46 protein-coding genes are annotated in these 57671 nt (G+C 53.2%); 12 read left to right on the top strand and 34 right to left on the bottom strand.

Features of this window, described 5'->3' with window-relative positions; genetic code table 11:
- Positions 1–67: 67 nt before the first annotated feature.
- A complete protein-coding gene (locus BN4609_RS12070; RefSeq protein WP_068856885.1) occupies positions 68–949 on the bottom strand; it encodes an MBL fold metallo-hydrolase in 882 nt (293 codons plus the stop codon).
- A 705-nt stretch (positions 950–1654) separates the two neighbouring features.
- Between BN4609_RS12070 and fldA the strand changes: the two genes are divergently transcribed.
- Positions 1655–2164 (top strand): flavodoxin FldA, encoded by a 510-nt coding sequence (gene fldA, locus BN4609_RS12075; protein WP_021992350.1) that lies wholly within the window; start codon positions 1655–1657, stop codon positions 2162–2164.
- 92 nt (positions 2165–2256) lie between these two features.
- On the top strand, positions 2257–2613 hold the full coding sequence (locus BN4609_RS12080; protein ID WP_021992349.1) for a DUF2023 family protein: 357 nt from the start codon (positions 2257–2259) through the stop codon (positions 2611–2613).
- Between the two features lie 313 nt (positions 2614–2926).
- On the opposite strand, the gene BN4609_RS12085 is transcribed toward BN4609_RS12080, so the two are convergent.
- On the bottom strand, positions 2927–3784 hold the full coding sequence (locus tag BN4609_RS12085; protein ID WP_068856886.1) for an NgoMIV family type II restriction endonuclease: 858 nt from the start codon (positions 3782–3784) through the stop codon (positions 2927–2929).
- Positions 3729–4712, bottom strand: a complete 984-nt coding sequence (locus BN4609_RS12090) for a DNA cytosine methyltransferase (protein WP_084791614.1) — start codon at positions 4710–4712, stop codon at positions 3729–3731. The genes BN4609_RS12085 and BN4609_RS12090 overlap by 56 nt, the downstream gene beginning before the upstream one ends.
- Before the next feature lie 675 nt (positions 4713–5387).
- Between BN4609_RS12090 and BN4609_RS12095 the strand changes: the two genes are divergently transcribed.
- Positions 5388–5687, top strand: a complete 300-nt coding sequence (locus BN4609_RS12095) for a nitrous oxide-stimulated promoter family protein (RefSeq protein WP_068856887.1) — start codon at positions 5388–5390, stop codon at positions 5685–5687.
- Positions 5688–5718: 31 nt separating this feature from the next.
- Here BN4609_RS12095 and BN4609_RS12100 read toward each other — a convergent pair whose 3' ends face one another.
- From BN4609_RS12100 to BN4609_RS12105, 3 genes are all read right to left on the bottom strand, one after another.
- Positions 5719–7746 (bottom strand): beta-L-arabinofuranosidase domain-containing protein, encoded by a 2028-nt coding sequence (locus tag BN4609_RS12100; RefSeq protein ID WP_068856991.1) that lies wholly within the window; start codon positions 7744–7746, stop codon positions 5719–5721.
- A 373-nt stretch (positions 7747–8119) separates the two neighbouring features.
- Positions 8120–8230 (bottom strand): smalltalk protein, encoded by a 111-nt coding sequence (locus BN4609_RS16635; protein WP_021994355.1) that lies wholly within the window; start codon positions 8228–8230, stop codon positions 8120–8122.
- A 38-nt stretch (positions 8231–8268) separates the two neighbouring features.
- Positions 8269–8712, bottom strand: a complete 444-nt coding sequence (locus tag BN4609_RS12105; RefSeq protein WP_068856888.1) for an HU family DNA-binding protein — start codon at positions 8710–8712, stop codon at positions 8269–8271.
- A 608-nt stretch (positions 8713–9320) separates the two neighbouring features.
- On the opposite strand from BN4609_RS12105, the gene BN4609_RS12110 reads away from it, so the two are divergent.
- Complete coding sequence (locus BN4609_RS12110; protein WP_164071684.1) at positions 9321–9755, top strand: hypothetical protein; 435 nt, start codon at positions 9321–9323, stop codon at positions 9753–9755.
- Positions 9756–9795: 40 nt separating this feature from the next.
- Here the strand turns inward: BN4609_RS12110 and rnc are convergent, their stop codons facing one another.
- From rnc to BN4609_RS12125, 3 genes are all read right to left on the bottom strand, one after another.
- Positions 9796–10785 carry a ribonuclease III gene (gene rnc, locus BN4609_RS12115; protein WP_068856890.1) on the bottom strand — a complete coding sequence of 330 codons (990 nt, stop codon included), beginning with the start codon at positions 10783–10785 and terminating at the stop codon, positions 9796–9798.
- Positions 10775–12037 carry a beta-ketoacyl-ACP synthase II gene (fabF, locus tag BN4609_RS12120; protein WP_021994359.1) on the bottom strand — a complete coding sequence of 421 codons (1263 nt, stop codon included), beginning with the start codon at positions 12035–12037 and terminating at the stop codon, positions 10775–10777. The genes rnc and fabF overlap by 11 nt, the downstream gene beginning before the upstream one ends.
- A gap of 189 nt (positions 12038–12226) precedes the next feature.
- Positions 12227–12463 (bottom strand): acyl carrier protein, encoded by a 237-nt coding sequence (locus tag BN4609_RS12125; protein ID WP_021994360.1) that lies wholly within the window; start codon positions 12461–12463, stop codon positions 12227–12229.
- Between the two features lie 384 nt (positions 12464–12847).
- Between BN4609_RS12125 and BN4609_RS16640 the strand changes: the two genes are divergently transcribed.
- Positions 12848–12991, top strand: a complete 144-nt coding sequence (locus tag BN4609_RS16640; protein WP_164071685.1) for a hypothetical protein — start codon at positions 12848–12850, stop codon at positions 12989–12991.
- Between the two features lie 127 nt (positions 12992–13118).
- Complete coding sequence (locus BN4609_RS12135; protein WP_068856892.1) at positions 13119–14183, top strand: glycosyltransferase family 9 protein; 1065 nt, start codon at positions 13119–13121, stop codon at positions 14181–14183.
- 203 nt (positions 14184–14386) lie between these two features.
- On the opposite strand, the gene uxuA is transcribed toward BN4609_RS12135, so the two are convergent.
- From uxuA to uxaC, 6 genes are all read right to left on the bottom strand, one after another.
- A complete protein-coding gene (gene uxuA / locus BN4609_RS12140; protein WP_068856893.1) occupies positions 14387–15559 on the bottom strand; it encodes a mannonate dehydratase in 1173 nt (390 codons plus the stop codon).
- 124 nt (positions 15560–15683) lie between these two features.
- Positions 15684–16493, bottom strand: coding sequence for an SDR family oxidoreductase (locus tag BN4609_RS12145; protein WP_021994364.1), 810 nt, complete (start codon positions 16491–16493; stop codon positions 15684–15686).
- Between the two features lie 105 nt (positions 16494–16598).
- Positions 16599–18017 carry an MFS transporter gene (locus BN4609_RS12150; protein ID WP_084791615.1) on the bottom strand — a complete coding sequence of 473 codons (1419 nt, stop codon included), beginning with the start codon at positions 18015–18017 and terminating at the stop codon, positions 16599–16601.
- A gap of 62 nt (positions 18018–18079) precedes the next feature.
- Positions 18080–18751 carry a bifunctional 4-hydroxy-2-oxoglutarate aldolase/2-dehydro-3-deoxy-phosphogluconate aldolase gene (locus BN4609_RS12155; protein ID WP_021994366.1) on the bottom strand — a complete coding sequence of 224 codons (672 nt, stop codon included), beginning with the start codon at positions 18749–18751 and terminating at the stop codon, positions 18080–18082.
- A 23-nt stretch (positions 18752–18774) separates the two neighbouring features.
- Positions 18775–19815, bottom strand: a complete 1041-nt coding sequence (locus BN4609_RS12160) for a sugar kinase (RefSeq protein ID WP_068856895.1) — start codon at positions 19813–19815, stop codon at positions 18775–18777.
- Positions 19816–19841: 26 nt separating this feature from the next.
- A complete protein-coding gene (gene uxaC, locus BN4609_RS12165; RefSeq protein ID WP_068856896.1) occupies positions 19842–21239 on the bottom strand; it encodes a glucuronate isomerase in 1398 nt (465 codons plus the stop codon).
- Positions 21240–22256: 1017 nt separating this feature from the next.
- Between uxaC and BN4609_RS12170 the strand changes: the two genes are divergently transcribed.
- Positions 22257–23327, top strand: coding sequence for a LacI family DNA-binding transcriptional regulator (locus BN4609_RS12170; protein WP_068856897.1), 1071 nt, complete (start codon positions 22257–22259; stop codon positions 23325–23327).
- A 188-nt stretch (positions 23328–23515) separates the two neighbouring features.
- Here BN4609_RS12170 and BN4609_RS12175 read toward each other — a convergent pair whose 3' ends face one another.
- Positions 23516–23821, bottom strand: a complete 306-nt coding sequence (locus BN4609_RS12175) for a hypothetical protein (RefSeq protein ID WP_164071686.1) — start codon at positions 23819–23821, stop codon at positions 23516–23518.
- Positions 23822–25516: 1695 nt separating this feature from the next.
- On the opposite strand from BN4609_RS12175, the gene BN4609_RS12180 reads away from it, so the two are divergent.
- Positions 25517–26737 carry a hypothetical protein gene (locus BN4609_RS12180; protein ID WP_164071687.1) on the top strand — a complete coding sequence of 407 codons (1221 nt, stop codon included), beginning with the start codon at positions 25517–25519 and terminating at the stop codon, positions 26735–26737.
- A 147-nt stretch (positions 26738–26884) separates the two neighbouring features.
- Here BN4609_RS12180 and BN4609_RS12185 read toward each other — a convergent pair whose 3' ends face one another.
- Entirely contained in the window at positions 26885–27934 is a 1050-nt protein-coding gene (locus BN4609_RS12185; protein ID WP_068856900.1) for a ribonucleotide-diphosphate reductase subunit beta, read from the bottom strand.
- A 163-nt stretch (positions 27935–28097) separates the two neighbouring features.
- Positions 28098–30608, bottom strand: a complete 2511-nt coding sequence (locus tag BN4609_RS12190; RefSeq protein ID WP_068856901.1) for a ribonucleoside-diphosphate reductase subunit alpha — start codon at positions 30606–30608, stop codon at positions 28098–28100.
- A 453-nt stretch (positions 30609–31061) separates the two neighbouring features.
- Between BN4609_RS12190 and rd the strand changes: the two genes are divergently transcribed.
- Positions 31062–31226, top strand: a complete 165-nt coding sequence (gene rd, locus BN4609_RS12195) for a rubredoxin (RefSeq protein WP_021994018.1) — start codon at positions 31062–31064, stop codon at positions 31224–31226.
- A 416-nt stretch (positions 31227–31642) separates the two neighbouring features.
- Positions 31643–32725, top strand: coding sequence for a phosphotransferase enzyme family protein (locus BN4609_RS12200; protein ID WP_068856902.1), 1083 nt, complete (start codon positions 31643–31645; stop codon positions 32723–32725).
- Between the two features lie 117 nt (positions 32726–32842).
- On the opposite strand, the gene BN4609_RS12205 is transcribed toward BN4609_RS12200, so the two are convergent.
- The 3 genes from BN4609_RS12205 to BN4609_RS12215 all read right to left on the bottom strand — a co-directional run bounded on the left by BN4609_RS12205 (position 32843) and on the right by BN4609_RS12215 (position 36110).
- Positions 32843–33382 (bottom strand): RNA methyltransferase, encoded by a 540-nt coding sequence (locus tag BN4609_RS12205; RefSeq protein ID WP_068856903.1) that lies wholly within the window; start codon positions 33380–33382, stop codon positions 32843–32845.
- An 84-nt stretch (positions 33383–33466) separates the two neighbouring features.
- Positions 33467–35611 carry a hypothetical protein gene (locus tag BN4609_RS12210; RefSeq protein WP_068856992.1) on the bottom strand — a complete coding sequence of 715 codons (2145 nt, stop codon included), beginning with the start codon at positions 35609–35611 and terminating at the stop codon, positions 33467–33469.
- A gap of 67 nt (positions 35612–35678) precedes the next feature.
- Complete coding sequence (locus tag BN4609_RS12215) at positions 35679–36110, bottom strand: SufE family protein (protein WP_068856904.1); 432 nt, start codon at positions 36108–36110, stop codon at positions 35679–35681.
- A gap of 262 nt (positions 36111–36372) precedes the next feature.
- Here BN4609_RS12215 and BN4609_RS12220 point away from each other — a divergent pair, with 262 nt between their 5' ends.
- Entirely contained in the window at positions 36373–36603 is a 231-nt protein-coding gene (locus BN4609_RS12220) for a hypothetical protein (RefSeq protein WP_068856905.1), read from the top strand.
- A gap of 181 nt (positions 36604–36784) precedes the next feature.
- Here the strand turns inward: BN4609_RS12220 and BN4609_RS12225 are convergent, their stop codons facing one another.
- From BN4609_RS12225 to polA, 7 genes are all read right to left on the bottom strand, one after another.
- Positions 36785–38041, bottom strand: coding sequence for a peptidase U32 family protein (locus BN4609_RS12225; protein ID WP_068856906.1), 1257 nt, complete (start codon positions 38039–38041; stop codon positions 36785–36787).
- Between the two features lie 249 nt (positions 38042–38290).
- Positions 38291–40642, bottom strand: a complete 2352-nt coding sequence (locus BN4609_RS12230) for a glycoside hydrolase family 35 protein (RefSeq protein ID WP_068856907.1) — start codon at positions 40640–40642, stop codon at positions 38291–38293.
- 447 nt (positions 40643–41089) lie between these two features.
- Positions 41090–43696, bottom strand: coding sequence for a GEVED domain-containing protein (locus tag BN4609_RS12235; protein ID WP_068856908.1), 2607 nt, complete (start codon positions 43694–43696; stop codon positions 41090–41092).
- Positions 43697–44723: 1027 nt separating this feature from the next.
- On the bottom strand, positions 44724–45575 hold the full coding sequence (lgt, locus tag BN4609_RS12240) for a prolipoprotein diacylglyceryl transferase (RefSeq protein ID WP_068856909.1): 852 nt from the start codon (positions 45573–45575) through the stop codon (positions 44724–44726).
- An 84-nt stretch (positions 45576–45659) separates the two neighbouring features.
- Positions 45660–46766, bottom strand: a complete 1107-nt coding sequence (gene ychF, locus BN4609_RS12245; RefSeq protein WP_068856910.1) for a redox-regulated ATPase YchF — start codon at positions 46764–46766, stop codon at positions 45660–45662.
- A 128-nt stretch (positions 46767–46894) separates the two neighbouring features.
- Entirely contained in the window at positions 46895–48043 is a 1149-nt protein-coding gene (locus BN4609_RS12250; protein ID WP_068856911.1) for a hypothetical protein, read from the bottom strand.
- A 696-nt stretch (positions 48044–48739) separates the two neighbouring features.
- Positions 48740–51502, bottom strand: a complete 2763-nt coding sequence (polA, locus tag BN4609_RS12255; protein WP_068856912.1) for a DNA polymerase I — start codon at positions 51500–51502, stop codon at positions 48740–48742.
- 201 nt (positions 51503–51703) lie between these two features.
- On the opposite strand from polA, the gene BN4609_RS12260 reads away from it, so the two are divergent.
- Complete coding sequence (locus BN4609_RS12260; RefSeq protein ID WP_068856913.1) at positions 51704–52681, top strand: polyprenyl synthetase family protein; 978 nt, start codon at positions 51704–51706, stop codon at positions 52679–52681.
- Between the two features lie 162 nt (positions 52682–52843).
- Here BN4609_RS12260 and BN4609_RS12265 read toward each other — a convergent pair whose 3' ends face one another.
- The 6 genes from BN4609_RS12265 to dtd all read right to left on the bottom strand — a co-directional run bounded on the left by BN4609_RS12265 (position 52844) and on the right by dtd (position 56862).
- Positions 52844–53293: a hypothetical protein gene (locus BN4609_RS12265; protein ID WP_068856914.1), complete on the bottom strand. Its 450-nt coding sequence runs from the start codon at positions 53291–53293 to the stop codon at positions 52844–52846.
- Positions 53294–53316: 23 nt separating this feature from the next.
- Entirely contained in the window at positions 53317–54249 is a 933-nt protein-coding gene (gene deoC / locus BN4609_RS12270; protein WP_068856915.1) for a deoxyribose-phosphate aldolase, read from the bottom strand.
- Between the two features lie 109 nt (positions 54250–54358).
- Entirely contained in the window at positions 54359–54679 is a 321-nt protein-coding gene (locus BN4609_RS12275) for a nucleotide pyrophosphohydrolase (protein WP_068856993.1), read from the bottom strand.
- A 44-nt stretch (positions 54680–54723) separates the two neighbouring features.
- On the bottom strand, positions 54724–55461 hold the full coding sequence (locus tag BN4609_RS12280) for a hypothetical protein (RefSeq protein ID WP_068856916.1): 738 nt from the start codon (positions 55459–55461) through the stop codon (positions 54724–54726).
- Complete coding sequence (locus tag BN4609_RS12285) at positions 55397–56374, bottom strand: DNA cytosine methyltransferase (RefSeq protein WP_068856917.1); 978 nt, start codon at positions 56372–56374, stop codon at positions 55397–55399. Before BN4609_RS12285 ends, BN4609_RS12280 begins: the two co-directional genes overlap by 65 nt.
- Positions 56375–56409: 35 nt before the next feature.
- Positions 56410–56862 carry a D-aminoacyl-tRNA deacylase gene (dtd, locus tag BN4609_RS12290; protein ID WP_068856918.1) on the bottom strand — a complete coding sequence of 151 codons (453 nt, stop codon included), beginning with the start codon at positions 56860–56862 and terminating at the stop codon, positions 56410–56412.
- Between the last annotated feature and the right edge of the window lie 809 nt (positions 56863–57671).

Below are 57671 nucleotides of genomic sequence, written 5' to 3' on the forward strand. Positions count from 1 at the left end.
GAGGCATGGAGCGGCATTGTTGAGGGTGTGCGTTGTGGCGGCGTGAAGGCATTGTGCCGCCGCCGTGTCATTCCTGCTCTTCTATCACACCGTTGCCGGGCAGGTGCATGCCAGCCATTATCAGCTTCTTGTCCTTCACATACCCGATGTACTTCTCCCTCGACTCGACAGCCTTCTTGCGGTCCATGTCGTAGGCGGCGCATATCTTCGGGTTCTGCATCTGCAGTGCGTAGCCGTGCATGAGGTCGCCTATGACGAGCAGTCTGCCTGCCTGATATACCGTGTGTCCGGGCGTATGTCCCGGTGCGGGCAACGCTTTCACGCCAAGTGGGAGCGCGTCGGTGTAGGCGAACCGGTGCAGATGTCCGGCATAAGCCTTCATCACCGATGCCGCGAAGGCTGCGTTGTCGCGGTGCTCCTTCTTCACTCTGCGGGCGTTGGTTATCCAGTAGTCGTACTCCTCTTCGGGCACATACACCTCCGACTGCGTGAATACGGGTTTGCCGTCGCGCATGAGTCCGCCTATGTGGTCGCCGTGGAAGTGGGTTATCATAACGTAGTCGATGTCAGTGGGCTTGATGTCCATGGAGTCGAGCAGAGCCAGAAGGCGTCCTCCCCTGTCCGTTCCGTTGCCCGTGTCGAACAGCATTTTCTTCCCTTTCTTCTCTATGAGGAAGCAGCTTATGGACGAAGGCACGCTGCCCTCGGGGGAGAGTATGTTAATGCTGTCGGAGTCGTTCTTGCCGTAGAACAGGCTGTTCGGCATGCGTCTTTCTTCCGCGTTGTCGCGGAAGGATGTGAGACTGGCTGAGTCGATGGTCATCATTGTGATGCCCTGCGGCAGTATGCCCGAGTCGCCGCCAGCCTTTCCGGAGTTTCCGTCACACGCCGTGAAGGCGATCATCGTGGCTGCGGCAAGGATGAGGCTTGCTGGTTTTATTCTTTTCATAGCTTTTTAGTGTTGTGTGTTGATACTGTTCCCTGCCTTGTGCCGGGCAGGATTCGCATTATGGTATGCACCGACGTGGCATGTCGTTGCGGCATGCCCGTGTTCCAGGACAAAAATAAGCAAAATGAGCTATAATCGGAAATATTTTGCGGTTTTTTTTCATTTGAACCCGAATAGGTTATCAGACTTCATCCTTATTTAGTACTGCTGTCAGTCAGATTGGTTTCTGCTTTTATCGAAGATGTAGCGGGCTACATCGGGAAAAAGCGGGAGACAATATGACGGCAGCAGTGCGGAAGAGGGATGAAGAGTTCTGCAAATGAGTAAAAAACGCTATGACGGTCTGATGACCGATTCGGGTTGAACCGCCATTGTGTGTGCGAGGGAGGATGTGGGGACGGGAGTTTCCTTGGCGGACGGACGTGGTGATGTGATACATGGTAGATGTTGTACGACAGAACGTACAGTCTGACGTCATTACGCAGCCTTTTCTTCTGGCATGGTGTAGCGATATGTGATGACTGTAATCGACTTTACGGTGTGAAAAATCGCAACAATTGGGTATTTCACAACTGTCTGCGGTGCATTAATTTTGCAGCTGATGATGATACGTCCGGCTCCTGAGGTATCGCACGAGGATTCCGGAGGATGCGGCGGACGATGGACATCAGTTTGAATTTTTACATTAAAACATAACTTGACGGTATGAAGAAGACAGGAGTTTTTTATGGTTCGAGCACCGGAACGTGCGAGGATATAGCCGGACGGATAGCCGTGCGGCTTGGTGTGGACAGTGCCGACGTGCACAACGTGGCTGACCTTACGGCAGACATGATAGCCGGTTATGACGTGCTGGTGCTCGGCAGCTCCACATGGGGATGCGGTGAGTTGCAGGACGACTGGTATGACGCTCTGGAGCTGTTGAGGAAAACCGGACTGCAGGGCAAGACTGTGGCTCTCTTCGGTTGCGGCGACTCGGAGTCGTACGGCGACACGTTCTGCGACGCCTTGGGCGCGTTGTATGAGGGTCTGAAGGACAGCGGCTGCACGTTCGCGGGCGGAGGAGTGTCTGTTGACGGATATACGTTCGAGTCGTCCACGGCGGTTGTCGACGGCTGTTTCGTGGGTCTTGCCATAGACGATGTGAACGAGAGCGACCTCACCGACGGGCGTATCGGCGCGTGGGCGGAGGCTGTGAAGGCTGAGATAGGCTGACCCTCCGTGCGCCGCGGACACAGGGAGAAGGCGTCACTCATGCGCCGCGCATACTTACAATGAGGCATAAGGAAAGGAGGAAAGACAAGACAATGGAGCGGACTGAGATACATCCCACCGAACTGAAGGTGTTCATGAATCATATATATGAGCTGAAGAAGGGCGTGAGACAGATGGTGCTCTTCACGGTGAACCGAAAGTATGAGGAGGCGGCGGTGAGCCGTCTGCGGAGGCAGAACATCGACTTCATGGTGCAGCCGGTGGACAGCAGAAAGGTGAACCTGTTCTTCGGAAAGAGGGAGTGCATTCATGCCATAAGGCGGATGGTGGACCGTCCGCTCAACCAACTTACTCCGGAGGAGGACTTCATACTCGGAGCCATGCTCGGATATGACATCTGCGCGCAGTGCGAACGCTATTGTCTGCGCAAGGAGAGGGGCACGAGCTGAACGGCAATGTGCCACGTAAGGACTATGGCTGAGACGTGAAAGAATAAAAACATGTCCGGAATCACATGTTCCGGACATGTTTTTTGTATATTTGTTTTTAATCAGGCAGGTTTAATTTGCCCCTCAACAGATTGGATAAAACTCGCGTGGGAACGGACAATAGTAATAATCAGCCGGACTGTTTCGAACCGTCATATTTCCTATGATTTCAAATAACACTTTATCTCAAAAGTATTTTGCGGCAATCAGGAACAATAACAGCTCATGTGTTTTTCGTACAGTTTTTATTCCTCTGTATTCAAAATTTTAACCATCAAACTGTTAGGTCTAAAGGTAAATCGCTGATATCCTTTAGGCGCTTTCCCTGAATCAACATGTCAAGTAATTCAATGGAATCTTCAGCCTGTGCTTCTTTTACAGCTTGCACCAGTTCATAGAGGGCAAAATGATAGACACAGTCAATATCACCTGTACCAAGGGCAAGGGATGCGAGACGCGCCGGCATTGGTTCTCCAGTTACGACAACAATATGCGGAAGGTGTCCCTTCCTGTTTCGGATAAGTCCTAAGGCTTCCGTACGGCTGTTTTGTGCACGGTCGCTACGCATTGTCCACTTTGCTGATATGGAGGCATGTAGTATCGGCAGACCTCCGTTGCTTTTCCGTAAGTCAGCTAATCGGCAGATATTTTCATCAACGATGACCGTATGTTCATTGATGACTTCGTCTGTTTCTGTTTCACGGTAAATGACCACATCGGGAGCCACCATATAGTCATTTCCTATACTGGCGGCAAGACGTGCGTCGTTGTGCATTAGCAGGTTAAGATATTCCAGATGTTCGTATTGGGAGAAACTGCTTGTCTTCATGGCATTGCGGTTGCCAAGCTTGACGATGTGCCATTTCCCTGGACGAAGATTCTGTAGTTTTGGGAAGGTTTCTGATAGGAATTGCATATTGATTTGCTCAAACTTTGCTCCGGAAGTTTGTCCTACTGTTTTTTCTTGTACCTCAGCCATTAATTGGTCTGCTATTCCTCGTGCTATACTGATGGACAGTTTGGATGAGCTGTCAGCATTACTTGGTATACCTCTTGTGTCTACTGTAAGCACACCGTTAGACAGTAATTCTTGATGATAATTTTTTCTCGCTTTTGTGATGAGTGCGTTCATATTCCAATATTTTTTTTATTTGTAGACCTACATTCATAGCTACCGGAGGCGGAAAGGCATTGCCTATCATCCGGCAAGCTGCTGTCTTTCGCTTTCCGAAGTCCCATTCATCAGGGAATCCTTGTAATCTGGCAAGCATTCGAGGTGTGAGCCTGGGCATTCCTCGAAAGTCGGTATCAGGGGCTTCATCTGCTATTCCTTTTCCGTCTACTCCAATATCCGCCCATGCTTTTCTCGCCCTCGTGGGACCCAAATCGGGACCTCCATGTTTTTTGCTTCCACCCACTATGGTAGGTGCTATTTTATCGGCTTTCGCTTTCCATTCATTTGCATACTGCCATCCGTTGGATGACATCAGGTCATAAAGAGTTTCTCCAACGGTTCGAGTCTTTTCCGGCTTCTTATCAGGAAAATCAAAAAAATCGGTCAGACTCTTATGAATACCGACAATAACGACTCTTGGCCGTAACTGAGGTACACCGTAATCAGATGCGTTCAATAATTGTATGTGGGTATTATAGCCATAATCAGACAGAGTCTGTAATACATGGTTTCTGTAAGTGGTGAATTTGGAATCAAGCAGTCCTCTGACATTCTCAATCATAACCGTGCGAGGTTTAATCTCGTGCACAAGACGTAACATTTGTGGGAAGAGATCGCGCTCGTCGTCCTTTCCCAGTTGCTTTCCTGCCACACTGAAAGGCGGACAAGGGACTCCTCCAGAAAGCAAGTCTATTTGTCCTTGATATGGATAGCCGTCAAAATAATGTACGTCCATACAGTGCACGTCCCAATTTGGACGGTTTTTTTTCAAGCACTCACAGTAGTCTTTCTCATATTCAACCAATGCCACATGAGAAAAACCGGCATTCTCAAGCCCTAAGGCTTGTCCTCCTGCTCCAGCGCATATTTCTATGGATTTATACATGATTTCCTGTTTATTGGATGACAAAGGTACTTATTTATTCTTCTTTCTGCATTAAAAGTTTGGTATAATATAATTTTTTTTGTGTTTCTCTTTTGTTGATTTCCATCTGTTCTGCATCAGAAACGCGCAATGGAAGGAAGTATTATTTTCTATTTAACTATTATCAAATCGTCTTCAAGGCACATGTCAATGATGTAGAGTATACTGCGTATCTCCCAGAAATCCTAATAGCTTACATTATTTTTTCTAAATTCATCTGAAATATGGAGAGTTTCGCTATATTTGTATAATATAGGATGCGGCTCGGCAACATCAATCGCGTGAAAACGTTGTTTTCCCGTCTTGCTGCTGCTCTCGCCTTTCGCTATATTTGTAGAATATAGGATGCGGCTCGGCAGTGCCAAGACTGTAGAAACGATGTTTCTCCGTCTTGTCGTTGCTCTCGCCTTTCACTATATTTGTATAATATAGGATGCGACTCGGCAGTGCCAAGACTGTAGAAACGATGTTTCTCCGTCTTGTCGTTGCTCTCGCCTTTAGGCATATTTGTATAATATAGGATGCGGCTCGGCAGTGCCAAGACTGTAGAAACGATGTTTCTCCGTCTTGTCGTTGCTCTCGCCTTTCACTATATTTGCCAATTTATTCATGATGCGTTGAAAATGTGATAGAAGTATGAAGAAAAACCGTATAGAACGTGAGAAAAGGACGGTTCGGATGATGGTGGAGCTTTATTGCCGCCACCGGCTGCACCTCAAGGAGATGCCCGAAGAGTATGTCCGGCTGTGCGACTACGCCTCGGCAAGGCTTTCGCGCTGCCGCTACGGGGAGTCGAAGAGGGCGTGCCAGTATTGCAAGACCCACTGTTACGCTCCGACGCAGCGCGAGATGATAAGGCGTGTGATGCGCTGGACTGGACCGCGCATGATATTCTTCGCTCCGCTTGCCGCCATCCGCCATATGCTCGGAAGGTGACGGCGGAGGCGGCGGGCAGAGCGTACGGTCTTCAGTAAACTACCGGGAACTCGCTTATGCGGAGCGTCGTGCAGCCGTAGGGGATGAGTGTTATCTCCTCCACCGGGCTTTCGGTGGGACAGCCGTGGAACGGTGTGGGACCAGCCATCTCGTTGTACAGCTGCCAGTGTGTGAGTTCCTTAGCCTTCAGCTTTATCTGTATGGGCGCGTTCTCCAGATTCCACGGATAACTGCCTTTGAGCTTCTCCTCGTCTATTATCACCTTGGCTGCGTTCTCGCCTTTGTTAAGGTCGGCGTTAAGAATGCCGTAGTTCCATTTTGAAGGCGATGTCACCTCATAGTAATATCTGCCGAACTGCGCCCTCTCATTCTCAGGGAACTCGCGCTTCTTCCACTCTTCCTCCATCCTCAGACCGTAGACCAGCGGTCCGCGCTCTATGGAGACGGCTCCCTCATGCCATGCGTTTGTGGATATGTGCATAGGGAACGACAGGGTGACAACGTCGCCTTCGCGCCACACGCGGTCTATCCGCAGCACGTTTCCGGTGATCTTCTGAGCCTCGCCGTTCACTCTCACATCTGCCCCGTCACACCATTCGGGTATGCGGAGACTTAGCGGGAAGCTCACGCCCGACTTGCGGTCAGCCTTGGAATGTAGGCGCACGGTCATCCTTATAGTCCCGTCCATGGGATAGGCGGTCTCCTCGCTCACCGTCACCTTGCGTCCGTCAGCCACCAGTGCCGTCACTTCAGAAGGCGAATAAACCAGCGCCGCCAGTCCGTTGTCGGGTGTGGCGTACCACAGGCTCTGCGTGAACTTGGGCCAGCCTTGGTGCATGTTGGAGAAGCAGCACGGATAGCCGGAGAGCGTTCCGAACACTATGTCGGTGCCTTTGTGCGTGCCCTCCTCATAGAAATTGCGTCTGTGGCGCGTTATCATCACCTGGTTTGCCTGCTGGAAATACTGTTTGTACATGAAGTCGTCGGTTATCTGGGTGGGCAGGGCGTTGAAAGCCACGCGCTCAAGATGGCCCGCGAACGACATGTCGCCCGTTATCTCCATCATCTTCTCGAGCGAGAACATCATCTCGACTGCCGAACACAGCTCCGAGCCTTGTGTGGGCACGTTGCCGTGGAGACGCTCGTCACCGCCGTACATGCCCTGCGGCTGTCCGTTGAAACGGCGCAGGTCGGACAGTCCTTTCTTCACGGCACGCAGATATTTCTCGTCCTTCGACTGCTGGTAATATATCACTGGCTCCTTCAGTCCCTGCGCCAGATTGACGCAATGGATGCCTCCCATGCTTGTCAGTTCTTTGCCGTCGAAGAACATTCCGGTGAAGTCGTAGCCCTGGGAATGCAGCAACGAGGCAAGCCTGAGCAGCTCCTCGTCGCCCGTTATGTTGTAAAGCCAGTACACCGCCTGCAGGTTGTCGCATGCGCGGTATTCCGCCCAGAACGTCCAGTTGCCGAGAGGTTTGGAGGGCAGAGTGGCGAGCTGGTAATGGAAATATCTTGTCATGAAATCGACGACACGCCTGTCCTGCGTGGCGGAATAGTACTGCTGCATTATCTTCAGCACCACCATGCGGGGCCACCAGTCGGCTGAGTTGTCGCGCTGCAGACCCGGTTCGTAGCCGTAGTCTTTTGCCGGTCCGAAGTAGCCGTCCTCCCTCTGGCTCTTCAACGTCCATTCTATCCACGGCTGCACTTTCTTCTTCAGTTCCTTGTCGTCGAGGATATAGGCAAGCGGCAGGAGTCCGTCTATCCAGTAAGGACCGCGTTCCCACTGGTCGCCGTCGCCTCCAAGCCACCCGTTGCGCTGCCCCATCACCTCGGGATAGAGCGTGTCCATCTGTCCGGAGGCTCCGTCCTTCTGCCGTCGGAGCATCTCGAGGAGCCAGCCTTTGGCGCGTATGCTGCCCAGCGGAAGCTCTATGTAGGGTTTCTGCAGGAGCGGTGCGCGGTTGTTGGAGTAGCACGGTGCGGTGTCGCCCGATGCCGCCTGAACCGCTGACGCCACTGCGACGAAAGCGGAGATAGCTAAGAATTTCTTCATCATAAGTTGCAAGGTTATATGGTTATCGGTTATTCTGTGCAGGCATGTTGCCGCCTGTGGGCTTCCCGCCATGCGTGGCGGAGCGTGCGGCAACAGTATGGCAAATATACTAATATAAATCCTTAATGACGCCTTATGGTAGGGACAAATTTCACAAATGGCGTCATATTTATCCGAAAAAAGAAACATATAAGGCTTTTCCCTGCCTTTCACGATGTCTTGTAGAATAAGAAAAAGACATCCGCCGGAGCATTGTTCCGGCGGATGTCCCGCAAGGTTGGGTCAGCACAACGCCACCGAGCAGCTTATTGCAGCTATGAGTGTCGCCAGCATGATTATTATTCTCAGAACGAGTATCACCCGTTCAAGGTTCTCATTCGTCATTTCCCGCCTCCTGCACGCCTATCGCGCCGATGATGGTTGTAGCGACGGCAATCAGCACTTTCATGATGACAGTCCACAGGTTGTTGTTCTTTTTGCTCATGTTGTACAGTTTATGTTATGTTTGATTTGTGTTTCCGGTTATACGTTCTCTTCTGTCTCGGGCTCCTTCTCGATGTCGTATGGCAAAGCCTCCTGCACCTTCGCTCCGTAGATGAAGCTCTGTATGCGGTTGCCCTTGGCGTCGATCTTCAGCTCGGGCTGGAAGAGCACGTGTATGCCTTTGATGTTGGCGCCCGGCGTGAAGTCCTTCGCCTTCTCGGCGGATGTGGTGGATATGCCCAGCTTGAACGTTCCGAAGCGGTCGAGCTTCACCCTCATCGAGTTCTGGAGCTGCGTGCGCATCACCTCCACCAGCTCGCTTATGACGGCGAGGATGTCCGAGCGTTTCACGGTGCAGTTGTCCTGCATGATGTCGGCGAGGTCGTCGGTGGTCACCGTTCCCTCGTGCACGGCGCGGGCATACCATCTTCCTTTGAACCTGTCGTTACGCTTGCTCTGATAGATTTTGTACTTTACTGCCATAGTGTTTTTCCTTTCTTTGTGTTTTGTTGGTTTTGATTATTAAGGAGAGACTGTTGTCGGGCGGTGCCTGAGTCACACCTTCAGTGTGCCCGGGCGTGGCGTGCGTGAGCCGTGCCGGCTGTGGCTCGGTGCGCGCCTCGTACTACATCGGGTGTGAGGTCTGCGCCGCATGACTGTTTCTTTTCTCAAGACAAGCCGCGTAAGGCGGTATGACGGTATGCCATCATTGCGTCCGGCAGCGTTATCTTGCGTGAAAGAGTGTCCTCCGCATGGGATTTTCCCTGAATGCGATGCAAAGGTAATGAATTGCCGGACGGTTGTCAATAGTGTTGGGGTGTATACATCGGGGTATGTTGTAAGATGTCTATGGGAAGCGTGTCTTTTCACGGCTGTGCAGCCTGCGGGCTGTGTTACGGCGGTGAGGCGTGGGGATGGGGGCTGACGGATGGCTGTTGCCGGCAGGGTAGGACGGCGTGGAGAAATGAATAAATATGCAGTGTGGAAGTAAAAAATTTTGACAGCCGGAAATCCTGAAATAGAATGCCGGGAGTCCGGAGGCGGTGTTCCGGAGGATGCGGAACGGGCTTTTCCGTAATGGAAGGTGTGCAGTGGCGGATGGGAAAAACCAGCGGAACGGTGCGGAACGGGCTTTCCTGTGGCGCGAGACGGTGTCTTCTGATGTGCGGAAGAGGACTTTCCGTGGTGCGGAAAAGCCTTTCCTGCGATGCGGAAGAGCCTTTTTCGCGGACCTGAAATGCGACGCCCGGACGACGGAACGGCGCAAGCGGCTGTGCCACAGAGAGGTGCGCGATGTGCGCGAGAATGGCGTATTTGCGGCGTGGGATGCCGTTGCGTGGAAAAAAGCGAGTAATGTGGAGTATGCGCTGGATGTTTATTCACTTTCAGGTGACGCGCGCTGCATATTCATGCATGTTTTTCCGGTATCGTGTGATGTCGTTGTGCGGTGTGCCCAGGTGTACCTTATAGTGGCGTACGGCATGCGTATGGCGCCTCGGCTTTGGGTATGGCACTTACGCGCCTGACACGTGCCGGCACGGCGTGTGCCGTGTCTCTCCGGCGGAGTCAGGCGGTTTCGTTGCCTGCGTAAGCCATCGCCTCTGCGCGTGCTATGATGTCTTCCCTTCCGAGACGCTTCATGCTGATGTTGCTCAGGTCGAACTCGTTGTCGTCGTCTGCGGAAGAGTGCGTGCCGGCGGCAGCCTCTTTCTGCTGCAAAGGTCTTTCCTCGCCGCGTTCCTCCGTCTGTGGCAGGGCTGCGGTGGGCTCTTCCTCCATCTTTGTGCGGCTGGTCTTGGCTGCGAAGATCTCGTCGATGAACTGCGGTTCCTTGCGCAGTCTTGTCAGCGTGAGCTTCGATGCCATCTGCTGGCTTTCCTTTTTGCTGTAGCCCGTACCCTCACATCCGGCGATGCCTTCTATCTCTACTGTATATCTGAAGACAGGACTTCCCTGCTCGTCTTTTTTCTGTTCTATTATCTTGAACTCGAGCATCACCCTGTTCTTCTGGCTCCATTCGATGAGCTTGCTTTTGAAGTTCACCTCGCGGTATGCCACTTTGTCGATGTTGATCATCTCGCTCAGGATGCGCTTCTTCATGAACCTCATGCAGGCGTCGTAGCCCCGGTCGAGATAGATGGCTCCCACGAGAGCCTCGAAGGCGTTGCCTCCCATGTAGCTGTTGTGCGACGATCCGTGGCTGCTGTAGCGTATCAGCTGGTTTATGCCCATCTCCTGTGCCAGTCTGTTGAGCATCTCCCGCTGTACGAGCTTGCTCCTCGTGTTTGTCAGGAATCCCTCGCGCTTTCCGGGGAAATGCCGGTATACGATGTCGCCTACGGTCGCGTCGAGAATCGCGTCGCCGAGAAACTCGAGCCTCTCGTTGTTCACCGGCTTTCCTTTCTCGTTGCGCTTGAACATGCTTTTGTGCATCAGTGCGAGCTTGTAGAGCGAAATGTCGTGCGGATAGAATCCTATAATCCTGTATAAAGACAGATAAAGCTCCTTTTCCTTACGGAACGGGAGCTTTATCCGGTCTATGATGTTATTCAGCATATTTCTTGAAAACTACGCATGCGTTGTGACCTCCGAAACCGAATGTGTTGCTCAGTGCGGCTCTCACTTCTCTTTTCTGTGCTTTGTTGAAAGTGAAGTTGAGGTTGTAGTCCACGTTCTCGTCCTTGTCGTCCTCGTCGTGGTTGATTGTGGGAGGTACGATGTCGTTCTTCACGGAGAGTACGGACACCATTGCCTCCACAGCTCCTGCGGCGCCGAGCAGGTGGCCTGTCATCGACTTTGTGGAGCTGATGTTCAGTCTGTATGCAGCCTCTCCGAACACTTCCTTTATGGCTTTTGCCTCAGACACGTCGCCCACGGGGGTTGATGTTCCGTGCACGTTGATGTAGTCGATGTCCTCCGGTTTGAGTCCGGCATCTTCAAGAGCGGCTTCCATCACGAGCTTTGCGCCCAGTCCCTCGGGGTGTGACGCTGTGATGTGGTGTGCGTCTGCGCTCATGCCCTCGCCCACCATCTCGGCGTATATCTTCGCTCCGCGTGCCTTGGCATGTTCCAGTTCCTCAAGTATGAGGCATCCTGCGCCCTCTCCCATGACGAATCCGTCGCGGCTTGCGCTGAACGGGCGTGATGCGTGCTCAGGGTCGTCGTTGCGTGTGGAGAGCGCGTGCATGGCGTTGAATCCGCCCACTCCGCATGCGCAGATGGCAGCCTCTGCTCCGCCGCTCACAATCATGTCAGCCTTGCCCAGGCGTATGAGGTTGAAGGCGTCGGCCAGCGCGTTTGTCGATGAGGCGCATGCCGATGTCGTCGTATAGTTGGGGCCGTGGAAGCCATACATGATGGATATGTGTCCGGACGCGATGTCTGCAATCATTTTCGGAATGAAGAAAGGATTGAATTTAGGTCCGTTCTCTTTGTTCTGTGCGTAGTAAGACACTTCGTCCTCGAATGTCTTGATACCGCCTATGCCTACACCGAATACCACACCCACACGGTTCTTGTCTATTGTCTCCAGATTCATGCCGCTGTCTTTCACCGCCTGCATTGCCGATATGATGGCAAACTGCGTGTAACGGTCCATCTTCCGCGCTTCCTTGCGGTCGATGTAGTCGTTTATGTTGAGGTTTTTCACCTCGCATGCGAACTGTGACTTGAATTTGGAACAATCAAACTGTGTAATGGGAGCAGCACCGCTTTTTCCTGCCACGAGGTTGTTCCATGTCTCCTCGACGTTGTTTCCCACCGGTGTGACAGCACCAAGACCTGTTACTACTACTCTTTTCAATTCCATTATATTAGTATGATTATGTTAGAATAAAAAAATTTATGGTTTATGGTGAACGCATACCTGTAATTTCATTCTGCGGGGCATTTGTCTTGAATATTTGTCATAAGAAACGACAAACACCGGCAATGTCAAAATCGGAATGAAATTACGGTTCATTTACCATAAGCCATAAAGAATAAACTTCAGTAAAGCTTATTTTGTATTTTCCTCGATGTAGCTGATTGCGTCGCCTACAGTAGCTATCTTTTCAGCCTTATCGTCCGGAATGGAAATGCCGAACTCTTTCTCGAATTCCATGATGAGCTCAACAGTGTCCAGGGAGTCTGCACCAAGGTCGTTAGTAAAACTTGCTTCCGGCTTTACGTCTGCTTCATCAACACCGAGTTTGTCAACGATAATGGCTTTTACTTTAGATTCGATTTCTGACATAATTTTAAATTTTAAAGTGTTTGTAAATAATCTTCTTATTTTCCTAAATCGGTGCAAAGGAACAACTTTTTATTTACATAGACAAATATTTTTTTGAAAAATCGACACTTCTTTGCACAAACCTATAACGATTGTGCAAAAAATGCCGTCGTTTTGTTCTTCCAGCCTGATAATCATCATGGTATGTCCGCGTTCGGGAACACACATCGCTGTGTATCAGCGTGTCTGGTGGCGCGAAGTGTGAAAAATAGCCTTATTTATTTGCACATTTGACCCTTTTGAGTTAAATTTGCACGTACATGTGCCGCCTGCGCGGGCTTTTGGAGACATACGTGCGGCATGGCGGCAGGAGGACGTCACTTATTACATTTAAATCTAAACACAATGTCATTCACACAAATCCGCAGCCGCGTGTTCTGTCTGGCGACAGACGGCTACCATGCAAGAAACGCATGGCAAGGCTCGTCGTGCTTCACGGACAGAGGCAAGTCGTCATGCCGGCGGCAGAAACCCTGCCCGGTGGCGTAGCCGCGTGGCTCAGGCGTATGAGGGTGTACAGACAGATGAGAATGTATGACGGTCAGTCCATGAATCACGTGTTATACGGCAAACAAGCACGTTCACTCATATTATAAACAACATCATCAAAGACGGCATGAAAACCGATCACCTTCTGATAATGAGATTCTCGGGGCTGGGAGATGTGGCAATGACGGTGCCTTTGGTATGGTCGCTGGCACGACGCTACCCTCATCTGCGCATCACTGTGCTCAGCAGCCCTTTCGCAAGAGTGCTTTTCGACAGCATGGCACCGAACGTAGGCTTCATGGAAGCCGACCTTAAAAACGAATACCGTGGCGTGAAGGGACTGAACGCTCTTTACCGTCGGCTCACAGCCAAGCAGTTCACGGCAATCGCCGACCTGCACAACGTGCTGCGTTCAGGCTATCTCCGCATGCGCTTCAACATCGACCGCTACCGCGTGGAGCACATAGACAAGCACCGGCGCGAGCGTCGCCAGCTTGTAGCCACCACCGGCAAACAGCTGGTGCAGCTGCCTTCGGTGTTCGAACTGTATGCCGATGTGCTTGCGCGTCTGGGTTATCCGGTCGACATGGAGTTCGATTCAATGTTCCCTCCCACAGGCGGAAACATACGCCTCATCTCACCTCTCGTGGGCGAGAAAAAGCCGTTCCAGCAATGGATAGGCATAGCTCCGTTCGGCGCATATCAGGGAAAGACCTATCCGTTGCCGCTCATGGAGGGTGTGATAGACGAGCTTACGCGCCGTCATCCGTCGTGCCGCATATTCCTGTTCGGTGACGGCAGCGAGAGGGAAAGGCTCGCGCTCGACGCCATGGCGGACAGCCGCAAGAACTGCATCAACGCCTCCGCCGTGCTCGGGTCGGTTTACAACGAGCTTGTACTCATGAGTCATCTCGACGTGATGCTTAGCATGGACAGTGCCGCCATGCATCTCGCGTCGATTGCCGGAGCCACGGTGGTGAGCGTGTGGGGAGCCACTCATCCGCTCGCTGGATACACCGGATGGCGTCAGCGTGCCGATGACGTGGTGCAGGCAGACCTGTCATGCCGCCCTTGCAGCATCTCCGGCAACAGACCGTGTCTGCGGGGTGACTACGCATGCCTTACGTCGATAGAGCCAGGAAGGGTCGCCGACAGCGTAGACCGCGTGCTTGTGCGGTATGGCGGAGTGTAGGAGCGGAAACATCATAAGGTCATAAATATAAAATGAGGAGATGCCGGGTCAGGCATCTCCTCTTTGTTTTAATAAGTTGTTTTCCGCTTCGTAAGGTAGTATTATAAGGTATATGTGGCTATGCACATATTTATATGTTATTCACGCGACGCTCCGGTCGTCCAGAGACATTGTGTCCGCCGCATGACTCTTCCCTGTGTGTCCTATCCGAATAGCGACATCGCGATGCCGCGTTCGAGCCCCCGCAGCTCTGCCAGTCCGCGCAGACGTCCTATGCAGGAGTATCCCGGATTGGTGTGTTTGTGCAGGTCGTCTATCATCTGATGCCCGTGGTCGGGGCGCACCGGTATAGACACCTTGCGCCTCTGCTGCACCTCCAGCAGTGCCTTCATCATTCCGTACATGTCCACATCGCCCTCCAGATGGTTCGCCTCGTAGAAGTTTCCGTCGTCGTCGCGGTGCGTGCTGCGCAGGTGTACGAAGTTTATGCGGTCGCCGAATTCATACATCATCGCCACCAGATCGTTGTCGGCGCGCACTCCCAACGAGCCTGTGCACAGACAAAGTCCGTTCGACGGGTTGGGCACACGTTCCGTGAGCAGCCTGAAGTCGTCTGCCGTGGAGAGGATGCGCGGCAGTCCGAAGAGCGGGAAAGGCGGGTCGTCGGGATGTATCACGAGGCTTGTGCCGGTCTCGTCTGCCACAGGCGCGATTTCCGAAAGGAAAAAGACAAGGTTGTCGCGCAGCCTCTCGGCACCGATGCCCTGGTAGCGCCGCAGTGCGGTTCTGAACTGTTCGAGTGTGAAACTCTCCTCCGCTCCGGGCAGACCTGCTATTATGTTGCGCGTGAGGACACGTTTCTCCTCCTCCGTCATGCGCTCGTAGCACTCACGGGCAGCCTCTTTCTCCGTGTCGGTATATTCTTCCTCAGCCTCCTGTCTTTTCAGGATGAAGAGGTCGAACGCCATCATCGCCGCCTTCTCGAAGCGCAGAGCCTTTGAGCCGTCGGGCATTGTGAACGCCAGGTCCGTGCGTGTCCAGTCGAGCACAGGCATGAAGTTGTATGTCACGCACCGTATGCCGCACTCCGCCAGATTGCGTAGTGTAGTCTTGTAATTGTCTATATGGCGCATGAAGTCGCCCGTCCGCGTCTTTATGTCCTCGTGCACAGGCACGCTCTCCACGACGCTCCACACGAGTCCTGCCTCCTCTATGAGCTTCTTTCTCCGCATTATCTCGTCTGTGCTCCACACTTCTCCGTTGGGTATATGGTGCAGTGCGTGCACCACGTCTGTGGCTCCTGCCTGCCGTATGTCCCACAGGCTCACCGGGTCGTCCGGTCCGTACCATCGCCACGACTGTCTGCATAAATACATGATTCCTGAATGTTTTGTAGTTTTGTTAAAACAGTTTCTCATCAAGCCTTATACTGTCCCGCATGCGCATGCCACGTATATGGCGTGCCGGACAGTAATGTCCTATCTTCCGTTTTTATGATTATTATATGGAGAAAGCGTCGAAACCGCCGTCCACCACAGTCACCGTGCCGGAGACGAACCGTGATGCGTCGCTGGCAAGCCACTGCAGTGTGCCCAACAGCTCCTCCGGTTCGCCGAAGCGTCCGAAAGGAGTGTGGGCGATGATTGTCTCGGCGCGCTTCGTCAGGTTGCCGTCCTTGTCTGTGAGCAGCGTGCGGTTCTGCTCCGTGAGGAAGAATCCTGGAGCCACTGCGTTCACGCGCAGTCCCGGTCCGAACTTTGCAGCCAGCTCGCCGCACATGTATCTGGTGAAGTTTATCACCGCCGCCTTCGCCACGCCATATCCTGCCACGCGCGTCAGCGGACGCAGTCCCGCCTCCGACGCTATGTTTATTATCGAGCCCGCCTTCTGCCTCACCATAGCCTGTGCGAAAACCATTGTAGGCAGCACGGTGCCGAAAAGATTGAGGTCGACAACCTGCCTCACGGCATCCGTGTCGAGGTCGAAGAACGTCTTGTCCGGTGCTATCGTCGCTCCCGGCATGTTGCCTCCGGCTGCGTTTATCAGCACATCTATGCGTCCGTACATGTTCATTATGGCATCGTAGCTGCCCTCCAGCCTTGTCCTGTCGAGCACGTCGGTGGCGAGGAACACCGCCTCTCCGCCTGCCGCGCGGGCTTTCTCGGCTATCTGTGTGCCTCTCTGGACGTTGCGTCCGAGCATCACCACCTTCGCGCCTTCTTCCGCGAAATGGCTCACCATGGCTCGTCCAAGCACTCCGGTCGCTCCGGTTATGACGATAACCCTGTCTTTTACGCTAAACAAATTCATATTTTTCAGTTTATTTTCCTCTTCTTATAATCTTTTACAGACACCTGCCCTGTTCCGCGCCACAGCCCTGTGCGTGATGCGTACGGTGGCGTCGCAGGGTGCGTGTCAGTCAGTTATGAGCTTGTACTTAGGCACAAGAGTCTTCATTATGGTCCATCCCACGAGATAAGCCACGGAGCAGATGCAGAATATTATGAAGTATCCTGCCGGCTTGCCGGTGAATCCCATAAACTCAAGCTGCACGTTGTCGGCATACACGAACAGGTTGCCCGCACACGTCTGCATGAGCATCGAGCTTACGCCTCCCGCCATTCCGCCTATGCCAGTCACGGTGGCTATCGCCTTTTTGGGGAACATGTCGCTCACGGTTGTGTAAATGTTTGCCGACCACGACTGGTGAGCCGCGCAGCCCAGACCTATGAGCACCACCGGATACCACGGCGAGAGAGTGCCGAGCGGCTGTGCGAAGAGCACCACAAGCGGCACGAACGCGAAGATGAGCATGGCTCTCATGCGGGCGGCATACGGGTTGGAGCCGGTGCGGTTGATGAATATCGTGGGCAGCTTTCCGCCCCATAGCGACAGCATGGTGATGGCATAGAGCGTGAAGATGAGAGCCATGCCGAGCCCTTCGGATGTCTTTATGCCGAACTGGGTGTTGAGATATGATGGTGTCCAGAAAAGGAAAAACCACCACACACCGTCCGTGCAGAACTTGCCGAGCACGAACGCCCACGTCTGCCTGTATCTGAAACACTGCCACAGCGGCATCTTTTTCTCGCCTCTGGAAGCAGGCTGCTCCGCCATCATACCGGCTTCCAGCCTCTTGTCCTGTTCGATGTATTCAAGCTCGGCGTCATTGACAAACCTGCTCTCACGTGGCGGTTTGTACATGAACACCCAGAATCCCATCCAAACGAAACCCATCACACCGATGATGACAAACGCCATCTCCCATCCCCAACGCTTCGCAAGCAGCGGGATGGTGAGCGGTGCTATGAGCGCGCCGATGGACGCTCCGGCGTTGAATATGGACGTGGCGAACGCCCTGTCGCGCTTGGGGAAATACTCAGCCGTGACCTTCACCGCCGCCGGGAAATAGCCTGCCTCGCCGATGGCAAGCACGCAGCGCGCCGCAAGAAAGAAATACATGCTCACTGTGGCAATAACCACCGCCATGTCGCCCGTGGCTGCTATGAGCTGCGTCTTGTCCTCCAGCCCCACGCACAGTTCGGTGGCTACACCGCACAAAGCGTGCAGACATGCTCCAGCCGACCATATGCCGATGGACCACATGAATCCCGCCTTTGTCCCGAGCCAGTCCACCGCCCGTCCGGCAAAGAGCATTCCTATGGCATATACTATGGAGAATGTGGCTGTGACATATCCGTAGTTTATCTCGTTCCAGTGGAACTCGGGCTTTATGAACTCGTCCCACGTGAGCGAGAGCACCTGCCGGTCGAGATAGTTCACGGTGAGTGCGAGGAACATCATTATGCAGATGGTCCATCTGTAGTTGGTCATTTTCTGTGTCGTTGTGTTGCCGGTCATGTTCATGTCTCAGGTTTTCGTGTAGTTGGTCATTGTCATTTCCTTGCGCGTTGTATTATGTCGAGAGCGTATCGGCACTTCTCCGTTATGCTGTTCCAGTCGCCTGCGTCTATGCGGTCTTTTGGAAACAGCTTCGAGCCCATGCCCACGCATGTCGTGCCAGCCTTCATCCATGCCGTCAGGTTCTCCTCTGTCGGCTCCACGGCACCCGTCGCCATTATCATGGTCCACGGCAGCGGAGCCAGCAGGTTTTTCACGAAAGACGGTCCGCCCACGCTTCCCGCCGGGAATATCTTCACGAGGTCGCATCCCAGCTCGTGCGCCGTCCCTATCTCTGTCGCCGATCCGCATCCCGGCGTATAGGGCACGAGGCGGCGGTTGCAGAGCCGTGCCACATCGGCGTTGAGGTATGGTCCCACCACGAAGTCGGCTCCGTTCTGCAGAAAAAGCGCGGCTGTCGGGGCGTCAACCACCGATCCTGCGCCGAGAATCATTTCCGGACACTCCCTCCGGCAGTACTTCATCAGTGCGGTGAACACCTCCAGCGCGAAGTCGCCACGGTTGGTGAACTCGAACGCCCTCACCCCTCCGTCGTAGCACGCTTTAAGCACGCGGCACGCCACAGAGGCGTCGCTGTCGTAGAATACAGGCACCATGCCGGTCCGGCGGATGGTGTCCAGCACATGCAGTTTGCTGAATTTAGCCATATCCGATTATGTTTTTTATGTTCTTATCTTGATACACGTCCCGAGCCGTCGCCCCTCATCAGGTTCTCCACCTCGCTCACGCTCACTTCGTTATAGTCGCCGTATATGGTGTGCTTCAGGCACGACGCGGCAGCCGCGAAGCCGAGTGCGTAGGCGTCGTCGTCCGGACGTGTCATCATGCCGTATATCAGTCCGCCCATGAAAGAGTCGCCTCCTCCCACACGGTCCACAATGTGCGTGATGTCATATCGCGGCGACTGCCAGAGCCTCTTGCCGTCGTAGAGCACCCCACCCCACGTGTTGTGGTTGGCGTTCACCGACCCCCGCAGCGTGATCACCACTTTCCTTGCTCTCGGAAAACGCCGCATGAGCTGCTCGCACACGCTCTCGAACTCGTCCGCGCGCACGTTGCCGTCTGTCGCTGTGGCGTCGAAGCCCTCCGGCTTTATGCCGAACACCTTCTCGGCGTCCTCCTCGTTGCCGAGTATCACGTCGCATCCTTCCACCAGCGCGGGCATCACCTGAGCCGCCGTCTTGCCGTATTTCCACAAGTTTTTCCTGTAGTTAAGGTCGCACGACACGGTCATTCCCCGTCTGTTTGCCTCTTTTATAGCCTCCAGACACACGTCAGCCGCGCCCTGACTGACGGCAGGCGTTATGCCGGTCCAGTGAAACCACTCCGCGCCTTCCATCACCTTGTCCCAGTCTATCATTCCCGGCTCTATCTCAGACACGGCGGAGTGAGCCCTGTCATAAACCACCTTGCTCGCTCTAGCCACCGCGCCTGTCTCCAGAAAATATATTCCCATGCGCGTGCCGCCGTATATTATGTTGTCTGTCTTCACCCCATGCTTGCGCAGGTCTCTTACGCATGCCTGCGCTATGTCGTTTTCGGGCAGGCGTGTGACGAACTCCACGTCCATGCCATAGTTTGCCAGCGACACCGCCACATTAGCCTCTCCGCCTCCGAAAGTGGCGCTCAGCAGGTCTGTCTGACCAAACCTCAGGTATCCCGGAGTGGCGAGACGCAGCATTATCTCTCCGAAAGTCACAATCTTTGCCATATGTGTCTGTGTTTATATATGTATGTTCAGAAGTTGAAATAACGTTTTGCGTTGTTGTACGAAATGTCCGCCACCATCTGCCGGATGAAGTCCATTTCGCTCCGCGGAAGCTTTCCCGCCTCTATGTCCTCGCCTATGAGGTCGCACAGGATGCGGCGGAAATACTCGTGGCGGGGATAAGACAGGAAGCTCCTCGAGTCGGTGAGCATGCCCACGAAGCGGCTCAGCAGTCCCATAGCCGAGAGTGTGTTCATCTGCCTGCGCATGCCGTCCTCCTGGTCGAGGAACCACCATCCCGAACCCAGCTGCATCTTTCCTGCCACCGTCGAGTCGTTGTAGGTGTAGGCAAGGGTGGTGAGCACCTCGTTGTCTTTCGGATTAAGACTGTAGAGTATGGTCTTCGTGAGTTTCCCCTCGCGGTCGAGACGGTCGAAGAAGCGGTGTCCGGCAACCGAGCAGTTCACCTCCATGATGGCGTCGAACCCTGTGTCCGGTCCGAGCTTGCGGTACATGCGGGTGGAGCTGTTGCGCACTACGCTTATGTGATATTGCTGTGCCCAGCCTTTCTCCCAGTCCATTATCGCCAGCTGGTGGAGCAGCGCGCTTCTGAACATTGATGTCTCTCCGGAGTCCGGTGTCTTGCCGTCCATCACCTTCGCGAACACGCGGCTCACCTCCGCCTCGGTGTAGTCGTCGGCGTAGAAGTTGTCCATGCCATGGTCTGACACCCTGCATCCGAGCGTGGCGAAGAAGTCGTGGCGTCTGCGCAGAGCCTCTATCAGGTCGGTGTATGAGCGTATCACCATCCCGGCAGCCTCTCCGAGCCTCTCCATGTATGCCCTGTACGCAGCCGGACAGTCTATGCCCAGCGCCTTGTCGGGGCGCCATGCGGGATACACCCGTGTGCCTATGGGATGGCTTTTCAGCCGGGCGTGATGCTCCAGCGAGTCAGCCGGGTCGTCCGTCGTGCACACCACCTCCACGCGGAATCGCCTCAGTATGTTCTGCACGCGGAACTCCTCTGTGCGCAGCATGGCTGTGCATGCGTCGTATATCTCGCGCGCCGTTGACGGCTTCAGTATGGTGTCGATGCCGAACACACGGCTCAGCTCCATGTGCGTCCAGTGATACAGCGGGTTGCGCATGGTGTAGGGGACGGTCTCCGCCCACTTCTCGAATTTCTCATAGTCGCTCTTTCCGCCCGTGATATATTCCTCGTCTATGCCGTTTCCGCGCATGGCGCGCCATTTGTAGTGGTCGCCTCCGAGCCATATCTCGGCAAGATTGTCAAACTGATGGTTCTCCGCAATCATCTTGGGGTCGAGATGGCAGTGGTAGTCTATTATGGGCTGATGCTCCGCCGCTGTGTGATAGAGCTCGCGCGCGGCGTCGTTTGTCAGCATGAAGTCGTTGTTTATGAACATTTACTGATTGTTATGTGGTAAATAAACTTAGCGTCGGCAAATATAAATATAATTCTCCGTGTTCGTGCACGATTATTCTATTTTAAATAACTTTAATATTTCCCGTAATGCCGTTGTCGCATGCCTGCGGTGCGTAAGGAAATGGGGTGTGTCTATGCGGTAATGCGTTGATAATGTGATATATACATGATTGCACACCGTTCCCGTCAGTATCCCGATACGTCTGAATACATCCTCGTGGTGCGTCCTGCGTGCCCGTGCACGGAAAAGAGCTGTTCCCGATATGCCATCGGCACCCGTCCGTCGGGTGGAGGAGGCTTTGTTACCGGGCTATGGAATAGCCTCCAATGCGGTTTCCTTGTTTTATTAACGGCTCTCCGCTCCTTTAGTGCTTTGACACCGGACGGTTTTTGTATCTCCTGTTCCAAACATGTGGATGGCTGTATCGTGAAAGGTGGAAGCTGTCATGACTTATTTCGCTACGCAATAATGTTCTGCCAATAAACGCATATCCCCCTTGTAGAGACGCAAAATCTTGCGTCTCACGAGCAACCCATACCGACTTGCGCACGCAATAGTATGTCGACAACAATGCATATACCCCCTTGTGAGACGCAAGATTTTGCGTCTCTACTTTTGCAAACAGCGTATATCATCCATGAAAATATCAATCATACCCAACGGCGTCAGCCAAGTAGAGACGCAAAATCTTGCGTCTCCCGTCCTGCCCATACCAATACACTCATTCAATACAACGCTGGCAATAACAGCATGTAACCCCTCGTGAGACGCAAGATTTTGCGTCTCTACTTTAGTGGCAGCGAATATCGGACTTGATTATATCCTCATCTACGGTCAGTCCATACCAATATATGCACGCAATAGGTGTGGAGTATGACCGCATATCGGGCTTTATTGACTTTAAAATGAAACATCTTCGGACTTTTGACGTTATATATGACAATTATGTGCTATATTTGTAGGGCTTGACGAAAAAAGCATCAAAACGCTTCTGTAATGAATGAAGAGAAACGCATAACGGTAAAAGACATTGCCACACTTGCCGGTGTGTCGAAGGGCACGGTGGACCGCGTGCTGCACAACCGGGGCGAAGTGTCGGAGGCAAGTCGTGAGAAGGTGATGAGGATAGCGCGGCAGATAGGCTACAAACCCAATATGCATGCGTCGCTGCTTGCCTCGCAGAAGAGGTATGTCATGGTGTGCATGATTCCCGAATACGCTCCCGGCGAATACTGGGACCTTGTAGCCAAGGGCATAACGGCAGCGCAGAAGAAGGCGGAGCCGTTCCGCATAAGCATACAGATGTTCAAGTACGACCTGTTCTCCGAGCGGTCTATGGACGAGTGCTTCGCCCGTGTGATGGAGCAGCGTCCCGACGCCGTGGTGATGGCTCCGACCTTCCAGAGCCGCGCCCGTGCCATCATGGACGAGCTGCACGCGCGCGACATACCCTGCCTCCTGATAGACTCGTGCCTGCCGGACTGCACCTATCTCGCCTACTTCGGCATGCACATGATGCGCAGCGGTTATCTGGCGGCTCACCTGCTCACAGACAGGTGCAGCGCGGACAAGATAGCGGTGTTCCGCATACACAAGGACATGGAGAGCCCGAACAACTCCGCCGAGAGCCGTTATGCGGGTTTCAGACAGTATCTTGAGGAACATGCGCCGCATACGGAGCTTATACATCTCTACATACATCCTTACGACCGGGAGTACAACCGCACCGTGCTCCGCAGCTTCTTCGTGGCTCATCCTGACGTGAGACACATCATAACGTTCAACTCGCGCGTGCATCTCATTGCCGAATATCTCAAACAGGAGGGGCGCGACAGCAGTACGGTGCTCATCGGGTTCGACCATCTGCCGCGCAATGTAGGCGCGCTCGAGAACGGCACGGTGAAGTTTCTCATCACCCAGCACACCGAGAACATCCTCTCGCTGTGCGCCCAGACAGTGATAAACCACCTTATATACCATGTCCCTCCCGTACAGCGTGACACGTTCCTTCCTATGGATATACTCACGAGATACAACGCTGACTTCTACCGTCCGGTGCTCATATGAGTGTCGCAGCGGCAGGAATGTCAGCCCGACACCGCTGTTTGCAAAAGTAGAGACGCAAGATTTTGCGTCTCACAAGGGAGTATATGCTGCTATTGTCAGCGGATTATTGAATGGGTGTATTGGCATGGGTAGGATGGGAGACGCAAGATTTTGCGTCTCTACTGGGCTGACGCCAGGTTGTAGTAGTCCTATCTGAACAGTATGTCCTTCAACAATCCGCCGAGCCACGGCTCTTTCATCTTTTCGCGGAAGGAGTCGTATCTCTTTAATGTGAACGCCTTTCTGTCAATTATTCTGCGCACTGTGGTGTCACGTCTCACCATTCCACGGTCAATGAAAATGCGCCGGCAGGCATCCGCCTTTGCCTTACTGTCATCATTCTCCGTTTTCAGTGTGTCACAGGCTGTGTCCGTCACAGTGACGCCAGCCGTCTGTGCGGTGACCAGATTGCCGCATATTACTGACATGAATAATATTGTGAGCATTGTTTTCATATCCGTAATGATTTATGTAAATGTAATGAAAGGCGGGTGCGGCGGCAATACAGGAAAACCGGGTTTTACCGATATTGATGTCACCGAGGCGCATCCTATATTATGCAAATATATAAATAAATAAGTGAAACGGTAGATGCTGTTGTGTTTTTTTAGCAATAAAACAAGCTGCGCTAGGCAATTTGAGAACAAGCTTTCATTGCTCTCACTGGCAATGTTTTTGAAAACAGCACATCAATGTTAGGATGATTACGATTGGAATAATACTTCTGCTGTGTTTCACAAAACGGGAACAATAATCGGAAGACATTGGATTACGTCAAGTTTGGACACTGTATGACGTGCCTTAACATGTCTGATTCATTAAAAACTCCGCTGTTTGCAAAAGTAGAGACGCAAGATTTTGCGTCTCACAAGGGGTTATATGCTGCTATTGTCAGCGGTTTATTGAATAGGTGTATTGGCGTTGGTAGGACGGGAGACGCAAGATTTTGCGTCTCTACAGGGGATATATGCTGTTATTGCCAGCGGATTATTGGATGGGTGTATTGGTATTGGCTGGACGGGAGACGCAAGATTTTGCGTCTCTACTGGGCGGACGCCGTTGGTTTGATGTGGTGGAGTGGGGCGCGTGGGGTGCTCTGGTTGCGGCGTGATGTGTAGGGGACGGAAAGTAAAAAATCTTGACATTGTTTTTTCGTAAAATAGGAATGGGGGAGGCGTGAAGGTGTTTTATTTGGGATGTTGTGGCTTGGGGGTGTTATGACATGTCTCGTCTTTTATACCTTAAAAATCATATGAATGTCCGTATTTGTGCTCTTCTATGGTGTTTTTTACGGTGTGTGAATAACTCACGCATGGTGTTATATGATGCGGGATAGCCTGTATGGGCGTGTGGAAAATCCCATATTGGCGTGCGGAAAAGGCTATATGAGGATGTGATACGGGCTTTTTCGCAGCGTGGGAAAGGCTTTTTCGCGCGTCGGGAACGGACGGATGCGGTGGCGGTTCTTTCAATATGCTGGTATACAACGGTTTATGCTGTCTCTTCAAAACCGACGTGTTATGTGGCGGGTTTTTGAATATGCTGATATGAAATGTTTGATTTCATCGCTTCAAAATTCGCGTATACGGTGGCGGGGCGTGTCGTGTTGGTCTGTGCGCGATTCTCAGCGAGTTGACGTTATACTGTTTTTCTCACAATCTCTACAATATGGTGCGGATATGTGAAGACTGTCAATATAAACCGGACGCTTTCTTTCATTCGTGCCGGTGGGCAAATATCGCCTCATGACGACAACCGGTCCACACGGGAGGAAAAAACATCCAAGCGATGCATAATAAAACAGTCGCCGCTCCGTTATTAAAGATGAAACCGGCAACCATGCCGTGTCATGTTTCATTCTGATACTTTTCTGAGTAGATGTTCAGAATTAATTGCCATCATATTGGGTGCTGTTCAGGAGCTGCATTTCAAAGTCTGAAGAGGGAGTGTAGCGGGCTACACGGCCGATGAGACTTTGGAATGAAGACCTGAACAGCGCACAGGATGAGGCAAAGATATAGATAACATATGATTAATATTGTCATATCGGTTAATTTTGAACATCTACTCATAAACCGATTTGATATTGTAGGACATTTTTACATCGTACTATTATTACGTAAACACCAACTTTAATTAATACGTAACATATGAAATGTAAAGCAAAAACAGGTTTATTGCAGATTTGCACCGCACTCTTTCTATGTGGCATGACAGGCATGGCGCATGGTGCGCAGGGTGGAAACATCAGCTTCCGGATACTTGCGGACGACCCTTTGACAGGACTTGACGCAGGCAGTGAGTACGGTGTGCGGTCGGACGGAAAGCAAGGTGGCGTGTCGGCTTACGCGGAGTGTGAGCGGGAGGCGGACAGACTCGCCGGGCTGCTCAGTGGCGGAGAGCGCAACGACACGCTGTGCTACAGTCTCTATCGGCGGTTTATGGACATGCGGCAGTATGACAGAGCCGGAGACGTAGCTGCCCGTGCGCTTGCGTTCAGCGGGCTTCAGGGCGAATGGAAATACATGAGAGCCATGGCGATGCTGAAGATGGGAGAGAACGGTGAGGGCATGCGGCTGCTGGGAGAGTCGCTTTCCGACTGTGAGCGTGAGCCCCGGAAGGCAGGTGACATTGCGCGCACGTCGTTCCTGCTCAATCTGAAGTGTCTGCTCGGAATGAAGGACGAGGCTCTTGCCGACCTGCGTGCCAACCGACAGGGAGAGGCTTCCGGACGTCTGCCACACACCCGGATGGTGGAGTTTGCCATAAAGGATTTCAGCCGTCAGAAGGCAGTACGCTGTTTCATGGAGTCGTTCCTGTATGCGGATGACGGCATGACAGGCGGGACGGTATGCGCTTCCGCCACATACAAAGACTGTCTCGCACGCATCTCGTCGCTTGGTTCGGGTGCTGCGGACGGAACCCTCTCAGAGAGCGATATGTGGCGGTTGCTGGAAGCCTATGCGGCTACGCGCAGGATGGATGAGGCAAAGGCACTTGCCGCGAAAGGCGAGAAGATGTTCCCCTACAACGGAGACTGGAGCGCGGCGCGGGCTGCGATAGACCTCAGCTGTGGCGCAAGCCGTGAGGAGGTGGGGCGGCTCGTGCGTGCGGCTGCGGACAAATACCGCGCGTGTCTGGACAAGGAGTTCGCCCCGTTGCTGTGTCTCAGATATGTCAAGGCTCAGTGCGCCGCCTCTCCGGAGAGCGATTCCGCGAAGATGCTCGCGTCGTTCGGTAAGGAGTTCATGGCATACGAGCGGCAGGGCGACCTTAAGTTCTGCGTCACGTATGACATATTAAGCCTGCGCCTCGGCACGTCGTTCTATGACGACTGGGCAGGGACGCTCTTCCCCGACTTTGTTGTATGACATTCCGGAGACTGCCTCACGCATCGTGTCGTGGCAGCGGCGGAATGTTGAAAATACGGTAATAACGCGACACACCCGAAACGGCTTGGCTGCCGCTTCGGGTGTGTTCTTGTGTGTGGGAGCTGCCGTTTACGGTCAGGCAGTGCTTTACAGGTCGTCCTCCAGTGCGGTGCTCTTGGCGTAAGCCGTGCTTTTCGCCTCGAAGAAGTCGGTCTTCACCATGTTCGCGTTGGAATATTGCGACACCCACTGCATGCTCTCAGGCTCTTTCAGGTTGTCCTCAAACAGCGCGCCGTAGCCCAGGCTGCTCCACCGGAGGTTGCCCAGATAACGTATATAATCGCGTATGAGCTGTCTGTTAAGCCCTTGTATGTTGTCTCCAATGACATATTCGCCCCATGCGGTCTCCTGTTCCACCCCTTCCGTCATCATCGCTTTGTAAGTCTCCACCTTGTCTGGAGTGAAGAGCTCCGGCTCCTCCTTCTTCAGTTCAAGTATGATGTTGCGGAACAGCCACAGGTGAGTGTTCTCGTCGCGGTTGATGTAACGTATCTCCTGAGCTGACCCCGGCATCTTCCCGTTACGGCTCAGATTGTAGAAGAACATGAACCCGCTGTAGAAGTATATGCCCTCGAGAATGTAGTTGGCGATGAGAGTCTTCATCAGCGTGAAGCCGTTCTGGCATTCCTGGAACTCGTTGTAGCAGTTGCCTATAAAGGTGTTTCTTCTCAGCAGATGCTCGTCTGTCTTCCACTGATACAGTATCTCGTTGCGCTTCTCGGGGCTGCATATGCTGTCGAGCATGTAGCTGTAGCTCTGGCTATGCACGCATTCCTGGAACGCCTGGATGTGCAGGCAGAGGTTCACCTCGTTGGCTGTCACATACTCGCTTATGGTAGGCAGGTTGTTGCTTTGCAGCGAGTCGAGGAACACGAGGAAGCTCAGTATCTTGTCGTAAGCCTCCCTTTCGGCGTTGTCGAGCCTCGGATAGTCCTTCACATCCTGCGAAAGGTTTATCTCTTCCGGTATCCAGAAGTTGTTCATAGCCTGCCTGTACCAGTCTGACACCCATTTGTAGCGCATGTTGTTGAAGTCGTTCAGGTTTGTCGTGTTGCCGCCTATCATTTTCCTCAGGCGTATCTCCGTGTCGCCCGAAGGATTGAACAGGGCGTTGCGTTTGAGTCTTTTTGTCTCCATTTGTGTGTGTTGTTCTGTGTCTGTTTATGTTTTTTGCTGTTTTTTCAAATTTAAAACGTGGCGCACTCTCATGTATACCGTGATTCAATCATATCTGTATTGACATATATTCTCATATATAATGAGATATGCTTTCATATGAAAAGCCTGTTCACCTCACCCGTCATGACGCGCAGCTCTCGCACTCTTCCACCTCCAGCGACTTGCTTCGGACGTAGTAGATGGTCTTCACCCCGCACTCCCAGGCAAGTGTGTAGAGGTTGAGTACCTGCCTCATGGTGTAGTCGTTGGTGATGTATAGGTTGAGGCTCTGTGCCTGGTCGATGTGTCTCTGTCGCACTCCTGCGGCGCGCACGCTCCATGTCTGGTCTATGAGGTAAGCCCCCTTGTATGTCCAGAAAGTCTTGTCAGACAGTGCCGGAGCCACCCTCGGGAACATCACACCCTTCTTCTCTTCGAGGAAGAAGCGTTTCATCACAGGGTCGGTGCCCGCTGTCGTGCCTGCAATGATGCTCGTGCTGCTTGTCGGGGCTACTGCGAGGAGGTAGGCGTTGCGCATGCCGCAGTCAGCCACCTTGGCGGAAAGACTCTTCCAACGGTCTGAAGTGTATCCGCGTTTCACGAAATAGTCGCCTGTCTGCCAGTCGCTTCCCTCGAAGTAGTCGTACCTTCCTTTCTCCCGGGCAAGCTCCGCGCTCGCCTCTATCGCGGCGTAGTTGATGCGCTCGAACACCTCGTCCATGAACGCCAGATGCTCGTCGCTCTCCCATCGTATGCCCCGTATGGCAAGCGCATGATGATAGCCGCTCACACCGAGACCTATGCTCCGGTAGTGGCGGTTGGTTATCTTGGCGTAGGGCACGGGATAGAAGTTCAGGTCTATCACGTTGTCGAGAGCGCGCACAACGGTAGCCACCTTCTCCCTCATCTGCGTCTCGTCCTCCAGAGGAAGGTGTCCGAGAGAGAGGCTGGCGAGGTTGCACACCACGAAATCACCCGGTTTTACGGTGTTCACCACCACCGTGTCGCCGTCTGTCGTACGTATCTCAGTGGACAGATATTCTATCGCCGACATGTTCTGCGCTATCTCCGTGCACAGGTTCGAGCAGTATATCATGCCCCGGTGTGCGTTGGGGTTGGCGCGGTTCACGGTGTCGCGGTTGAACGTGAACGGCGTTCCCGTCTCCACAGCCGACCTCAGCACGAGTCTCACAATGTCCTTTATGCTTATCGTGCGTCGTGAAAGGCGCGCATCGTTCACGCAGTCAAGATATCTCTTTTCCCACTCCTCGCCGTAGTAATCTTCCAGACAATAGCCCTTTAAAGTCATTATCTCGTGCGGGCAGAAAAGGTGCCACGGCTTGTTGAGGTCCTCCTTCGCCATCCTCCAGAAGAGGTCCGGATAGCATACGGCGGGGAATATGTCGTGCGCCTTCATGCGGTCGTCGCCGTTGTTTGTGCGCAGCTGGAGGAACTCAGGCAGGTCTTTGTGCCACACGTCGAGATACACCGCCACCGCTCCCTGGCGCATTCCGAGCTGGTCTACGGCTACGGCGGTGTCGTTGACGAGCCTCATCCACCTTATCACTCCGCCTGCCACGCCCTTGAAACCTCTTATGTTGCCACCTGCGGCACGCACCTTTCCGAAGTACATACCCATTCCTCCGCCGAACTTGCTCACCATTGCGAAGTTGTCTATGCTGCGGTATATGCCCTCAAGAGTGTCGGGCACGGTGTCGATGAAGCAGCTTGACAGCTGATGGTAGGGCTTGCGTGCGTTGGAGAGGGTGGGCGTAGCCATGGTCACTTCGAGCCTGCTCAGCATGTCGTAGAATCTTCTCACCCATAGCATGCGGTCGGTTTTCTCCGGCATCGCGAGGTGAAGCGCAATGCCAAGATACATCTCCTGCACCGACTCAAGGGGCTCGTGGGAGTGTGTATGGATGAGATATCGACGGGCAAGAAGGTCGAGTCCGGAGTAGTTCAGAAGCTTGTCGCGTTCGGGACATATGAATCCCGCCGCCTCGTCTATTTCCTCCCGCGAGTATGACTCAAGTATATAGCTTCCGTACAGACCCTCTTCTGTGAGATAGACAAGCTTCTCATAGAATGACTGTTTGCCCGAGACCGCCGCGCGCTTCTCGGCAAGCCGGAAGTTAAGAAGGCGTGCGGCGATGAACTCCCAGTCAGGTGCCTCCTGCGTGGTAAGCTCCACCGCTGCCTTGATAAGGGCGGAGAGACGCTCGTCCGGAGTCATTCCCGGCTTGCAGATGTCAGCGAACTTCTTTGCCAGAACCGTCAGGCTGTACTCCTTTCCGGCAAAGTCTTCCTGTATCTCCTTAAGCATTTCAGCCATCAGTGGCTTGCCTGTTCCGGTGACGATATCATTGAGTGCCTTCCTGCGTTCGGTGCGCTGCCAGCGGTAAAGGATGTAGTTCTTGGCTTCAGCGTAGAACCCGTGTTCCATCAGACAGCGTTCCACCTCGTCCTGTATGCGCTCCACGTTGCGGTTGTTGGCGTCTGCCAGTACGAAGGTCTCCACCTTACCGACCATTTCCCGTATTGTTTCCTCAACGGCGTCCCGCCCTGTGCTGGCGAAGCTTTTCTTTATTGCGACAGCTATCTTTTCCCTGTTATAGGACTCCTCTGTCCCGTTTCTTTTTGTTATAAGCATGAGTGTATCGTGATGAATTATGTGTGTGTTTTTTTTATATAGAGCAAACGGGTGGAAAGAAAGCTTGCTTTCTGTTTCCGGAGTTCCGTTTTTCAGGTGCAAAGATAAGAAAAATGCAATTATTACAAAACTGTTTTGAAATTAACCGACAATACGAACAATAACTTTATACGTATGCCTGGAGTTATTCAGAACGTTTTTATATCATACCGGAACAGACCCTCTTCCGTGCTCTGCCGGAATGGTGCGGTACGGCAAAATGCACGTTAAAACAGACGGGAGTTTTACGATAAAGGCGCAATAATATCACAAAAGACCTCCCGTGTTGTTAAAATATACAAAAAAGAGAGTTCCTGATGTGGCTGTGTTCGATAAATGTCTATCTTTGCGAGTGCGGGCGTCGCCAACGAATGGCGCCGTTGTCGCAGTAACAGATTAACAGAAAAGAAAATTATGAAAAAGTATGTATGTGAGACATGTGGATATGTATACGACCCGGAAGTGGGCGATCCAGACAGCGGCATAGCTCCCGGAACAGCGTTTGAGGATATACCCGACGATTGGGTATGCCCGCTCTGCGGAGTAGGTAAGGACGACTTCTCTCCGGTGGAGGATTGATACGGTTGTGGAAAACAGACAGACTGTATTCAAATTCGGTATGACACGCGCTGCTCTCCATCAAAAGGAGGCACCGCGTGTTTTTTGTTTCTGCACGCGCGGACGGTGGCTTACGACACACGGCAACGGCTTTTTCATGACATAGGCGGGGCTGGCGCGTCTGTGCGGAATGCGCGGAATGGAAACTGTAAACAATATAATCCCGAATCGGTCATCAGAACGCCGATTATACATTTAAGGTTTATTGTCAGCTCTTCATCCTTCTTCCGCACTGCTGCCGTCATCTTGTATCCTGCTTTTTCTTGATGTATCCCGCTACATCTTCGGTAAAGCAGGATACAATCCGGCTGACAGCAGCACGAAAAAAGAATGGAAGTCTGATGACTGATTCGGGATAACCTGTAACCGATATTATTATGAACGACCTTTTACATATAGCATCACATTTTCTCATAAAGGGCACACCGGTGAGTGTGAAGCCGCTCGGGGACGGACTGATAAACGACACCTACAAGGTGACAACAGCCGGAGAGGACACTCCCGACTATGTGTTGCAGCGCATAAATACTGATATATTCACCGACGTGGACATGCTCCAGCGCAACATCATCAGCGTGACCGGACACATAAGGAGCAAGCTCCGCGAGGCGGGAGAGACCGACCTGAGCCGCAAGACGCTCACTGTGGTCATGGCGGACGACGGCAAAGCCTACCGCAGGGAGGACGGCAGCTGCTGGCGCATGACGGTGTTCATACCGCGTGCGAGAACGTTCGACACGGTGGACACAGCCCACTCCTACAGTGCCGGAACGGCTTTCGGACGCTTCGAGGCAATGCTCGCCGACATTGGGGAGATGCCGGGCGATATCATTCCCGACTTCCACAACATGGAACTGCGCCTCCGCCAGCTCGACGACGCGGTGACTAACGACGCCGCCGGACGTGTGAGTGGCGTGCGCGACCTGCTCGGCGAACTGGAGAAACGCGCCTTCGACATGTGCGAAGCCGAGCGTCTGCACCGCGAGGGCGTGCTTCCCAAGCGTGTGTGCCACTGCGACACGAAGGTGAACAACATCATGTTCGACGAGGACGGAAGCGTGCTCTGCGTGATAGACCTCGACACGGTGATGCCCGGCTTTATCTTTTCAGACTACGGCGACTTCCTCCGCTCGGCGGCGAACACAGGACTCGAGGACGACCCCGACCCCGCAAACGTCAGCTTCGACATGGACATCTTCCGCGCGTTTACGCGTGGATACATCGCTGAGGCGCGCTCTTTCCTGCTTCCGGCGGAGACATCCCGCCTGCCTTACGCCGCCGCGCTGTTCCCCTATATGCAGTGTGTGAGGTTCCTGACCGACTATATCAACGGCGACACATACTACAAGACACGCTATGAGGAGCACAATCTTGTGCGCGCGCGGGCACAGTTCAGACTGTTGCAGAGCGCGGAGGAGCATGCCGGAGAGATGCGTGCCTTTGTGGAGTCGTGCCTGTAGGAATTTATAAATTGTATTCCGGCGTTTCATGGCTTTGCTGACATCATCCGCAGAACAATATGGCGGATGATGCCGGGCATACATATGTCTGATGACGTATCCGACTTTCAGAAACCGTCACCTTATTGAGTTCATCAGCAGCTTCGCGAACTCCCATATTATTATTCCGCCCGCCACACTCACGTTGAGCGAGTGTTTCGTGCCGAACTGCGGTATCTCTATGCACATGTCGGAGAGGTCCACAACCTCCTGGCTGACGCCCTTCACCTCGTTGCCGAGCACCACCGCGTAGCGGCGCGAGGGGTCGAGAGTGAGCCGGTCGAGCATTGCCGAGCCTTCAGCCTGCTCCACCGACGCCACCACATAGCCCGCGTCGTGCAGGCTTCTGACGGCTTCCGCCGCCGTGGGATGGTAGGTCCAGTCCACCGAGTCCTCTCCTCCGAGGGCTGTCTTGTGTATCTCCGCGTTTGGCGGTGTCGCCGTTATGCCGCACAGACATACCCGTTCCACGCGGAAGGCGTCGCACGTGCGGAACACCGCTCCCACGTTGTGCAGCGACCGCACGTCGTCGAGCACCACCGTGAGCGGCAGTTTCTCCGACTGTTTGAACTCGTCTATCGTGAGCCGCCGCATCTCTATCGTTCTCAGTTTTCTCATCTTTCGTTCATGTGTAGAGCCTGTGAAGCGGCGCGGAAAACGCCGGCTCCACAGGCTTTATGTATGTTCATGTTGTCAGGTGTGTCACCATTCTATATCGACCTTCACGCCGTCGGGATTGTTCTCGAACTTCAGCAGCAGAGTGTTGTGGTCTGCGCGGTTCCACTTCCACGAGTCTGTCTTCGTGCCGTCGAGCCTCACGCTCTTCGGCTTTGAGGGCAGGAGGATGCGCATGACGTTGGATGTCTGAGCCGGACTCTTTGCCGTGAACGAGTAGCTCTTAGCCGTCCGCTGTTCGTCATACTGCCTTGACGCTGCGGCGAGCACCTGTGGCTGTTTCTTGTCTTTCACCCTTGCGATGCTGAAGAGGAACGCCTGTTCGCCGGGCTTTACGGTTTTCTGCTCTACTACGGGCAGCTCGGGGTCGAACAGGTCGATGAAAGAGCCTTTCAGAGTGAGCGGACAGTCGCCCGCCTCACTCTCATCCACGACAGCCGCCAGAGTGTAGCATCCGCGCTCAAGATAGAACGAATTCTTTATGTCGAGCTTGCCGTAGGCTTTCCTCACGGTCTCCATGAGCTTGGCGTCGCCGCCTTTCTCCAGCACATACTCCTTGGGGTCGTGCCGCAGGACGTACACCTTGCCCTTGCCATACGTGTAGGTTCCCTCCGCGGCATTGCGCGGCATGCCCATCATCTCGAAGAGATGCTCCGACGGAGCCTTGTATGCGTTGCCGTCCTTGTTCCACCATTCCAGCACGCTCTGGTAAGGGTCGTCGTCGCGTCCGCTGTATATGAGCTGTCCGCCATTGCCCACCCATTCCGCTATGTTCTTGTGGTAGGCAGCGTCGAGCGGCTTCATGTTTGAGTAGGACATGAGCAGCACCTTGGTGTTCTTCCACGTGTCGGCATATCCTGTGTTCTCTATGTGCACCACGGAGACGGGTATTCCCCTTTTGAGAAGGGGCAGAGCCTCTCCGTAGAAGTTGCTGAGCTGCGGGTCGTCGTAGCCCTCCACCGGTCTGGGAGAGCGTTGGAACATGAGCGAGTTTGCCATGAGCACGCTCACGCCCTGCGATCCGCTCACACGGTTGTCGGACAGCGGCATGCTGTTGAGCGTGTTTATCATCACCTGCATCTGTGTGGAGTAGAAGCGGGGGATGCGTGCCTTCTTGTCGCTTGACGCGCTCACGCGGTAGAGACCCTCGTATATGCGGTCGGGCCACGGCATCACCTCGTAGTCGGCTATCTGCGGATAGAGCAGCTGCGCGGTGAACGTCGCCTGATAGTTGCGCTTGTAGTCCTGCCAGTCTTTGGCGCGGTCCTCTATCGGGTCGGTGAGGAAGAACATCTTCCTACCCGTCGGGCGTGTCATCGACTCCATGCAGCCGTACTCCAGGAAAGCCGTCTCGAACACCCTTTCGCGCGCCTTGCCGTTGAAGTAGTTGGGCTCGCGCGACGTGCCTGTCCACACCTGCGCTATGTAGCCGTCGCAGCTTTCCATCGACGCGAGCGACGCTTCCGGCGACACTATCTGCCACTGCGAGTAGTTGAGCAGCGAGTGTGTGGGCACGTAGCAGCGCACGTCCATGCCCTTCTCCCGTCCGTACTGCTTGGCGTAGGTGAACGCCTCGTCGAGCGCGCGGTAGTAAAGATGATACTTGAGCTTGTTCGACAGATAGGTGTTCTCAGCCGACTCGTGCTGCGGACGCCAGTCGAATCCGTAGTATTCCTTCCATTCGCGCTTGAACGACTCGCTGTATCCGCTGCGCGCCCAGAACTCCGGCTCCTCGAGGAATATGGCGTCTATTCCCGCGTCGATGACGGGTCTGATCTGCCGTTCCTTGAAATACTTGAGGTAGTTCTTTGTCGGCACGATGTAGGGAATGAGGTGTCCGTGCCATATGGTGTCGCCCTTCATGGTCTTCTGTCCCTCGTCCAGATGCCACTTGCCGTCCCATTTGCCGGTGAAGTAGTCCTGATATCCGCCCCAGGCGATGCCGGTCATGAAGTGCGTGGTGTAGCCCCTGTCGCGCCACGACTGCACCCTCTGCCTGAAGGTGAGTCCCGGACGGTCGTCCGTTCCGTACACCATCACCACGTCAGCCCTTATGTCGGTGACGGGTTTCCACTTACCTGACGTCTGGAACGTCGTTTTCTCTCGCTTCTGCTGTGCCGGAGCGGCTACGGCGATGGCTGCGAGTGCCAGCGGTATGAGCAGTCTTTTCATTGCTGTAGTATGTTCAGGTTTGTTTTGTCTTGATTGCAGTGAGTATGTCTTGTGCCTGTGCAGGGAGTCACTGCGCGCCTTTTCCATTGCTGCTGAAAGCCAGCGCGTACATGCGTATCTGCTTCACCATAGCGAGCAGACCGTTTGAGCGGGTGGGCGAGAGATGGTCTTTCAGTCCGATGCGCTCTATGAAATAGAGGTCGGCGGAGAGTATCTCTTCCGGTGTGTGTCCGCTTATCACCTGTATGAGCAGTGCTATTATGCCCTTGACGATGAGCGCGTCGCTGTCTGCCGTGAACGTTATCACGCTGCCGTCGTAGTCAGCCTGGAGCCACACGCGGCTCTGGCAGCCGTCTATGAGGTTCTGTTCGGTCTTGTAGCGGCTGTCGAGCGGCTCGAGCTCCGAGCCGAGGTCTATGAGCATCTGATACTTGTCCATCCAGTCGGTGAATCCTGCGAACTCCTCTATCACTTCGTCTTGTGCTTCGTTTATTGTCATTGTCTTATGTGCGTTTATGTTTGTAAGATATATAATGCAAACTTAGTCATTTTTTTTCAATATACGTCCTGTTGCGGCGAATAATTGCGGTGTGGGAGCGTCAGCCGGGCGTCTGTAGGTCGTGCGGGGCTTCCGCGTGGGGCGCAGGCATGTGAGGAGCGGGGTGGAGGAGAGGTGCGGAAGTGCATAAATATGCGTTCTTATGGTAAAATGTTTTGACAACGGAAAATCGTGAAAGAGAAATCCGGACCGCTCCTCCGGCATGGCTGACCGATGCGGAACGGGCTCTTCCGCATCCGGACGCATGGAGCTGTGGAGCGTGAAAGAGGCGTCTGCGGGACGGAACGGGCTCTTCCGCGCCTCAGAAAGGGCTTTTCCGGTGTGCGGTATGGTGTGTCTTGTGGTGCGGAACGGGCTTTCCGGTGATATGAAAAAGCCTCTTCCGCAGGGCACGGAAGGCTTTGCCGACAGGTGCGAAAGCATAAACGGCTGACTGCCAGACCGATATCCTAAACGCTCAAAACCCGCGTATTCGCGTCAGGATGTGCTCCGTCCGGCAAATACGCGGGTTTTGGCGCGTTGTGATGAATATTTATTCGTTGTGCGGAGACACTTTCCGTATAATTATGCAAGTGCGTCCGCGCGCCTCTGGTCCGGCTTAGGGTGGGGGCGGGTCAGTCCTTTCTTTCCACCTTCACCAGCTTGAAGAGCTTGTCGCTCGGCCTTATCTTGTCAGGCACTCGGAACGAGACGCGCGTCCCCTTGCGCGCCGTCTCCACCGCACTGTTGTCGTCGTGTATCTCCTCCACGGTGACATACATCACTCCGGTGGTAGGTCCGGTGATGAGCATGCGGTCGCCCACGGAGAACTCGGAGGCTTCGCAGGAGAACTCCGCCACTCCAAGCCGGGAGAAATATTTCACTCCCCGTCCCACGTAAACCTTGCGCTCGGTGGCGTTGGAGCCGTAGTTCCTGTTCCATTCGCCCAGACGCTGTCCCTGATAGTAGCCGTCCCAGAAGCCACGGTTGAAGACGGTGGCGAGCCGTTCGTCCCATGCGTCCTTCCTCTCTTCGGTGAACGTGCCGTCGAGCACGGCTGCTATGGCTTCCCTGTAGCACGTCACGACGTTGTAGACATACTCAGGTCCGCGCGCGCGTCCCTCAATCTTGAACACCCTTACGCCCGCCTTCATCATGCGGTCGATGAAGCGTATGGTCTTCAGGTCCTTGGGGCTCATGATGTATTTGTTGTCTATCTCGAGCTGTGTGCCCGTCTCGTTGTCGGTCACGGTGTAGGAGCGGCGGCACAGCTGCATGCATTCGCCTCGGTTGGCGGAGCGTCCGGTGTTGTCGAGACTCATGTAGCACTTGCCGCTCACAGCCATGCACAGCGCGCCGTGGCAGAACATCTCTATGCGCACCCGCTGTCCTTTGGGTCCGCGTATGTCCTGCTCCTCTATCTGCCTGTGAATCTCCGCCACCTGGTCAAGGTTGAGCTCGCGCGCGAGCACTACCACGTCGGCAAAGCGTGCGTAGAACTTCAGTGCCTCTATGTTGCTTATGTTGAGCTGCGTGGAGAGGTGCACCTCCACCCCAAGGCTGTTGCAATAGGTCATCACCGCCACGTCGCTGGCTATCACGGCTGTTATGCCTGCCTCGCGCGCGGCGTCGATTATTGTGTGCATTGTGGCGATGTCCTCACCGTAGATTATTGTGTTCACCGTGAGATAGCTCTTTATGCCGTGTGCGGCACATATGGAGGCGATGTCGCGCAGGTCGGCTATGGTGAAGTGGTTTGCCGAGTGCGACCTCATGTTGAGCTGTTCCACACCGAAGTAAACCGACCCCGCGCCTGCCTGTATGGCAGCCGCCAGACTCTCCCGCGAGCCCACGGGAGCCATTATCTCGAATTCGCTGACTGTATGTTCCATATAGTTTGAAAGAGAATTTATTTGTGTTTGTCTGAAATGCATATGCCTCGGGACACTGCCTCCGGCATTTCATAAAAAGTGCCCACCGTCAATGCCGGTGGGCTAAATAATTACTATTAACAATTTTTAAACCTTTAATTTATGAAAAAAAAGTTGATTTGCAAATATACAAAAAATAAAATAACAGCAAGCGGTTTGGCATGTTTTTTTTGCACAGGTTATGCACAATGGGGCTGTTTTGTGCATCTGTCAGTACACGAAGATGCGGTAGTCCTCTATCTGTCCTCCGGCATCCTGTGATGTGGCAGGAAGACATTCCACCGCGCTTACGGTCTGTTCGGCACCCATGTCTATGACGAGCAGGTGCGGAAGAGGGGCTCCCGGGGCTGTTTTCCACCACGTGGACTCCTGAAGGTCGAACGCCTTGTCGCCCGTGTGGTTGCCGTTGTCGGCATCCTCGCTGTCGGCATATCTGGTGCTCCACGAGCTTCTGTCAGCCTGTTGTCCGTCAGCGTCGATGACACGTATCTCGGCTATCGCCGCCGTCCCGTCAGCATCCCTGACAGACGGGCACTCTATTGCCAGATAGCGTCCGCGTGCCGGTGAGGCGAGCCTTACGGTCTGCCAAGCCCGTCCCGGTGCGAAACTGCCTGCCGCCGCGGGCGTCGCCGAATTGAGGTCGGGGCGGTCGCCGGGGTTGTTGTGGCGGTTGCTTTTCTCCAGCTTCAGACGGTCGAGCACCGGACTGTCCTGTCCCCATGTCTCGTTCTTTGCCGGTCCTGCCACGTCGAGCACCACTATCTCGTTTTCTCCTTCCCTCAGCCAGCATCCCGGCACGTAGAGCGTCTGCTGCGGACCGATGCTCCAGAACCTGCCTATGGCATGTCCGTTGACATAGACAAGTCCCTTGCCCCATGTCTCCATGTTGACGAACGTGTCGCCGGTCTTGTCCAGACGGAAGAAGCCCCGGTAGTATCCTGCGCGCGAGTGGAGCAGGGGAGCGGTGTGTGAGCCGTCCTTGCTGCGGGTGAAGGCGCGCAGGGCGTTGCCGTAGGAGTCGGGCAGTGTGCGCATGGTCCAGCTGTCCGGTCTCCACGTCATGCCTTCGCTGCCTTTGCCGGCAGTAATGGTGACGTCGCCGGTGAGTCCCTTGAAGTCTTTTATAGCCCGTCCGAAGTTGATGCGTCCCATGCCTTCTACGACGATGTCGAGCCTGTCTCCGCTGCCGACGGGCGGCAGGGCTACGGTCGTCTCGTTGCGCGTGCGGTCGGTGCGTCCGGTGTATCTGCCGTTCAGATACACCATGGCGTAGTCGTGCGCGCCTTTGAGGACGAGCGTCGACGGAGTTTTTATTTCCGGCAGAGATGCGGAGTAGATTGCTGTTCCCCATCCCATGTCGAGCTCCTCGAACGTGAGCGGACGCTGCGCGGTGAGCATGGTGTCGGCTCCGGCAGCCAGCGGAGCGTATTCGTCAAGGCTGAAGCGTGGTATGCTTATAAGCGGGGCAGCCTGAGAGGGGATGTCGGGCAGGGGAGTGTCGGAATGTTTCTGCATGACGCGGCGCAGCTCGTGATATTTCGGTGTGGGCTGTCCGTACTCGTTTATGGGCGCGTCGTAGTCGTAGGAAGTCACGTCGGGGGCGAATCCCGGAGAGTTAGCCCCTGCCCAGTGACCGAATGACGTGCCTCCGTGGGTCATGTAGAGCGAGAACGATATGCCCTTCGACAGCATCTCGTCTATGCCTTGCGTCATTGCCGCAGCAGGACGTGTCTCGTGGCGCGCTCCCCATTTGTCGAACCATCCGCTCCAGAACTCCGAGCACATGAGCGGCGACCCGGGGCGCAGCTCCTGCAGGCGTCGGAACTGGCTACCGATGTCGGAGCCCGTGCCGAAGTTCATTGTCCACACAAGGTCGTCCAGAGCGTTGAGGGTGAAGTTGCTCGCCCAGTCGCACTGGAAGAGAGTTACCTTGCCGAATCCCGACCGTCTCACTATGTCGCGTATTGCGCTCACGTATGCCTTATCCTCTCCGTAAGAGCCGTATTCGTTCTCCACCTGCACCATGATTATGGGTCCTCCGTTCTGTATGGTGAGCGGAGCGAGCTGTTCGCCCACCTTTGCCATGAAGCGCGAGACACGCTCCATGAAGTAAGGGTCCTTACTGCGCAGGCTTATGTCCTTCTTCTTCAGCAGCCACCACGGCAGTCCGCCCATCTCCCACTCGGCGCACACGTAAGGTCCGGGACGCACTATGACGTACATGCCGTTGCGCTGTGCCAGGCGGCAGAAGGCAGCGATGTCGTTCTGTCCGGTGAAGTCGAACTCGCCCTCGCGCTGTTCGTGTATGTTCCAGAACACGTAGAGGCATATGGTGTTCATGCCAAGCGCGCGGCACATCCGTATGCGGTGCTCCCAGTAAGGGCGCGGAATGCGCGGATAGTGCAGTTCGGCGGCTTTCACGGTGAAGGGCTTTCCGTTGAGCAGAAACGTCTTGTCGCCTGCGGTGAACGAGCCTCCGTCGTTGCCTGCGGAGCATGCCGTGTGCCCTGCCATAGCCATTACGGCTGCGAGCAGCAGTGAGAGTAAGATGGAGTGTCTCATAATCTTTGTTTTCAGGTTTTTATTTATTACGATGCTGTTGTGCGTGGACGTGCCGTCCGGAGCGTTTCCGGAGGTGTGGGGAAGAAGCCTGCCGGCAAGCCGCGCAAGAGTCTGCCCCGACGTGTGCCTGCATAGGTCTGCTTGTGCAAAAATAGTGTTTTATCCGCAAATATCAAAAACATGCGGATATTATATGCCCCGTCCGAAATGCATTGTCGCCTCATCGGCTTTGGCTCTCCCGCCTTGCCAAATGGTGTGATGGCGTGCATTTATATTTCATACATATTGTTCAGATGTGGAACGGGGCAGAGGCATGAATCCTTTATTTGTCAAAACGAAAACGGAGAATCTGCATCCCGCAGACTCTCCGTTTGTGAGCAGTATTCATTAAGTGTGTCCGTGCGGTGCAGATCTTGCGGTCTGTCGCACGTAGCACGGTTCAGTTTGTCACTTCAGTGCAGGCACCTTGACCGATACCGATTTGCCGTCGGCATATGTGGCTGTGATGACGTAAACACCCTTTGCGAACTGGCTGAGGCTTACTGTAGCCTCTTCCGCACCGGGCTTGGAGGTCATCAGGCAGCGTCCGGTGAGGTCGCTCACCTTCAGAGCGGCGATGGTCTTGCCGCCCTTTATCGTCACGTTGCCGCCGTTGAGCGTTATTCCGAGACCCTCCTGCTCCACCGAGCCGATGGCGGTGAGCTCTCCGTTGACCATGTAGACAGGTATTCTGATGAAGCTGTTGAACGGATCGTTGGTGCTTACTTCAAGATAAGCCTCATAGACTCCTTCTTCCAGACCCTGCGGAGTGAAGCTTACGTTGAGCTTGCCTTCACTTCCTGCTGCCACCTCCATGCTCTTCTTGTCTGTGCTGAGCCAGCTGATTGCCGGAGTGCGGTCGCCGGTGACGTTGGCGCGGATGCAGTAGTTGTAGTCCAGTCCGAGGTCTGCCATCGACCACCATGTGCTTCCGCCGATGTTCACGAGGTCGCCGAAGCCAATCACGGCAGGACCCTCATCCACTCCGATGTAGTAGCCTGTGGCGACGATGTTTTCCATCCTGACGCCTATCCAGAGGTCGGTTGTGCCTATCTCAACGGGCTGTGAGAGCACCACGTGGTTCCATGACTGAGCCTTCGGGGTGAATGCCTGCTCGGTGATGAGGTCTCCGCACTCGCTCTGCTTCTTCTGTCCGTATATCACTATGCTCGCGCTCTCGGGCACATCGCCTACGTATACGTCGACACTGCTTACGGTCATGCCTTTAAGGCTTGAGAGCATCGCGCCCGGATAGAGGCTTGCGAATGTAGCGTTTGGAGCGTTGCCGATGCCTATGCAGTCGTATACGTCGCTGTCATACTTCAGCACATACTGTGTGGCTGGGTCGCTCTCGGGAGCTTTCTGTGCCACGGCTTTCATGCGTGCCGCCTTGAGCTGTCCCTTGAACTCGGCTTTGGGAGCCACCTTGGCTGCGTAGTTGCTTGTGGGAGCGTTGGGGAGCACATACTTGAAGTCTATGTCAGCGTTGAGCGTTCCTCCTCCGTTATTGGTGAGGGTGAGCACGCTTGTGGCATCCTTTCCGTCGGTGGCTTGCTCTATGACGGTCTTGTCAGCAGTCGTCACAGGGTCTTCCGGTGACGGCTCTACGACGATGGTGTAGTCTTCCACCTCACCGTTGTAGAACGAGCCTGCAGGATCCAGAGTGTAGTAATAGGGCAGTGCGATGAGGCGCATGCGGTGCTCGCCTGTCTTGGCACCCTCCGGCACGCTTATCGTCGCAACAGCCTTGCCGCCGTTGTCGTCAGCCTCGAACGAGTCGAACACAACCTGCTCGTCGTAGCTGAAGGTGTAGTCGCCGTTCCAGTCGATGAACACTCCGAGCGTGGGCTCGTAGTCGTTAGACTCGATGGTGACGTTGAGCGTCTGCTTCTCGCCCGGGCGGAAGACGGTCTTCTGGTCGGTGTAGTCGCTGTATGTGGAGCCTTCGCTCGTGTTGTTGATAGAGCCCAGCGACACGTTTGTGATGTTTATCACGTTGGGAACGTATATCTCACATTCCGGATACTCGTTTGCTACGGTCGTCTCAACGGTCTTGGAGAGAGACTGATAAGACTTCAGCTCGTCGCCCGGAGTGACGTTCTTCACTGTGACAACGTGTTTTCCGCCGGAGCAGTCGGCACGTGCGGTGAACGTGTATTTGTAGCTTTCGAACGGTTCGATGGTGGCGTTGACATCCTCAGTAGCCACGAGCACGTCGTCGACATAAAGCTCGAGACGGGCGTCACTGATGGCGTTCTTGCCGATGTTGGTGAGTTCCACCTGAACCTTCTCATACTTGCCAGAGGCAGACGACAGCGGAGTCATGAAACGCTCTATCTGCAACGCCTTGTCGGCGTTGTAGCTTCCGTCACCGTAGAGACAGAAGGCGCATGCGTTCTGACCGGAGTACTCCTCGTTGATGATGTCCTTCTGAAGGGCTGTGAGATTGCCGCCAACGGTGAATACGGCAAACCAGCACGAAGGCGAGTCGCCCATATCCTTGGCGTTGATCTGTATGTAGCCGTGCTCGAGATTGATGGTCTGTCCGAGCGGAACCTTGAATTCGTATATCGGGGTTGTGCCTGTGTCGCCCAGACCTTCGAGCACCACGTTGGTGTTTTCGCCTATGAGGTCGACGTCTTTCTGCATGACACACTTGCCTGGGAGTCCGTCCTCACCCTCCTCATATATGCCGATGGTGAATGTGACGGGTTTTGTCATGTTTAAATCCTCGTCCATCTCGCCGCGCTCATGGCAGTAGATCCAGTCGTATGCCTCCCCGTCCCAGTAGTTGAAGAAGCCGAGGAAGCGCACCTCGTCGAATGTCTGGAAGCAGTCGTCGAAGTATTGGTAATACTCCATTCCGAGCTCGGGGCGTCCGGCGTCGGCGCATGCCGATCCTGTCCATGCTGTGTTTTCGGTGTACTCATTGCCGTAGACGGAGCCTTCCTTGCAGGAAAGGACGTCGTAGACTGTCTCCTGCGCAAATGCCTTTACTTTCTTACCCTCGCTCACTCTGTACAGATGGGTCTTGCCATCGACCTTGAATCAGTACTTGTCAGACAGTTCGGCAGGCGGTGTGAAACCGCGTTGTGCGAACGCTGTAGCGGCAAAGGCAGCCGTCATGAACATAGTGTAGATCTTTTTCATAATAAAACTTTGTTCCGCGTTGACATAGGTTTTGAAAAACGTTATTATGTGAGAAATCCTCCCGAATGGCGGATACCGCGGATATAACCGGTGTCGGTTGGATTGTTATAAAATTCGTCTACAAAATTAATAAAATATGTGTTACAAAACAAAATGTTACTGAATTTTATGTATAAACTTACATATTATCCGATTTATGACGCTATTTATTTCAATTATTCATACGTTGCCATGTGAGGACGGGAGCGCAGTGGAAAACCGTGAAAGTTGAGTTTGCTGACATGCGGTTTTAATACCGTTGTGGCACATGGCGGATGCCGTGGAGTGGGTAAAGCGGGATTTAAGGATGATATTCGCAGCCTGCTGAGGTAGAGACGCAAAATCTTGCGTCTCACAAGGGGTATGTGCTGTTATTGTCAGCGGTATGTTGCATGAGTATATTGGCATGGGCAGGACGGGAGACGCAAGATTTTGCGTCTCTACCGGGCTGGCGCCGTTGAGTATGTGAGGATTGTATTAAGGGTGATATTCGCTGCCTGCAAAAGTAGAGACGCAAAATTTTGCGTCTCACGAGGGGTATGTGCTGTTATTGTCAGCGGTATGTTGCATGAGTATATTGGCATGGGTAGGACGGGAGACGCAAGATTTTGCGTCTCTACTGGGCTGGCGCCGTTGATGGAAATGGGGAATACGTATGCTATAGAAAGTTTATGATGGTGTGTTTCCATGTGTGGATGAGTTCTTCTTCGGTGTAATCCATCAGGTAAGCGTCGGATGTCTGCCATCATAATTTTCTCTTAACGGCATAAAAATAGAGGAAATTTTTCGTAAATTTCCTCTATTTTCCTTATCCCGATTGTTGCTTCCCTTATTTTCAGAACATGCTCTGGTGTCATTTCTCCGTGCCTAAACGCCTCATCCATTTGCCTCCCGCCATGCAGGCGATGCCTATGGCTATGAACGGCAGACTGAGAATCTGACCCATGTTGATGGGCAGGGAAGCCTCGAAAGGCTCCTGTATCTCTTTGGTGAACTCGATGAGGAAGCGGGCTGTGAAGATGTAGGTGAGGCACATGCCGAAGAAGAACCCTGTGCCCACACGCTGCGGACGTCGGCGGTAGACACTCCAGCCGATGAGCATGAGGAGGGCGTATGCGATTGCCTCGTAGAGCTGTCCGGGGTGGCGCGGCAGCATGTCTATCTGCTGGAAGACGAAAGCCCATGGCACGTCTGTGGGCTTGCCGATTATCTCGGAGTTCATAAGGTTGCCTATGCGGATGAAGAACGCCGTGGCAGGAGTGGCTATTGCGATGTTGTCGAGCACACGCCAGATGTTCAGCTCGGTCTTTCTGACATACAGCCAGAGTGCGATCATGAGTCCGAAGGTTCCTCCGTGGGAGGCGAGCCCGCGATATCCGGTGAAGTGCCAGTCGCCGTTGCCGTTGAACTCTATGGGCAGAATCATCTCCACGAAGTGTGTCCACGACGACAGATATACGTCCGGCTGATAGAACAGACAGTGCCCGAGACGCGCTCCGATGAGTATTCCTATGAAGCAGTAGAGGAAGAGCGGTTCGAAGAGCTCGTCCTTTATCTTCTGCTCTTTGTAAAGTTTTCTTACGATGAGATAGGCGAGAAGGAGTCCCACCAGCCAGCACAGCGAATACCAGTGCATTGACAGTGGACCTATGCGGAACGCTGTGTCGTCGGGATTCCACAGTATGTATGAAAGGTTTGAGTTCATGAGTTGCTGTTTGTATGGTTTGTTTTCCGGTCATCACGTGGCGTGACGGCTTCCGCCGTTTGTGCTGCGCGGTGATTGTGGCGGTCAGACGTTGAAGCGGAAGTGCATAATGTCACCGTCCTGCACCACGTAGTCCTTTCCCTCGATGGCAAGCTTGCCAGCCTCGCGCACGGCAGCCTCGGAGCCGTATTTTATGTAGTCGTCGTACTTTATAACCTCTGCGCGGATGAATCCTTTCTCAAAGTCGGTGTGTATCACTCCCGCACACTGCGGAGCCTTCCACCCCTTGTGGTAGGTCCATGCCTTCACTTCCATCTCTCCGGCGGTGATGAATGTCTCGAGGTTGAGCAGTGAGTAGGCTTTCTTTATGAGTCGGTTGACGCCGCTTTCCTCCAGTCCCAGCTCTTCGAGAAACATCTGTTTGTCCTCGTAGGTGTCGAGTCCGGCTATGTCCTCCTCGGTCCTTGCCGCTATGACGAGCATCTCCGCGCCCTCGGCTTCTGCCACTTTGGCGACCGCTTCGGAGTATCTGTTGCCCGTCTTCGCGCTTGCCTCGTCGACGTTGCAGACGTATAGCACGGGTTTGGCGGTGAGCAGGAAGAGGTCGTGCGCCACCTTCTGCTCCTCCTTGCTTTCGAAGGTCACGGTGCGGGCATTCAGTCCTTTGTCGAGCGCAGCCTTGTATGCCTCAAGCACTCCTACCGCAATCTTGGCGTCCTTGTTGCCTCCCACGGCAGCCTGTTTCTGCTGTTTGGCGAGCTGGCTCTCGATGGTCTCGAGGTCTTTGAGCTGCAGTTCGGTGTCTATTATCTCCTTGTCTTCAAGAGGGTTTACCGCAGCTCCTCCCTCACGTACGATGTTGTCGTCGTCGAAGCAGCGCAGTACGTGTATTATGGCGTCGGTCTCGCGTATGTTGCCAAGGAACTTGTTGCCCAGTCCTTCGCCCTTGCTCGCGCCCTTCACCAGTCCGGCTATGTCCACAATCTCGCATGTTGCGGGTACTATGCGTCCCGGGTGTACTATCTCGGCGAGGCGTGTGAGCCTTTCGTCGGGCACTGTTATCACGCCCACGTTGGGTTCTATGGTGCAGAAAGGAAAGTTGGCTGCCTGTGCCTTGGCGTTCGACAGACAGTTGAAAAGAGTCGATTTGCCCACATTAGGCAATCCTACGATACCACATTTTAATGACATTTCTTAAATACGTATTTAATTGAATCCGGCTGCGAAGTTACTACTTTTTTCCGAGACGGGGGCAACGGCGTGTGATAATAATGCGTGAAATTGCGGCTTAGACGTATGCTGTCGTGTGCGTGAGACGCTCATGTGGTGGTGTCGAGCATGCGTCGCATAGCGCATATGTCGGCTTCAGCCTCTCCTCGCATGATGTATCTGTCGCTGTGGGTTTCTGTGTCGCGCAGTATGGTTGCTGCTTTATGACTGTCGTGTTCGACATGCAGCGCGATGGCGCAGAGCAGCCTCGGTTTTGAGGATGAGTATGAGACGGTGCGGCGTATGTATGCGGTGAGGTCGGGGGTGAGCAGTGCGCGCGCCTCGTCTTCGTAGCCGAGCATGAGCGAGGTGAACGCAAGCTCGCAGTCAATCTCTTTCTCATACATGTCGGGAAGGGTGGGGCGGCGGTCGCGTATGGCAGTGAGCATGGTGTGCGCGCGGCTGTAGTCGGCTCTGTCAATCTCCCTGGCGACGGCGAACATGTCTGTCACGGCGTTTATCAGACCGTATTCTTCACCGCTGTCGGGAATATTGAACCATTCAGGTGGAAAGTCTTTCGGACGCATGCCGTTCTGACACAAGGCGTGAGCACGCAGTTGAAGGACGAAGTGACGTCGCACTTGCATGTCGCGGAGCATGAGCCGTATGTTGCCCGCATCGTTGTACATGCCGTTTATTTTCATCGGAATACCGTTGATAATGGCAGTCCACAGACCTGCGATAACTATGAAAAGCGCAAGAAGAAAAGCGAACATGCCGCTGTCTGCGGAGTGTATGAAGAAGTATGGTATGGCTGCGGTGGTGAGCAATATGTTTGCCGCCACGCCTGCGGCGTTGTATATCACGAACGGCACCTTGGCGGTGTCTCTTTCCGGCGGCAGCATTATGCATTGTCCGCCTGTGCCAGGAATGTTGAAGCGACGCACTATGTAGCGTCCGTCGCGACGCAAGAGTGTGAGACTGAAAATGCGGAACGACACGAAGCGATAGCCCGTAAGAAGTCCTCCGACAAGGTGTCCGCCCTCATGCACAATGATGTGCAGCACGAAAGCGATGGCGAGTGCGACGAACGACAACAGGCATCCGACGGCTACGGACGCTAATCCGTCGCCCGCAAGAATGTCGAAGAAGCGTGCGGGAGTGATGTCTGTGAACAGCAGGCATGCTGCCAACACCAGCGCGATGCCTGTGACCGAACCGATGATAAAGCCTTTAATGATATGGAATATTTTCTTCATGAGAGGTTATTTATAGTGCAAAGTTAATGTTTTTTCTGTTTTATATCTTTTTTATCAAGTATATACATTAATTTTATTTCCTAAGGTGTGCAGGCACGTATCTACTTGTTGAGATTTATAAAGAAGCGTTATGCTTATCGTTCAGTCGTAAACCTATGAATAGTCCAATACAGTATACGGTGATAGCATCGTGGTTCTCCATGTGATATAATGTTGGACTACCTTGTTTTATCTTGTATTTTGGACTCACATATGGTCTCAGACTGAAGATGTGGCATTGCAGTTACACGCTTCTCTGTCGAATTTACGAATGTCTCATAAGGGACTGATGGGGCTGTAAATATAAAATTATGAGAGATTTATTTTTTTACTGTCATTTCTTCTTATCGCAGCATTGTTTGTGTGGTCATGTATATTTATCCCTGGTACCAAAGCAGTGTTGCCTGAAGGATACAACGTTACGGCAACGGTTCTGGCGAATACTGATATTGCTATCGAATAGAGAAGGAGTACTGTATTTACAGTATCTTGTTTTTTTATAATGTAGGAATATTAAATCAACTCAGGCATCTTTCTATTCTTATAACAGATGGAAAAGATGCCTGAGTTTTATCTTCCTATAATATAAAAGTGCTGTTTTATGTTGTGATGAGGATATATTTGTTTATAGGAGACGATATAAATTTATGATGAAGCTCAATGTGCCTCGAGCCAGTTTGCGCCCCATCCGCAGTCTGCCACGAGCGGAACGTTGAGAGGGTAGGCGTTCTGCATCTCCTCAAGGACGATGCGCTGCACCTTCTCTTTTTCTTCCGGAATGACGCTGAAGTTGAGTTCGTCGTGCACCTGAAGTATCATTTTCGACTTTATTCCTTCGGCTTTGAATCTCCGGCTGATGCGTACCATGGCTATTTTTATTATGTCTGCTGCCGAGCCTTGTATTGGGGCGTTGATGGCGTTGCGCTCTGCGAAGTTGCGGACGGTGGCGTTGTGCGAGTTGATGTCGGGCAGATAGCGGCGGCGGTGGAAGAATGTCTCCGCGTAGCCTTTTGCCCGTGCGGTCTCCTTACTCTGCTCCATGTATTGCGCCACCTTGGGGAACGACGCGAAATAACCGTCAATCAGCTGTGCCGCCTCCGCCCGGCTTATGTCCAGACGTTCGGCGAGTCCGAAGACCGTTATGCCGTAGATGATGCCGAAGTTGGCACGTTTGGCTTTGGTGCGCTGGTCGCGTGTCACGTCGGCAATGTCTTCCTTGTATATCTTCGCGGCTGTCGCGGCGTGTATGTCGTGCCCGAGGCGGAACGCTTCTGCCATGTTCTCGTCACCGCTGAGATGCGCCATGACGCGCAGTTCTATCTGCGAATAGTCGGCGGAGAAGAACAGGCAGCCTTCCTCCGGGATGAAGCAGCGGCGTATCTCCTTGCCGTCCTCCCCGCGGACGGGAATGTTCTGCAGGTTGGGGTCGCTTGAGGAGAGACGCCCGGTGGACGTCACAGCCTGGTTGAACGACGTGTGTATGTGTCCTGTACGTCTGTTGATGAGTTTCGGGAGAGCGTCGACGTATGTCCCGAGAAGCTTCTTCAGTCCGCGGTGGGCGAGTATGTCGTCCACTATGGGGTTCTTGTGGCGCAGCTGCTGCAGCACTTCCTCCGACGTGACATACTGTCCTGTCTTTGTCTTCTTGGGTTTGTCCACAATCTTCATCTTGCCGAAGAGAATTTCGCCCACCTGTTTCGGCGACGCGATGTTGAACTCCTCACCAGCCGCCTCATATATCTGCGTCTCGAGCTGGCGCATGCGCGAGGTGAGTATGGATGATGTCTCGGCGAGCGAGTCTGTGTCGATGCGTATGCCGTTGAGCTCCATCTCCGCCAGGACTGGCATGAGAGGCATCTCTATTTCGTAGAACAGCTGTTCGGCTCCGCACTCCTTCAGTTTCGGCAACAGCACGTTGTAGAGTCGCAGTGTGATGTCGGCGTCCTCGGCGGCATACTCATACACCTCGGCAGGTTTCAGGTCGCGCATGTTCCGCTGGTTCCTTCCGCGCTCGCCGATGAGCTCTTCTATGTGTATGGTGCGGTAGTGGAGAAGAGTCTCCGCCATGTAGTCCATGTTGTGGCGCAGCTCGGGCTGTATGAGGTAGTGGGCTATCATCGTGTCGAACATCGGTCCTGCCAGACTCACGCCATAGTTGTGAAGCACCTCAAGATCGTATTTCAGATTCTGTCCTATTTTCAGAATTTCGGGGTTCTCATATAGAGGTTTAAATATATTTACAATTTTTTGGGCTTCTTCACGATTGTCGGGCACTGCCACGTAAAATGCCTTTTTTTCCTCGACAGAGAAGCTCAGACCCACCAGTTCAGCGTCGATCGGGTTGGTGGAAGTCGTTTCCGTATCCAGACTGAGAATTTCTTTTGTCAAAAAAAAGTCAAGAATTTTTCTCGCATCAGCCTCATTCTCAATCAGATAATATTCGTGTGGTGTTGTCTGAAGTGTCTCAAAACTCGCGTTTTCAGAACTTTCCGGCTCGTCGGTCGGATTTTCTGCAAAGAGATCAAGTTGTTGTTTAACACTTTTTTTGTTGTTTTTCGATTTGTTGAGAATCTTGTCCGCGAGCGTCTTAAACTCGAGTTCATTGAATATCTCGCGCAGTTTCTGTTCGTCGGGCTCACCGAGTCTCATGCTGTCGAGGTTGAGGTCTATCGGCACATCGGTCCGGATGGTGGCGAGAAACTTCGACATGCGTATGTCGTCCACAGCCGACTCCACTTTTTCGCGGAGCTTGCCTTTGATGTCGGCAGTATTCTCGAGCATGTTGTCCACGTCGCCGAACTGCGCTATGAGTTTCGCCGCAGTCTTCTCGCCCACGCCCGGACATCCCGGGAAGTTGTCTGCCGAGTCGCCCATGAGAGCCAGAAGGTCGATGACGCGCTGCGGAGAGTCGATGGCATACTTGGCGCACACCTCCTTAGGTCCCATCTTCTCGTAGCCTCCTCCGTGGCGCGGGCGGTAGATGAACACATTGTCGCGTACGAGCTGTCCGTAGTCCTTGTCGGGCGTGAGCATGTAGGTCTCCACACCCTGCCCGCCCGCCTTGACGGCGAGTGTGCCTATTATGTCGTCCGCCTCAAAGCCGTCTGCCTGCAGTGCGGGTATGTTCATGGCGGCAATGATGTCCTTTATCACCGGCACAGAGCGTCGGATGTCCTCCGGTGTCTCCTCCCTCTGCGCCTTGTATTGCGGGAAAGCCTCGTCGCGGAACGTCTTGCCGTGGTCGAAAGCCACGGCTATATGCGTGGGCTGCTCCTTGGTCATTATCTCGTTGAGCGTGTTGACGAAGCCCATGATGGCGGAGGTGTTGAATCCTTTTGAGTTGATGCGCGGATTCTTTATCAGTGCGTAGTAAGAACGGTATATCAATGCATAGGCATCGATGAGAAACAGTTTGTCCATGATGGTTGGTGTTATGTTATGTGATGTATGGAGCAACACGTTTTGCCGGGGGATTATTCCGGAATGTACGGACGATTGGTGTATTACAGCCGGAGTATTGCCTGCGGCGTTGCCTGACGGTTGCTTTTTGCCGTAAAATTACTAAAAATATGGTACTAATCCCGATAAAATAATTAATTTTGTGTCAAATTTCAGATAAGTATGGATTACCTGTCAGTCATCAAACAACCGGTACAGGCAGAACTTGCCGATTTCATTGAACTGTTCAACCGTTCGCTGTCTCATGAGGACGGCATGCTCGGGAGCGCGCTCGAACACATCAGGCGGCGCGCCGGAAAGCGCATGCGTCCTATGCTCATACTGCTCATGGCGAAGTCGTTCGGACATGTGACCGACGTTACTCTGAACGCTGCCGTGGGACTCGAGCTGCTTCACACGGCGTCGCTCGTGCACGACGATGTGGTGGACGAGAGCGGAGAACGACGCGGACAGGCATCCGTCAACGCCACATACGACAACAAGGTGGCTGTGCTGGTGGGTGACTACATACTTTCAACGGCTCTGCTGCACGTGTCGTTCACCCATTCTGAAGAGATTGTGCGCTATCTTGCCGAACTGGGACGAACGCTGTCTGACGGTGAGATACTTCAACTGTCGAACATCGGACGGCGCGAAATTTCGGAAGAGGTATATTATGAGGTGATACGCCGGAAGACAGCCGCGCTCTTCGAGGCATGCGCCGGCATAGGCGTACTGTCGGCAGGAGTGTCTGGCGAAGCGTTCGGGAAGGCGTGCGCCTTCGGCAGCAATCTCGGCATGATATTCCAGATACGCGACGACATCTTCGACTACTTCGACTCGCCGGAGATAGGGAAGCCCACCGGCAACGACATGCTGGAGGGAAAGCTCACGCTGCCAGCCATATACGCAGTGAACAACGGCGGCGATGGTGCCATGCTCGAGCTGGCATACAAGGTGAAGGAACAGAGCGTGACGCAGGAGGAGATAGACACTCTCGTGGAGTACACCAAGAGCCACGGCGGAATAGAGTATGCCGAACGGCGCATGGAGGAGCTGCGCCTCAAATGTATGGAATATATAGAAAATGCGGTGAGTGACGAGGGTATAAAACGCGCCCTGACGGCTTACATCGACTTCGTGATAGAGCGTAACAATTGACATAAGACCGGGCGACCGGCATTATAAAAAATAACGGGTCCGTGCGTATCATCCTGCGCGGGCCCGTTATTCATTATATGTATAAGGCTGAATGATTAAGCCAAACCCATATTCCTGCCATCAGCACGTAGTGGGAAACGGCGCACGATGAGCGGTAAGGGCTTAATAAATGCCTTTCTCTTTCAGCAATGCAGTCCATCTTCCGTCCTTCTTGGAGATTATCAGCTGCGTAAGCACATAGTCCTTTCCCACCTTTATTGTCCCGTCAGGCAGACCGTAGAGAAATGACTTTTTAAACCGCTTCTTGTATAAAGTATTGCCGGTTTCTTTCTTTTTTACGGTGATTCTGACACCGTCGTAGTCAACGTCTTCTATATAGATGCCGTATGCATAGCTGTCTCCCAAAGAGCCTACAGTCTTGGAGCTTTTGGTCTTATATGCGTCTGCGTCTATCTCTATCACGACGTCAGCATACTCCTTGTTGTCTATCTTTATTGAAGACACCTCCCTTTCGAGTCTGACGTCGAACGTAGGTCTGATATTCTCCTGTGCCGCCGCTGCGAGCGATTCGAACAGCAGCAAGAGGCTGAATATGTTTTTAAGTGTATGCATACGAGTGCTTTTTCGCTTGATAATCAGAAGAACTTGGTCTCCTCACCCACAAGCTCGCTCAGCAGCAGGTTCGCCAGACGGCTTGTGCCTATGCGGAACCACTTGTTGGTGAGCCATTTCTCGCCGAGCACCTCTTTCACGATGGTGTAGTATATCACAGCGTCCATCACCGTGTTGATGCCTCCCGCGGGCTTGAAGCCTATCTGGATGCCGGTCTCGTCGTAGTATTCCTTTATTGCCTGACACATCACGTAAGCCGCCTCGGGAGTAGCCGACACCTTCTCCTTGCCCGTCGACGTCTTGATGTAGTCGGCTCCGGCATACATGGCGAGGATGGAAGCCTTCTTGATGTTCGACGCCGTGGCGAGGTCGCCCGTCTCGAGTATCACCTTCATGGCATGCTCCCCGCACACCTGTTTCAGCTCGCCTATCTCGTCGCTCACGCCCTCATAGTCGCCGCTGAGAAACTTTCCTACAGGCATGACGATGTCTATCTCCGTCGCGCCGTCCTTTATCGCCAGAGCCGTCTCAGCCACCTTCACCTCAAGCAGAGCCTGCGACGAGGGGAAACTGCCCGACACGCAGGCTATCTCCACGCCGTCCACCTCGAGCGACTGGCTCACTACGCTTGCGAAGCACGGATAGACGCATATTGTGGCAACGTGCGGCAGGTCGGGGTATTGGCTGTCAAAGTCGTTCACGCGCTCGGTGAACGCCAGCACGCTTGTCTCCGAATCGGTTGTCTTGAGTGTGGTAAGCTCGATGCTTCCCATGAGAAAACGCTTCACCTCAGGCGTGTCGTTCTCATGCACTTTCTCGGCTATGAGCGTGCGCACAGCCTCGCTCACCGCCGCGTCGTCCATATCGAGGCGGTATTTGCCCATCGCCTCCTCATATTTGTTTTGTCTCGGAGCGTCATGATGATGATGTCCGCAGTTGGAATGTTTTGTGTCCATATTTCTTTTATATTAAGGGTTTTACGTTGTTTCACGGGCACAGTGCCGCGTAATGTTTATGTCTTCTGCCTTGTTGCGCCTTGCGGGCTGGACGGGTGTCATGCCACGGTCACAGTTTGGGATTGTTGCGGTGGCGGTCCTTGTCGCGCTGTGTCTTCTTCTCGATGTTGCGCCTCAGTTCCTCCGTAAGGTCTGTTCCTGTCTGGTTGGCTATGCACAGCAGCACCCACAGCACGTCAGCCATCTCGTCGCCGAGCGAGTCTTTCTCGCCCTCCTTGAAGCTCTGGTCACCATATTTGCGTGCCATTATGCGTGCCATCTCGCCCACCTCCTCTGTGAGTACAGCCATGTTGGTGAGCTCTGAGAAGTAACGCACGCCGTAGGTGTGTATCCACTCGTCCACGAGCCGTTGCGCCTCACGCAGTGTTATGTCGTTGTCTGTCATTGAGTGATGTTTTTTGCGTTAATCTTATTCTACATCCTTTTTATGTTTATCCAGCTTTTGTCAAAGCCGATATTGTTCAGTGTGATTTCTTTTTGTAGTACGGGAGGTTGTTTGATTGTGAACTTTATGGCGTTTGAAGGAACTTTAGTGTGAATTGTGAACTGTGATCCGTGGGGTTGCCACGTAAAACACTGCTCACCGGTTTCAGTGTCCATTCCAATGAGATTGCCGTTGCTGTTTACTTCCCATGTGTAGTCGTTTGTACGGTAACGTTGGTTTTCCTCTTCGAAAATGCAGTAGGACAACATGTCATATGAGCGTATCAGTACCGTTGTTCGTACAGGATTATAGCAGTCATGTGCGATATTCACCCTTTCGTTCCATATTCCCAGTACCGCGCGACCTGTTTTTTGTATGTCTTCATGCGGGTCTGTTATGCCATAAGAATAATCCGGAGAGCATCTTCCGCTGATGAGTCTGACGCTTCTTGCATTGAATGGGTCTTTGTTTTTTACTGTTTTCACCGACCATGCCATTTTCTCCTTTACCACGTCCGCAATGCCTACGGGTGCGTCGAGATGCCTTCCTCCTATGGCTTCTGCAAGCGCGTCGCCCCAGTCTGAGCCAGATATGTCTTTGCGTCCGATGCATATAAGATATATGGGATGGCTTGCTATCCCTACAATCATATCGTCTGTAAACTCATTGATTGGATATGGTTCGTGTGTATGTAGCTTTTTGCTGTCTCGCAGTTTTGGATGTCTCATTTTGTCTGTCTGTTACTTCATCTATTTTTTTTGCTATCTCCCGTATCATCGGTACGGCTACAGAGTTGCCCGTCTGACGGCGTATCTCGCTGTGTGAAACCACTATCTTGAATGTGTCAGGGAATCCCTGCAAACGTAGTAATTCTCTTGATGAAGGTCGTCGTATGCCGTTTACCAGCAGGTAGTTGTACGACGCTCCTGAGCGCAGCGCACATGCATGGTCAAGTACCGAGATGTTTCCAGCCTTGTTCTCGTGCCATATTGAAGGGTAGAATATCTTTTTCCCGGCTACACACATGTTTCTCTTGTTGACGATGTGTTCTGATGCGAATAGGGATTTGTCCACGTTCTCATCTTTCTCCAGTACTGTTGCCAGACTGTATGGTCTTTTCTTGAAGTCAAAATTGAATCTTGAGTAATGCCTTATGTCTTTGAATCCTACGATTATAACCCTTTCTCGTTTTTGCGGTATACCGAAGTCCATGGCATTGAGAACCTTCCATTTTATGTGATATCCCAAGTCTGTGAGAACTTCCAGTATGGTTTTGAATGTCTGCCCGTTATTGTGTGTTGTCAGCTGTTTCACGTTTTCGAGCAAAACCGCTTTGGGGTTGTGGTAGTCCAGAATCCTTGCAACCTCAAAAAACAATGTGCCGCGTGTGTCTTCAAAACCTCTCATCTTTCCCATAATGCTGAATGCCTGGCACGGGAATCCAGCCAGCAGCAAGTCATGTGGAGGTATGTCTTTTGCCTGTATTTTTGTTATGTCTCCGTAGGGTCGCTCTTTGAAGTTCGCTTCATAGGTGTCGCAAGCGGCTTTGTCCCATTCTGATGAAAAGACGCATTTATAGCCTAATTCATCAAAAGGAATGCGAATGCCTCCTATCCCTGCAAACAGATCTATGAATTTCATACTATTTGTTTTATTAATATGTTGCTTATGTATTATCACTCTTTATTCCTGCTGTCCATGCATATGGTCACAGGACCGTCGTTGAGCAGCTCCACCTTCATGTCGGCACCGAACTCGCCCGTGCCCACAGGCTTGCCGATGGCGTCGCCCAGACGGCTGCAGAACAGCTCGTAGAGGGGTATTGCGATGGAGTGGGGAGCGGCGTGTATCCACGAGGGACGGTTGCCTTTCTTGTAGGAAGCCATCAGGGTGAACTGGCTGATTACCAGTATCTCGCCGTCCACGGCTGTTATCGGGAGGTTCATCACGCCCTTCTCGTCGTCGAACACACGCAGTGCGGCTGTCTTCTTTACAAGCCATTCCACGTCTTCAACGGTATCGTCGGAAGCGATGCCGAGCAGAATGAGGAAGCCGCGTCCTATTGACGACTTCACCTTACCGTCTATTGTCACCGATGCGCGGCTCACGCGCTGTATTACTATCTTCATTTTCCTTAATCCTATGTGGCGCGTTACGCGCTTCTGTTATTTGTTTACAGGCGATGCTGACGATGGGAAAGAATATGTATCTCCATTATTCCTGTTGCCGCCGGTGTCATTGCTTTGATTGCGCAAACGAGCGGTATGAAATCTTGCTTTCATATTCCCGAGAGCAGCCTATCTTATTGCAAAGATGGTGCAAACGAGCGGAATGAAATCTTGTTTTCAAATTCCCGAGAGCAGCCTATCTTATTGCAAAGATAGTGGAAAATGGATTCTGTTCAAAGCAAAACATCCTTTTATTTTGGCGTATAAAGGATGTTTAACCGTTATAATCATATACATAGGATATGACGTTTTGCGTATTAAGCCATTATGTATATTCGTGCGGCAGAAGCATCCGTGATTAATATCAGCTCAGTATTCGCTTGTGAGACGCAAGATTTTGCGTCTCTACTTTTGCAGGCAGCGCATATTGCCTTTAATTCCTCATCATTCACTCAATGGCGTGAGCCCAGTAGAGACGCAAAATCTTGCGTCTCCCGTCCTTCCCATAGCAATACACTCATTCAATAATATGCTTGACAATAATCGCATATACCCCCTTGTGAGACGCAAGATTTTGCGTCTCTACTTTCGAAGCCAGCGCATATTGCCTTTAATTCCTCATCATTCACTCAATGGCGCGAGCCCAGTAGAGACGCAAAATGTTGCGTCTCCCGTCCTTCCCATAGCAGTATCTGCATGTTATAATGCCGCTGGCAATGTATGCATTTTTCCCTTGTGAGACGCAAGATTTTGCGTCTCTACTATTGAAG

This window comes from Leyella lascolaii, from assembly GCF_900079775.1.
GTDB classification, from domain to species: Bacteria; Bacteroidota; Bacteroidia; order Bacteroidales; family Bacteroidaceae; genus Prevotella; species Prevotella lascolaii.

Coding starts and splice junctions, on each gene's coding strand:
- BN4609_RS12070 (WP_068856885.1), bottom strand. CDS start 949: ATGAAAAGAATAAAACCAGCAAGCCTCATCCTTGCCGCAGCCACGATG.
- fldA (WP_021992350.1), top strand. CDS start 1,655: ATGAAGAAGACAGGAGTTTTTTATGGTTCGAGCACCGGAACGTGCGAG.
- BN4609_RS12080 (WP_021992349.1), top strand. CDS start 2,257: ATGGAGCGGACTGAGATACATCCCACCGAACTGAAGGTGTTCATGAAT.
- BN4609_RS12085 (WP_068856886.1), bottom strand. CDS start 3,784: ATGAACGCACTCATCACAAAAGCGAGAAAAAATTATCATCAAGAATTA.
- BN4609_RS12090 (WP_084791614.1), bottom strand. CDS start 4,712: ATGTATAAATCCATAGAAATATGCGCTGGAGCAGGAGGACAAGCCTTA.
- BN4609_RS12095 (WP_068856887.1), top strand. CDS start 5,388: ATGAAGAAAAACCGTATAGAACGTGAGAAAAGGACGGTTCGGATGATG.
- BN4609_RS12100 (WP_068856991.1), bottom strand. CDS start 7,746: ATGAAGAAATTCTTAGCTATCTCCGCTTTCGTCGCAGTGGCGTCAGCG.
- BN4609_RS16635 (WP_021994355.1), bottom strand. CDS start 8,230: ATGAGCAAAAAGAACAACAACCTGTGGACTGTCATCATGAAAGTGCTG.
- BN4609_RS12105 (WP_068856888.1), bottom strand. CDS start 8,712: ATGGCAGTAAAGTACAAAATCTATCAGAGCAAGCGTAACGACAGGTTC.
- rnc (WP_068856890.1), bottom strand. CDS start 10,785: ATGCTGAATAACATCATAGACCGGATAAAGCTCCCGTTCCGTAAGGAA.
- fabF (WP_021994359.1), bottom strand. CDS start 12,037: ATGGAATTGAAAAGAGTAGTAGTAACAGGTCTTGGTGCTGTCACACCG.
- BN4609_RS12125 (WP_021994360.1), bottom strand. CDS start 12,463: ATGTCAGAAATCGAATCTAAAGTAAAAGCCATTATCGTTGACAAACTC.
- BN4609_RS16640 (WP_164071685.1), top strand. CDS start 12,848: ATGTCATTCACACAAATCCGCAGCCGCGTGTTCTGTCTGGCGACAGAC.
- BN4609_RS12135 (WP_068856892.1), top strand. CDS start 13,119: ATGAAAACCGATCACCTTCTGATAATGAGATTCTCGGGGCTGGGAGAT.
- uxuA (WP_068856893.1), bottom strand. CDS start 15,559: ATGTATTTATGCAGACAGTCGTGGCGATGGTACGGACCGGACGACCCG.
- BN4609_RS12145 (WP_021994364.1), bottom strand. CDS start 16,493: ATGAATTTGTTTAGCGTAAAAGACAGGGTTATCGTCATAACCGGAGCG.
- BN4609_RS12150 (WP_084791615.1), bottom strand. CDS start 18,017: ATGACCAACTACAGATGGACCATCTGCATAATGATGTTCCTCGCACTC.
- BN4609_RS12155 (WP_021994366.1), bottom strand. CDS start 18,751: ATGGCTAAATTCAGCAAACTGCATGTGCTGGACACCATCCGCCGGACC.
- BN4609_RS12160 (WP_068856895.1), bottom strand. CDS start 19,815: ATGGCAAAGATTGTGACTTTCGGAGAGATAATGCTGCGTCTCGCCACT.
- uxaC (WP_068856896.1), bottom strand. CDS start 21,239: ATGTTCATAAACAACGACTTCATGCTGACAAACGACGCCGCGCGCGAG.
- BN4609_RS12170 (WP_068856897.1), top strand. CDS start 22,257: ATGAATGAAGAGAAACGCATAACGGTAAAAGACATTGCCACACTTGCC.
- BN4609_RS12175 (WP_164071686.1), bottom strand. CDS start 23,821: ATGAAAACAATGCTCACAATATTATTCATGTCAGTAATATGCGGCAAT.
- BN4609_RS12180 (WP_164071687.1), top strand. CDS start 25,517: ATGAAATGTAAAGCAAAAACAGGTTTATTGCAGATTTGCACCGCACTC.
- BN4609_RS12185 (WP_068856900.1), bottom strand. CDS start 27,934: ATGGAGACAAAAAGACTCAAACGCAACGCCCTGTTCAATCCTTCGGGC.
- BN4609_RS12190 (WP_068856901.1), bottom strand. CDS start 30,608: ATGCTTATAACAAAAAGAAACGGGACAGAGGAGTCCTATAACAGGGAA.
- rd (WP_021994018.1), top strand. CDS start 31,062: ATGAAAAAGTATGTATGTGAGACATGTGGATATGTATACGACCCGGAA.
- BN4609_RS12200 (WP_068856902.1), top strand. CDS start 31,643: ATGAACGACCTTTTACATATAGCATCACATTTTCTCATAAAGGGCACA.
- BN4609_RS12205 (WP_068856903.1), bottom strand. CDS start 33,382: ATGAGAAAACTGAGAACGATAGAGATGCGGCGGCTCACGATAGACGAG.
- BN4609_RS12210 (WP_068856992.1), bottom strand. CDS start 35,611: ATGAAAAGACTGCTCATACCGCTGGCACTCGCAGCCATCGCCGTAGCC.
- BN4609_RS12215 (WP_068856904.1), bottom strand. CDS start 36,110: ATGACAATAAACGAAGCACAAGACGAAGTGATAGAGGAGTTCGCAGGA.
- BN4609_RS12220 (WP_068856905.1), top strand. CDS start 36,373: ATGGCTGACCGATGCGGAACGGGCTCTTCCGCATCCGGACGCATGGAG.
- BN4609_RS12225 (WP_068856906.1), bottom strand. CDS start 38,041: ATGGAACATACAGTCAGCGAATTCGAGATAATGGCTCCCGTGGGCTCG.
- BN4609_RS12230 (WP_068856907.1), bottom strand. CDS start 40,642: ATGAGACACTCCATCTTACTCTCACTGCTGCTCGCAGCCGTAATGGCT.
- lgt (WP_068856909.1), bottom strand. CDS start 45,575: ATGAACTCAAACCTTTCATACATACTGTGGAATCCCGACGACACAGCG.
- ychF (WP_068856910.1), bottom strand. CDS start 46,766: ATGTCATTAAAATGTGGTATCGTAGGATTGCCTAATGTGGGCAAATCG.
- BN4609_RS12250 (WP_068856911.1), bottom strand. CDS start 48,043: ATGAAGAAAATATTCCATATCATTAAAGGCTTTATCATCGGTTCGGTC.
- polA (WP_068856912.1), bottom strand. CDS start 51,502: ATGGACAAACTGTTTCTCATCGATGCCTATGCATTGATATACCGTTCT.
- BN4609_RS12260 (WP_068856913.1), top strand. CDS start 51,704: ATGGATTACCTGTCAGTCATCAAACAACCGGTACAGGCAGAACTTGCC.
- BN4609_RS12265 (WP_068856914.1), bottom strand. CDS start 53,293: ATGCATACACTTAAAAACATATTCAGCCTCTTGCTGCTGTTCGAATCG.
- deoC (WP_068856915.1), bottom strand. CDS start 54,249: ATGGACACAAAACATTCCAACTGCGGACATCATCATCATGACGCTCCG.
- BN4609_RS12280 (WP_068856916.1), bottom strand. CDS start 55,461: ATGAGACATCCAAAACTGCGAGACAGCAAAAAGCTACATACACACGAA.
- BN4609_RS12285 (WP_068856917.1), bottom strand. CDS start 56,374: ATGAAATTCATAGATCTGTTTGCAGGGATAGGAGGCATTCGCATTCCT.
- dtd (WP_068856918.1), bottom strand. CDS start 56,862: ATGAAGATAGTAATACAGCGCGTGAGCCGCGCATCGGTGACAATAGAC.